Annotated in this window: 56 protein-coding genes (2 of these 56 only partly in view); 41 read left to right on the top strand and 15 right to left on the bottom strand. The window is 51.2% G+C overall.

Annotated features, from left to right (window positions below):
* The 10 genes from FCN15_RS03830 to FCN15_RS03785 form a co-directional block, all read left to right on the top strand.
* A protein-coding gene (locus FCN15_RS03830; protein WP_138493628.1) for a TetR/AcrR family transcriptional regulator crosses the window boundary here: on the top strand, positions 1–393 show its 3' portion. Its footprint begins 210 nt before the window's first position; only the last 393 of its 603 coding nucleotides appear in the window; its start codon lies off the left edge, out of view; the stop codon is at positions 391–393.
* Positions 394–461: 68 nt separating this feature from the next.
* Entirely contained in the window at positions 462–1,592 is a 1,131-nt protein-coding gene (locus FCN15_RS03825; RefSeq protein ID WP_138493627.1) for an NAD(P)/FAD-dependent oxidoreductase, read from the top strand.
* A gap of 133 nt (positions 1,593–1,725) precedes the next feature.
* Positions 1,726–2,154 carry an AMP-dependent synthetase and ligase gene (locus tag FCN15_RS19275; protein WP_203232075.1) on the top strand — a complete coding sequence of 143 codons (429 nt, stop codon included), beginning with the start codon at positions 1,726–1,728 and terminating at the stop codon, positions 2,152–2,154.
* 225 nt (positions 2,155–2,379) lie between these two features.
* Positions 2,380–2,835 (top strand): GAF domain-containing protein, encoded by a 456-nt coding sequence (locus tag FCN15_RS03815; protein WP_138493626.1) that lies wholly within the window; start codon positions 2,380–2,382, stop codon positions 2,833–2,835.
* 32 nt (positions 2,836–2,867) lie between these two features.
* The gene (locus tag FCN15_RS03810; RefSeq protein WP_138494008.1) at positions 2,868–3,890 is read left to right on the top strand and encodes a sensor histidine kinase; all 1,023 of its coding nucleotides are present in this window, start codon (positions 2,868–2,870) and stop codon (positions 3,888–3,890) included.
* A 19-nt stretch (positions 3,891–3,909) separates the two neighbouring features.
* Complete coding sequence (locus FCN15_RS03805) at positions 3,910–4,557, top strand: response regulator (protein ID WP_138493625.1); 648 nt, start codon at positions 3,910–3,912, stop codon at positions 4,555–4,557.
* Positions 4,558–4,768: 211 nt separating this feature from the next.
* Positions 4,769–7,189, top strand: coding sequence for a nitrite reductase large subunit NirB (gene nirB, locus FCN15_RS03800; RefSeq protein WP_138493624.1), 2,421 nt, complete (start codon positions 4,769–4,771; stop codon positions 7,187–7,189).
* A 5-nt stretch (positions 7,190–7,194) separates the two neighbouring features.
* Positions 7,195–7,506 (top strand): nitrite reductase small subunit NirD, encoded by a 312-nt coding sequence (gene nirD, locus FCN15_RS03795; RefSeq protein WP_138493622.1) that lies wholly within the window; start codon positions 7,195–7,197, stop codon positions 7,504–7,506.
* A 151-nt stretch (positions 7,507–7,657) separates the two neighbouring features.
* Positions 7,658–7,999, top strand: a complete 342-nt coding sequence (locus FCN15_RS03790; RefSeq protein WP_138493621.1) for an iron-sulfur cluster biosynthesis family protein — start codon at positions 7,658–7,660, stop codon at positions 7,997–7,999.
* 188 nt (positions 8,000–8,187) lie between these two features.
* Positions 8,188–9,078, top strand: coding sequence for a DUF6612 family protein (locus FCN15_RS03785; RefSeq protein WP_138493620.1), 891 nt, complete (start codon positions 8,188–8,190; stop codon positions 9,076–9,078).
* A gap of 130 nt (positions 9,079–9,208) precedes the next feature.
* Here FCN15_RS03785 and FCN15_RS03780 read toward each other — a convergent pair whose 3' ends face one another.
* A complete protein-coding gene (locus FCN15_RS03780) occupies positions 9,209–10,267 on the bottom strand; it encodes a bifunctional glycosyltransferase family 2/GtrA family protein (protein ID WP_138493619.1) in 1,059 nt (352 codons plus the stop codon).
* Positions 10,268–10,300: 33 nt separating this feature from the next.
* Positions 10,301–11,314 (bottom strand): phosphodiester glycosidase family protein, encoded by a 1,014-nt coding sequence (locus tag FCN15_RS03775; RefSeq protein WP_138493618.1) that lies wholly within the window; start codon positions 11,312–11,314, stop codon positions 10,301–10,303.
* A 206-nt stretch (positions 11,315–11,520) separates the two neighbouring features.
* On the opposite strand from FCN15_RS03775, the gene FCN15_RS03770 reads away from it, so the two are divergent.
* The 7 genes from FCN15_RS03770 (at position 11,521) to FCN15_RS03740 (ending at position 18,166) form a co-directional block, all read left to right on the top strand.
* A complete protein-coding gene (locus FCN15_RS03770) occupies positions 11,521–12,387 on the top strand; it encodes a manganese catalase (RefSeq protein ID WP_138493617.1) in 867 nt (288 codons plus the stop codon).
* 258 nt (positions 12,388–12,645) lie between these two features.
* The gene (gene lipA / locus FCN15_RS03765) at positions 12,646–13,539 is read left to right on the top strand and encodes a lipoyl synthase (protein ID WP_138493616.1); all 894 of its coding nucleotides are present in this window, start codon (positions 12,646–12,648) and stop codon (positions 13,537–13,539) included.
* A 54-nt stretch (positions 13,540–13,593) separates the two neighbouring features.
* Positions 13,594–14,448 carry a lipoate--protein ligase family protein gene (locus FCN15_RS03760; protein WP_138494007.1) on the top strand — a complete coding sequence of 285 codons (855 nt, stop codon included), beginning with the start codon at positions 13,594–13,596 and terminating at the stop codon, positions 14,446–14,448.
* A gap of 232 nt (positions 14,449–14,680) precedes the next feature.
* Complete coding sequence (locus FCN15_RS03755) at positions 14,681–16,261, top strand: sensor domain-containing diguanylate cyclase (RefSeq protein ID WP_138493615.1); 1,581 nt, start codon at positions 14,681–14,683, stop codon at positions 16,259–16,261.
* Positions 16,262–16,491: 230 nt separating this feature from the next.
* Positions 16,492–17,382 carry an aldo/keto reductase gene (locus FCN15_RS03750; RefSeq protein ID WP_138493614.1) on the top strand — a complete coding sequence of 297 codons (891 nt, stop codon included), beginning with the start codon at positions 16,492–16,494 and terminating at the stop codon, positions 17,380–17,382.
* A gap of 88 nt (positions 17,383–17,470) precedes the next feature.
* A complete protein-coding gene (locus FCN15_RS03745; protein ID WP_138493613.1) occupies positions 17,471–17,773 on the top strand; it encodes a putative quinol monooxygenase in 303 nt (100 codons plus the stop codon).
* Between the two features lie 24 nt (positions 17,774–17,797).
* Entirely contained in the window at positions 17,798–18,166 is a 369-nt protein-coding gene (locus tag FCN15_RS03740; RefSeq protein WP_138493612.1) for an MmcQ/YjbR family DNA-binding protein, read from the top strand.
* Positions 18,167–18,248: 82 nt separating this feature from the next.
* Here the strand turns inward: FCN15_RS03740 and FCN15_RS03735 are convergent, their stop codons facing one another.
* Both FCN15_RS03735 and FCN15_RS03730 read right to left on the bottom strand, forming a co-directional pair.
* A complete protein-coding gene (locus tag FCN15_RS03735) occupies positions 18,249–19,745 on the bottom strand; it encodes a glycoside hydrolase family 43 protein (protein WP_138493611.1) in 1,497 nt (498 codons plus the stop codon).
* A 161-nt stretch (positions 19,746–19,906) separates the two neighbouring features.
* Positions 19,907–20,596 (bottom strand): hypothetical protein, encoded by a 690-nt coding sequence (locus FCN15_RS03730; protein WP_138493610.1) that lies wholly within the window; start codon positions 20,594–20,596, stop codon positions 19,907–19,909.
* Between the two features lie 199 nt (positions 20,597–20,795).
* Between FCN15_RS03730 and FCN15_RS03725 the strand changes: the two genes are divergently transcribed.
* Complete coding sequence (locus FCN15_RS03725) at positions 20,796–21,467, top strand: NAD(P)H-dependent oxidoreductase (protein WP_138493609.1); 672 nt, start codon at positions 20,796–20,798, stop codon at positions 21,465–21,467.
* A 70-nt stretch (positions 21,468–21,537) separates the two neighbouring features.
* Here the strand turns inward: FCN15_RS03725 and FCN15_RS03720 are convergent, their stop codons facing one another.
* Entirely contained in the window at positions 21,538–22,290 is a 753-nt protein-coding gene (locus FCN15_RS03720; RefSeq protein WP_138493608.1) for an SDR family NAD(P)-dependent oxidoreductase, read from the bottom strand.
* 209 nt (positions 22,291–22,499) lie between these two features.
* Positions 22,500–23,582, bottom strand: a complete 1,083-nt coding sequence (locus FCN15_RS03715) for a mannose-1-phosphate guanylyltransferase (protein ID WP_138493607.1) — start codon at positions 23,580–23,582, stop codon at positions 22,500–22,502.
* A 292-nt stretch (positions 23,583–23,874) separates the two neighbouring features.
* Between FCN15_RS03715 and FCN15_RS03710 the strand changes: the two genes are divergently transcribed.
* From FCN15_RS03710 to yedF, 4 genes are all read left to right on the top strand, one after another.
* Positions 23,875–26,655 carry a bifunctional diguanylate cyclase/phosphodiesterase gene (locus FCN15_RS03710; protein ID WP_138493606.1) on the top strand — a complete coding sequence of 927 codons (2,781 nt, stop codon included), beginning with the start codon at positions 23,875–23,877 and terminating at the stop codon, positions 26,653–26,655.
* Between the two features lie 67 nt (positions 26,656–26,722).
* Positions 26,723–27,397, top strand: coding sequence for an SOS response-associated peptidase (locus tag FCN15_RS03705; protein ID WP_138493605.1), 675 nt, complete (start codon positions 26,723–26,725; stop codon positions 27,395–27,397).
* Between the two features lie 243 nt (positions 27,398–27,640).
* A complete protein-coding gene (yedE, locus tag FCN15_RS03700; RefSeq protein WP_138493604.1) occupies positions 27,641–28,852 on the top strand; it encodes a selenium metabolism membrane protein YedE/FdhT in 1,212 nt (403 codons plus the stop codon).
* A complete protein-coding gene (gene yedF / locus FCN15_RS03695) occupies positions 28,842–29,069 on the top strand; it encodes a sulfurtransferase-like selenium metabolism protein YedF (protein ID WP_138493603.1) in 228 nt (75 codons plus the stop codon). Before yedE ends, yedF begins: the two co-directional genes overlap by 11 nt.
* Before the next feature lie 78 nt (positions 29,070–29,147).
* On the opposite strand, the gene FCN15_RS03690 is transcribed toward yedF, so the two are convergent.
* Both FCN15_RS03690 and FCN15_RS03685 read right to left on the bottom strand, forming a co-directional pair.
* Positions 29,148–31,028, bottom strand: coding sequence for a PAS domain S-box protein (locus FCN15_RS03690; protein WP_138493602.1), 1,881 nt, complete (start codon positions 31,026–31,028; stop codon positions 29,148–29,150).
* 182 nt (positions 31,029–31,210) lie between these two features.
* Complete coding sequence (locus tag FCN15_RS03685) at positions 31,211–32,401, bottom strand: MFS transporter (RefSeq protein WP_138493601.1); 1,191 nt, start codon at positions 32,399–32,401, stop codon at positions 31,211–31,213.
* 116 nt (positions 32,402–32,517) lie between these two features.
* On the opposite strand from FCN15_RS03685, the gene FCN15_RS03680 reads away from it, so the two are divergent.
* The 4 genes from FCN15_RS03680 (at position 32,518) to FCN15_RS03665 (ending at position 37,357) form a co-directional block, all read left to right on the top strand.
* Positions 32,518–33,396 (top strand): LysR family transcriptional regulator, encoded by an 879-nt coding sequence (locus FCN15_RS03680; RefSeq protein ID WP_138493600.1) that lies wholly within the window; start codon positions 32,518–32,520, stop codon positions 33,394–33,396.
* A 171-nt stretch (positions 33,397–33,567) separates the two neighbouring features.
* Complete coding sequence (locus FCN15_RS03675; protein WP_138493599.1) at positions 33,568–34,863, top strand: homocysteine synthase; 1,296 nt, start codon at positions 33,568–33,570, stop codon at positions 34,861–34,863.
* 335 nt (positions 34,864–35,198) lie between these two features.
* On the top strand, positions 35,199–36,839 hold the full coding sequence (locus FCN15_RS03670; protein ID WP_138493598.1) for a glycoside hydrolase family 9 protein: 1,641 nt from the start codon (positions 35,199–35,201) through the stop codon (positions 36,837–36,839).
* 155 nt (positions 36,840–36,994) lie between these two features.
* Positions 36,995–37,357 (top strand): group I truncated hemoglobin, encoded by a 363-nt coding sequence (locus FCN15_RS03665; RefSeq protein ID WP_138493597.1) that lies wholly within the window; start codon positions 36,995–36,997, stop codon positions 37,355–37,357.
* A 91-nt stretch (positions 37,358–37,448) separates the two neighbouring features.
* Here the strand turns inward: FCN15_RS03665 and FCN15_RS03660 are convergent, their stop codons facing one another.
* Positions 37,449–38,366: a LysR family transcriptional regulator gene (locus FCN15_RS03660; protein ID WP_138493596.1), complete on the bottom strand. Its 918-nt coding sequence runs from the start codon at positions 38,364–38,366 to the stop codon at positions 37,449–37,451.
* Positions 38,367–38,492: 126 nt separating this feature from the next.
* Between FCN15_RS03660 and FCN15_RS03655 the strand changes: the two genes are divergently transcribed.
* On the top strand, positions 38,493–39,569 hold the full coding sequence (locus tag FCN15_RS03655) for a branched-chain amino acid aminotransferase (RefSeq protein ID WP_138493595.1): 1,077 nt from the start codon (positions 38,493–38,495) through the stop codon (positions 39,567–39,569).
* Positions 39,570–39,682: 113 nt separating this feature from the next.
* On the opposite strand, the gene FCN15_RS03650 is transcribed toward FCN15_RS03655, so the two are convergent.
* Positions 39,683–40,975, bottom strand: coding sequence for an ammonium transporter (locus FCN15_RS03650; RefSeq protein WP_138493594.1), 1,293 nt, complete (start codon positions 40,973–40,975; stop codon positions 39,683–39,685).
* Positions 40,972–41,388: a hypothetical protein gene (locus FCN15_RS03645; protein WP_138493593.1), complete on the bottom strand. Its 417-nt coding sequence runs from the start codon at positions 41,386–41,388 to the stop codon at positions 40,972–40,974. Before FCN15_RS03645 ends, FCN15_RS03650 begins: the two co-directional genes overlap by 4 nt.
* A 455-nt stretch (positions 41,389–41,843) precedes the next feature.
* On the opposite strand from FCN15_RS03645, the gene FCN15_RS03640 reads away from it, so the two are divergent.
* Positions 41,844–42,365, top strand: coding sequence for a GNAT family N-acetyltransferase (locus FCN15_RS03640; protein WP_138493592.1), 522 nt, complete (start codon positions 41,844–41,846; stop codon positions 42,363–42,365).
* Positions 42,366–42,538: 173 nt separating this feature from the next.
* Here FCN15_RS03640 and FCN15_RS03635 read toward each other — a convergent pair whose 3' ends face one another.
* On the bottom strand, positions 42,539–43,354 hold the full coding sequence (locus tag FCN15_RS03635) for a DUF6492 family protein (RefSeq protein ID WP_138493591.1): 816 nt from the start codon (positions 43,352–43,354) through the stop codon (positions 42,539–42,541).
* 236 nt (positions 43,355–43,590) lie between these two features.
* On the opposite strand from FCN15_RS03635, the gene FCN15_RS03630 reads away from it, so the two are divergent.
* The 5 genes from FCN15_RS03630 to ppnP all read left to right on the top strand — a co-directional run bounded on the left by FCN15_RS03630 (position 43,591) and on the right by ppnP (position 47,919).
* Entirely contained in the window at positions 43,591–45,081 is a 1,491-nt protein-coding gene (locus tag FCN15_RS03630) for a UbiD family decarboxylase (protein WP_138493590.1), read from the top strand.
* A gap of 41 nt (positions 45,082–45,122) precedes the next feature.
* Positions 45,123–45,848 (top strand): DUF554 domain-containing protein, encoded by a 726-nt coding sequence (locus FCN15_RS03625; protein ID WP_138493589.1) that lies wholly within the window; start codon positions 45,123–45,125, stop codon positions 45,846–45,848.
* Between the two features lie 65 nt (positions 45,849–45,913).
* Positions 45,914–46,486, top strand: coding sequence for a UbiX family flavin prenyltransferase (locus FCN15_RS03620; protein WP_138494006.1), 573 nt, complete (start codon positions 45,914–45,916; stop codon positions 46,484–46,486).
* Between the two features lie 81 nt (positions 46,487–46,567).
* Positions 46,568–47,467, top strand: a complete 900-nt coding sequence (locus FCN15_RS03615; RefSeq protein WP_138493588.1) for a LysR family transcriptional regulator — start codon at positions 46,568–46,570, stop codon at positions 47,465–47,467.
* A gap of 134 nt (positions 47,468–47,601) precedes the next feature.
* Complete coding sequence (gene ppnP, locus FCN15_RS03610) at positions 47,602–47,919, top strand: pyrimidine/purine nucleoside phosphorylase (protein ID WP_138493587.1); 318 nt, start codon at positions 47,602–47,604, stop codon at positions 47,917–47,919.
* A gap of 130 nt (positions 47,920–48,049) precedes the next feature.
* Here ppnP and FCN15_RS03605 read toward each other — a convergent pair whose 3' ends face one another.
* On the bottom strand, positions 48,050–48,964 hold the full coding sequence (locus FCN15_RS03605; RefSeq protein ID WP_162515281.1) for an AraC family transcriptional regulator: 915 nt from the start codon (positions 48,962–48,964) through the stop codon (positions 48,050–48,052).
* A 24-nt stretch (positions 48,965–48,988) separates the two neighbouring features.
* Positions 48,989–50,383, bottom strand: a complete 1,395-nt coding sequence (locus FCN15_RS03600) for a glycoside hydrolase family 27 protein (RefSeq protein ID WP_162515280.1) — start codon at positions 50,381–50,383, stop codon at positions 48,989–48,991.
* Between the two features lie 225 nt (positions 50,384–50,608).
* On the opposite strand from FCN15_RS03600, the gene FCN15_RS03595 reads away from it, so the two are divergent.
* Entirely contained in the window at positions 50,609–51,817 is a 1,209-nt protein-coding gene (locus FCN15_RS03595) for an MFS transporter (protein WP_138493585.1), read from the top strand.
* Positions 51,818–52,003: 186 nt separating this feature from the next.
* Here FCN15_RS03595 and FCN15_RS03590 read toward each other — a convergent pair whose 3' ends face one another.
* The gene (locus tag FCN15_RS03590) at positions 52,004–52,957 is read right to left on the bottom strand and encodes a helix-turn-helix transcriptional regulator (RefSeq protein WP_138493584.1); all 954 of its coding nucleotides are present in this window, start codon (positions 52,955–52,957) and stop codon (positions 52,004–52,006) included.
* A 111-nt stretch (positions 52,958–53,068) separates the two neighbouring features.
* Between FCN15_RS03590 and FCN15_RS03585 the strand changes: the two genes are divergently transcribed.
* The 7 genes from FCN15_RS03585 to FCN15_RS03560 all read left to right on the top strand — a co-directional run.
* Positions 53,069–53,548 carry a GyrI-like domain-containing protein gene (locus FCN15_RS03585; protein WP_138493583.1) on the top strand — a complete coding sequence of 160 codons (480 nt, stop codon included), beginning with the start codon at positions 53,069–53,071 and terminating at the stop codon, positions 53,546–53,548.
* Positions 53,549–53,572: 24 nt separating this feature from the next.
* The gene (locus FCN15_RS03580; protein ID WP_138493582.1) at positions 53,573–54,037 is read left to right on the top strand and encodes a phage tail protein; all 465 of its coding nucleotides are present in this window, start codon (positions 53,573–53,575) and stop codon (positions 54,035–54,037) included.
* 165 nt (positions 54,038–54,202) lie between these two features.
* Positions 54,203–54,790 carry an undecaprenyl-diphosphatase gene (locus FCN15_RS03575; RefSeq protein ID WP_138493581.1) on the top strand — a complete coding sequence of 196 codons (588 nt, stop codon included), beginning with the start codon at positions 54,203–54,205 and terminating at the stop codon, positions 54,788–54,790.
* A 64-nt stretch (positions 54,791–54,854) separates the two neighbouring features.
* A complete protein-coding gene (locus FCN15_RS03570) occupies positions 54,855–55,307 on the top strand; it encodes a divergent PAP2 family protein (protein ID WP_138493580.1) in 453 nt (150 codons plus the stop codon).
* 13 nt (positions 55,308–55,320) lie between these two features.
* On the top strand, positions 55,321–55,446 hold the full coding sequence (locus FCN15_RS19405; RefSeq protein ID WP_420819545.1) for a DUF6044 family protein: 126 nt from the start codon (positions 55,321–55,323) through the stop codon (positions 55,444–55,446).
* Between the two features lie 12 nt (positions 55,447–55,458).
* On the top strand, positions 55,459–56,751 hold the full coding sequence (locus tag FCN15_RS03565) for a VTT domain-containing protein (protein WP_138493579.1): 1,293 nt from the start codon (positions 55,459–55,461) through the stop codon (positions 56,749–56,751).
* Positions 56,752–56,761: 10 nt separating this feature from the next.
* On the top strand, positions 56,762–56,850 hold the 5' end (the start) of the coding sequence (locus FCN15_RS03560; RefSeq protein WP_138493578.1) for an RNA polymerase sigma factor. Its footprint extends 448 nt past the window's final position; 89 of the gene's 537 nt are visible here — the first part of the coding sequence; the start codon lies at positions 56,762–56,764; its stop codon lies beyond the right edge, outside the window.

The following is a 56,850-nucleotide window of genomic DNA, read 5'->3' as shown; positions in this document are numbered from 1 at the left end:
ATCGAGGAACTCCAGGAGGCGATTAAAATTCCCCGGGAACAGGCGAATGCAGCCATAGACCCTGAGTGGAAAATGCTCGTGAAGCTGCTTGAGCATATTGCTCAGCATGCTAAATTTTATAAAGTCATATTGGGCTCAAGGCGCACCCCTATATTCACAGAGCGGCTGCTCCGCCTGCTGACGGATATGATAACCCAAAGAATCGAATCCCAGGGCAGTGATTCCTATGGCGCCAGAGCCGGCATTCAAAAGGATATTGCCATCTGGCACGGCTCCTCCGCGCTGATCGGCACCATCGTATCCTGGCTGCGGAATGACATGCCGTATACGCCTGTTTTTCTGGCTAAGCAGTTCGCGCTGCTGCACCGCAAGGAGCTGGGGGAGCAGCTCTAATCATTTTTAGACCTTTAAAATAAATTGTACTGCTGCACGCAGATAGGAAAAGAGGCAGAAAGAGCATCATGAAGACATTCATTGTTATCGGAGCAGGGATTCTGGGAGCATCGGCGGCTTACCATCTGGCGAAGCTGGGGGCAGAGGTGCTGATCATCGACCGGAAGGACAAAGGACAAGCCACAGATGCGGCGGCAGGCATTATCTGCCCATGGCTCTCCCAGCGGCGGAACAAGTCCTGGTATCGTCTGGCTAAAGCCGGGGCGCGGTATTATCCCGATTTGATTCAAGCCTTGGAGGACGAAGGAGAGACAGACACGGGTTATGCCCAAGTCGGCGCTTTAAACATTCATGAAGATCCTGCTAAGATCATCAAGATGGAAGAACGGGCCTATGCGCGCCTTCACGATGCGCCGGAAATCGGGATGATATCCAGTCTGGATGACCAGCAGACCCGGAATTTGTTCCCGCCGCTCAGAGAAGGGTTTCAATCCGTGCATATCAGCGGTGCTGCGCGTGTTGACGGGCGGGCCCTGCGGGATGCCCTGCTGAGATCGGCACAAAGGAACGGGGCGGTACTTATACACGATGATGCCAAGCTTACCTTTAGCGAGAATCGGGTGACGGGAGTTGCCGCAGGCGGCAAAGCTTATCAGGCGGATGAAGTCATGGTGTGCGCCGGTGCGTGGGCCGGGGAGCTGCTGCGGCCGCTCGGTATCCCGATGATCGTCGGCTTTCAGAAGGCGCAGATCGTGCATCTGGAGCTTCCGGGCTCGGCCGATACCGGCAGCTGGCCTGTCCTTATGCCGCCTACCGACCAGTATTTGCTCGCTTTTGATAAGCAGAGCATCGTCATGGGAGCCACTCATGAAAACGACACCGGCTTCGACACGAGAGTAACGGCAGGCGGCATTCAGGAAGTGCTGAATAAAGGGCTGGATTTGGCGCCGGCGCTCGCGGAATGCACCTTCCGAGAGACAAGAGTCGGATTCCGTCCGTTCACGCCCGGCTTTCTGCCCGTATTTGGCCCGGTACCCGGATGGGACGGGCTGCTTGCTGCCAACGGCCTCGGAGCATCCGGCCTGACTGTCGGCCCCTATATCGGAAGCCAGCTGGCCAGGCTGGCGCTGAATCTGGAGCCGGACCCGGAATTGGAGCTTAGCGACTACGAGGTTCGGAAGGCTTTTGGCAACGAATAAACACTGAGAGTTGAACGCTGAGAGCAAGGAATGAGCAGGGAGTAAGGGAGCGGGGGAAGCGTGCATAGATCTCCACTTTAAGGTAAACCTATTTCCGTTACCAACCTACATTTTTAGGAGGAAATTATTTACCATGTACAATTCGAACGTATCCCAGCAAATCCGCCAAATCGAGCAGGCCATCCGTCAGCTGGAGCAGCAAACCCGCCAGGCGACCAATACGTACCAGCAGATGCTGGAACAGGAGCAGCAGAATGCCATGCGCCTTGAAGAGCTTTCACAGCGTGAACGCAGAGCGGCGCACACGATCCAGACGGCGCTTCAAGGCCATCAGCTGGCTATGCAGCAGTACCAGCAGATTTCAAGCCTCGTTAACCAGATCGAAAGCTCCGTTCAAAGCTCTATTCAAGGCTCCATGATGAACCAGGGCATGCAGCACGCCTTTAATCAGCCGGCCTTTGGCACGCAGAACTATGGACAAAGCGGGATGAGCCAGAGCATGGGTCATACAGGGATGGGCAGCTCCGGTAATCCTTCTCACGGAACCGGTTACCAGCAATAATCAGCTTTGAAGAAAATCAGCGGGGGCAGTTCCGGCAAGTCTTACCAGACTTGTGGCTGTCCCTTTTTGCTGTACATATTCTCAATAGAAATGCAGTCCGATCGTGTTCATTCGTTGAATGAAGTTCATTGAAATATCTAAAGGTTAAGTTTATGCTATACCAGAAGAGAAGAAACAGCCTGGGACAAAAGAGATTCTTTTGCCGGCGAAATAGGTGGTATAACGATGAACAATACACAGTATCAGGCCATACTGGATGAAATGCGCAGCCAGTTCGATTATGACTTTATGTCGCTGGCTTTGGTTGAGCCGGCTGAGTTTAATTATGTGATAAAGTGGAAGTTCGCTTCCGGCAATCTGAATGATGGCTACAAACGGATTCTGCTCAAATCGGGCAGAGGGGTGCCTGGGATTGTATTTAAGACCGGCAAACCGCTCCTTATTCCATATGTACCCGACTTTGTCGGTCCGGAAAATATTTTTCAATATCCGATTATCAAGCTGGAAGACTTAATCAGTCTCGTTGCGGTGCCGGTGTGGCACGACGGCCGCGTTGCCGGCATTCTGCTGGGCGGGTACAGAGATGACAGACGGGTAACGGTCCAGTCGATGCAGGATTTGCAGAAGCTCGTCTCAGGTGGACTTCATGATCTAAACGGAAAGGAAATGATGCCAAGTTGACGAGTGCGGGGAACAATCCAATCGGCTCCTTGATGATCAAGCTGTTTGAGCAAAGCTCGGAAGTGATTATTTTCTTTGACCGGCACGGAAAAATCATTGCGATGAATCCGGCAGCAGAGGCCATCATGACGCCGGAGAAGATCAGACGGATTCTGCAGGGGGACGGACACGGCATCTGCGAGGTCTGCAGGGGGTTCACAAGCGAGGCGGAGCAAATGACCTGCACGAACTGTTATATGCATAACCCTGAGCTGAGGGAATTCACTTCCTTTCAAATCTTTCTGGAGACGAAGGGGAAGGAGGTCGTTCCTTACACGGCTTCCTTTCAGACGATTGATCCGGAAGAGGGGACCCGGGTGCTGATGCTCAGAAGTATGATCAAGCAATATCAGACCCAGGAGAAGCTCTATCAGAACAAGGTCATGAAGCATGTTATTGAGGCGCAGGAGAGCGAACGCAGACGAATTTCGCGTGAACTGCATGACAGCGTGGCGCAGGAGCTGATGAGCGCGGTGGTTGACCTGCGCGTCCTTAAATATTTGACGGATGACGAGAAGCTGGTGGGCAAAATGAACCAGACCGAGGCGCTGATGACCCGCCTTCTGGATGATGTGCGCAATCTGTCCGTCGAGCTCCGGCCGGCGACACTGGATGATTTCGGCCTTGAGGCAGCCTTCAAGACCCATTTCAAGCGCCTGGAGCAGAGCTACGGCCTGCTCGTGGATTTCACCTCTTCTCTGGACAAGAAGCGTTATTCCAGCGAAATCGAAACGGTTGTGTACCGGGTCTGCCAGGAAGCGGTCATGAATGCGCTGAAGTACGCGCAGGTAGACCGGGTGGAAGTGGTGCTTGAAGAGAAAGAAGGCATGCTGCAGCTGGTGGTTGAAGATCAAGGGGCAGGCTTCCAGCCGGGAAGCAAGCCGATCGGGACCGGCTTAGGATTATTCGGCATGCAAGAGCGGGCTGAGCTGGTGGGCGGTGTGCTCCGCGTCCTGTCCAAGCCCGGCGAGGGGACCCGCGTATTCCTCCAAGTGCCGGTGCCGAGCGGGGAGTGAGAGAAGGGTGGACCAGAAGATGAAGATCGTAATTGCAGACGATCATGCGATCGTGCGGAGCGGCTTCTCCATGATCCTGAACTTTCAGAAGGATATGGAGGTTGTCGGAACGGCGGCTGACGGCATCGAGGCGTACTCCTTAGTGGAGCAGCTCCGGCCGGATATTTTGATTATGGACCTCAGCATGCCTCCGGGCGAGGGGGGACTGGTGGCCACAGGGAGGATCAAGGAGGATTTTCCGGGTACAAAGATCCTGATCCTGACGATGTACGATGATGAGGAATATTTATTTCATGTCCTGAAAAATGGCGCGAGCGGCTATGTCCTGAAGAATGCGCCGGAAGAAGAGCTGCTGTTCGCAATCCGGACTGTCTACAGCGGTGATACGTATATCCATCCCAAAATGGCCAATTCCCTCGTCCGGGATTGGAAGAAAGCGGAGCAGGCCGACCCTGCTGATGATCCTCTTGAGGTTCTGTCCAAGCGGGAGATCGAAATATTGCCCTTGATCGCCAAGGGATACGGGAACAAAGAAATAGCGGAGAAGCTGTTTATCTCCGTCAAGACGGTCGAGGCTCACAAATCCAAAATTATGGAGAAGCTGAAATTAAAGAGCCGTCCTGAGCTGGTCGAATATGCCTTGAAGAAGAAGCTGCTGGATTTTTAACCGGAATGAAGAAAAAGCCGGGGTTTCAGCGCTTTTTCTTCAAGGTTTTTTTCTATGTAGGGAATTCCCTTATAGAAGGAGCGTTTTGCCCGAAGGAAAGCCTGCCGCCTGATCCATTATTCAGGTATTTCCCTAATAGGTTTAGAGATGCCACCTGTGATACATTTAACACATAGATAAGTGAACAAATTCACAATCTGGAGGGAATATCATGACTAGAGAGAAGCTATTGTTGATCGGGAACGGAATGGCCGGCGTAAGAACCATTGAAGAAATTTTGGAACGTGACGCGAATCGTTTTGACATAACTATCATCGGTGAAGAGAACTACACCAATTATAATAGAATCATGCTGTCCAATGTATTGCAGAACAAGAATACAATTGAAGAGATTATTACGAATCCGCAGAGCTGGTATGAAGAGCAGCATATTGAGCTGGTTCATCACGATCCGGCTGCAGAGCTGGACGCGGCTGCCAAGATCGTACGGACAGAGAGCGGCAAGGAAATCAGCTTTGATAAATGTATCATTGCTACAGGGTCGAGATCCTTCATTCTGCCAATCGAAGGCTCGAACCTTGAAGGTGTTATGGGCTTCCGCACCATTGATGACACGCTGAAAATGCTGGAGATCGCCAAATCCTACCGCAAAGCCGCGGTAATCGGCGGAGGACTTCTCGGGCTGGAAGCCGCTAAAGGGCTGGTCGATCAAGGGATGGACGTCACTGTCATTCATTTGGAGAAATGGCTGATGGAGACCCAGCTGAACGAGATGGCTGGCGGGCTGCTGAAAGCGGACCTGGAGAAGCAGGGCCTTAAATTCCTGATGGAGAAGAAAACAGCACGGATCCTTGGCGATACAAGAGTTACGGGTCTGGAATTCAGCGACGGCACTCAGCTGGAAGCTGATATGGTCGTTATGACGGTGGGGATTCGCCCGGAGACTACTCTTGCCCGTCAAGCAGAATTAACGGTTAACCGGGGGATCGTAGTCAATGACTGGATGGAAACGTCGGTTAAAGATATTTTTGCAGTAGGGGAATGCGCCGAGCATAACAAGACCGTTTATGGTCTGGTTGCACCTTTGTTCGAACAGGGGAAAGTGCTTGCGGATATGCTGACAGGCCAGGCAGCCGCTCCATACAGCGGCAGCACAACCTACACCTCCCTTAAAGTATCTGGCTGTGACTTGTTCTCTGCCGGTGAGATTAAGGAGCAGGAAGGCGTCAAGAGCATTGAAGCCTATGACGGATTGGCCAACAGCTACAAGAAGCTGTTCATTAAGGATAACCAGGTGGTAGGCATCGTGCTTTATGGCGATACTTCCGAGGAGAACCGCTATTTCAAAATGCTGAAGCAGAAACAGGACATCTCCGAATTCACTTCGATCTCCCTGTTATCGGCAGCAGGAGGCTGCTGCGGAGGCGCAGCTGCTGCAGGTGATGTAACCCAATGGACGGATGACGAAACCGTCTGCGGCTGCAACGGCGTAACCAAAGGAACGATCCTGAAGGCGATCCGTGAGAAGGACCTCACATCGGTTGCTGAAGTGACCAAGGTCACCAAAGCGGGCGGCTCCTGCGGCAAATGTAAAGGCATGATCGGCGATCTGCTGACTTATGTTCTGGGTGACAAAGTGGCAAGCGCGCCAACCGGTATCTGCGGCTGCACGGATCTGTCGAGAGATGAAATTGTGCTGCAAATCCATGAAAAAGGGCTCACATCCTCGCAGGAAGTATACGAGCAGCTTGCTTTCCGCAACAAGGAAGGCTGTCCGAAATGCCGCCCTGCCATCAACTTCTACTTGAATGTGGCATTCCCTAAAGACCATGAGGATGAGCCGGAATCCCGGTTTGTCAACGAACGTCTGCATGCCAATATTCAAAACAACGGCACGTTCTCTGTCATTCCAAGAATGCGCGGAGGACAAACCACTCCTCAGCAGCTGATGAAGATCGCTCAGGTTGCCGAGAAATATGAAGTGCCTTTGGTGAAAGTGACAGGCAGCCAGCGGATTGGCTTGTACGGCGTTAAGAAAGAGGATCTGCCGGATGTATGGGAAGAGCTGGATATGACTTCCGCTTCCGCTTACGCCAAAGGGGTCCGTTCCGTGAAGACCTGTGTCGGCGCTGCCTTCTGCCGGTTCGGTACCCAGGATTCGATGGGACTTGGCATTAAGCTTGAGGAACGTTTCGAGTTTATTGATACACCGCACAAATTCAAAATGGGCGTTTCGGCCTGCCCGCGCAGCTGCGTAGAGACCGGAGTCAAGGACTTTGGCGTCATCGGCGTCGAGAACGGCTTCCAGATCTATATCGGCGGCAACGGCGGTACGGAAGTACAGGAAGGCAAGCTGCTGACCACGGTTGAAACCGAGCAGGAAGTTATTGATATCTGCGGCGCATTCATTCAATACTACCGTGAGACTGGCACCTATGCCGAGCGTACGGCTCCATGGCTTAACCGGATGGGCTTTGACCATGTGAAAGAAATTCTGCTGGACCTGCAGCAGCGTGCCGAGCTGAACAAACGCCTGGACGAGGCTGTTGCCGGCAAACGCCGCAACCCTTGGGAGAAAGTTGTTGAAGATAAACAGATTCAGAAAGAATTGTACGAGGTTGTAAGGGGGTAATCGAGATGGTAAAGACAAAGGTATTTGTTGCGAAAGTTGAAGAGCTTCTGCCGAGAATCGGACACAGCGTTGTTGCCGGAGATACCAAGATTGCCGTATTCCGCTTGAGTGACGGCCGGATCAAGGCTTTGGAGAATGTCAGTCCCTTCAGACAAGGGCCGCTTGCCGAGGGAATTGTGTCCGGAGAGTACATTTATGACCCATTATATGATTGGAAAATCTCCCTGCTGGACGGCCAGGTCCAGGAGCCGGACCATGGGTCTGTAGCCACATTTGAGACTGTGGTTGAAAATGAAGAGGTGTATGTGCTGGTTTAACGGCCAGAAGCCGAATCGTCTGTAACAGCTGCAGCTGAACAGTCTTGCTGAAGATGGCGCTCTAAGAATAGAGCGTCATCTTTCCGTTTTTTTTGGTATGATGGAAGGGCAGACATGGCATAACAGGACAGGATAAGGAGGAAGAACACCCATGAGAATTGAACTGAATGAATGGACAGAACAGAAGCTGAAGAATGATATAGGTACAGATTCCGGATACATCAAGCTGTTCTATGATACGCAGGACTGCGGATGCAACGGCGTACTGGTGATTCAGCTGATCGATTCCCCGCTGCCAACGGACATTTTGGTTCAGGAGCAGCCTTTTAAATTTGTTGTAGACCGCCAGCAGCACCAGCAGTTTGACGAAACAATGCGCATCGAAGCCGACCGCGAGTTCCCCTCTTTCAAAGTGAGCAGCGATGCTTCTCTGTATAGTACGAATGTCAGAGTGAAAGATCTTCGCAGCAAAGCAAATGGCCTGCAGGTTTAACTCCAGCACGACCTTTACAGTGTAGAATGTGCAGCAGAGTCTCTTCCGAGAGGCTCTGTTTTTTTTATAACTCACATGCTTGTACTACCTAATTTCTAGGAATATAGCCTTAATTTTGGAGTAAAATGATTTCAAACCTCTAGAATTGGGGTATGATTTTTGGGATTACATCATTAGGGGGCATCGTTTTGAAGAAATTGGCAGTTATTTTAGCAGGGTTGATGTTAACAGCAGGTCTTACGGCATGCGGCAGCAAAGAGGAGACGGAGAGCGCGGCGGCAGCAGCCGAATCGAGCTCGAACGCGGCCGTCGAAACGGCAAGCACGAACTCTGCAGCAGCAGCGGAAACGGACACCGGAGTCCCAACAGTCAAAGAACTGATCCAGAAGGTGACCGAAGCAGGCACTGGCTTGAAGAGCTTTGCCATGGACAGCACCATTGATGAGAATGTGACGATGACCATTGACGGTGAGCAGCAGACCCAGAACATCTCCATGAAGACCAAGCAGGAAATGGTCAAGGAGCCGTTCGCCATCTATCAGGAGGTTACATCGAACCTGCCTGATGATCAAGGCGGCGGAACCATCAAGCAGTACATTACGCAGGACGGAATTTATTCGCAGGTCAATGGAAGCTGGATGAAGCTTCCGGATGAAAGCGCGGCTCCGATTCTGGAGCAAATGAAGAATGCCGGCAGTCCCGAGCAGCAGTTCAAGCAGTTTGAATCCATTGCCGACAAGGCTGAGGTTACGGATCAAGGCGACGTATATCTTCTGAAAGCGAATCTGTCGGGCAATGGTGTGAAAGAGCTGGCCAAGAGCTTCCTTTTGCAGAACGAAGGAGCGAATGAGCAGACGGAACAATTGCTGGAGCAAATGGATATCAAGAGCCTGGACATGTCCTACACCGTGGATAAGAAGACCTACTATCCGGTTGATATAAATGTCAATATGGAGATGGGAATGACCGTAGAGGAACAAGAGGTTTCTATGATCATGAAAATGGCAGGCAAAGTCTCTAAAGCGAACGAAATCGGCAGCATTGAAATTCCTGCCGAAGTGACAGGCGCTGCTGAGTAAGGCGGCAGCCAAGCATAAAATGACGGCCCTCCGGAGCGGAGGGCCGTTTGATTTTTCGGGATAATGGACCTAGATTGAGAGCTGCTCCATGGATATCAAGGCTATTCAAGTCGGCCTTTGGGCCGTTCTCCTAGCTCACCTTGCTCGTCGTGCTGACTTTGCTCCCTTTGTTCGATTTGAAGATCACATTACGCTGAACCCAGTAGCTGATTACGAAGAGAGTGATCTCTGTCAGCAGCTTGGCGATGAAGAGCGGAATGTTCAGGACGTTGTTAAATACGTCAATAAGCACATAGTTCATGATCAGAATCCCTACAGCCAGCGAGAAATACTGGACAGCGGAGGTTGAAGCGCCATTAGTCTGCTTCCGTTTGCCGAATACGAACCGCCGGTTCATCAAATAGTTGCAAATGGAGCTGCCCAGTCTCGCGCCGACGACAGAGAAGAGGAGGCTTCCGCTCAGCGCCTGCAGGACGAACAGCAGCAGGAAGTCAAGCAGTGCCGACAGCAGCGACGAGGAACAGAATTTTAGAATCGGTGCATAGACTTTGACCGAATCAGCTATAGGACGAAAGTGGGAGGATTTGTTCTCCTCCAGATAAACCGTTTCAATCGGCACCTCATGCAGGGCGTAACCGTCTCCTTCTGCCTGGAGCAGCATGTTCATCTCATACTCGAACCGCTCTCCGGGAAGCTGGCACAGCCAATCCAGCATGGGAGCCGAGAAGCCGCGCAGGCCGGTCTGGGTATCAAAGATCCGGATGCCTGTTGTTAATTTGTACACTAACCGGGTAGCGCTGTTGCCTAGACGGCTTCGCAGGGGGACATCTCCGGTAAAATGCCTGCATCCCAGTACAATTTCATTCGGATGGGAATCAACGGCCTCCGCAATCCGCTTAATGTCGGAAGGCAGATGCTGTCCGTCGCTGTCTGCGCAGACGATTCCTTCTCTCTCACCAGTGTCTTTAAGGTAATTAAATCCTGTCTTCAGAGCTCTGCCTTTGCCGAGGTTGGTGGCATGCCTGAGCACGGTACAGCCCGCCTGGCGGGCGGCATCAAAGATTTTTCGGTAAGCTTCTCCGCTGCCATCATCAATGACAACAATTTTATTGAAACGAGCCTCCTTCAGCTTCTCGATAAGCGAAAGGAGCCGGTTGTCGGGCTCATAGGCCGGGATTAAGATCGTCATAAAGCTCATCATCCTTTCCGTTTGTTGTCTTCATTATTCGGCGATAAAGAGAATGTCGCTGACTCCGCGCTCTTCGCCCTTGCTGCCAGGACTGTTGACCACTCTGCCGTTAAAATACATGGTGGAAGAGCCGCCGCCATCGAGGTTGTAAGCATCAGTAGCGCCCAAATCCTCAAACAGCTGGGCAAATTCGTTCAGGGTCATGCCTCTGCTGTAGTTCTCCTGCCGTCCGTCTACGACGACAAATACGTAATGATTCGGAGAGATGATCCCGACTCCCGTACGCGGGTTGGCTTCATCAATCGAGCGGTTGCCAAAGTTGGTATCAATGCTGACATTATCAAAATTGTCTACGGCAACGCCGTCTTTCACTAGAATCGGGCCGAAGGAGAAGGTATTTGTAACGCCTTCCGCCAGCAGCTCGTCTGCGGAGGTTTCTTCTTCGTCATAAGTCTTCATTGTGCCGTCATTGAACAATGCAAGCCCGTCCCGGGCAGGCTCATCCCGGTACAAGACGCCGTTGCGGATGACTACGCCGTCATCACGGAAGCCGTAGTAGTCACCGTTGATGGCAAAGATCGCATTATTGGAAGAGGCAATCGTCGACGTGTCCTGGGTGATGTTTGTGCCAAATTCATTCTTGGCAAAAGCAGTCAGCAGATTGGAGGAGCTTGCCAGCTGGATATCCGCAACATAATAGGTGATTTTGTCCGAACCGCTGCCGGTTTCATTCTTTGTAATCGAGATGTTGATATCGCTGCTGTTATAGTTCCAATCGTCCGAGGTCACGGTTCCTGCCGCTGAACTTGAATCTGCAGACGAACTGGAAGTGGTACTGGTAGTTGAAGCCGTGCTTGTGCCGGAACCTGTCGCCGAGGCCGTAACCGTGCTGGATTTCGACGCCGTAACGGGCGCAGCAACTACTGTATCCACATGTTCGATTAAATAACGATCCGCCAGACCATATAAGATACCGCCAACAGCAGTAAGAGACAGTGCAACACTGATTATGATTTTTTGTTTGGTTTTCTTCTTCTTTTGAGTCATCTAAAGTTCACTCCTTGAAAGATCTTGTGCCTTAAGAATAGTGAACTAATCTTTAATGAACCTTAAATGAGAAAGGCTGCTTCCTGAAAGTTCGCTGATAACAGGGCTTATTGCGCAATCGGTTTTCAATTTGCTGTTTGGTATAAAAAATTCCAGGTTATAGATATTACCGAAGCCGCAATCTACTACGAATGAGGAGTGATCACATGTTTTTTCACATTAAAGAACTCCAATACCGCGCGAAGCCGGAGAAACCGGACCCTGTCTACGCCAGGAAGCTGCAGGAAGTATTAGGCGGGCAGTACGGTGAAATGTCGGTCATGATGCAGTATTTGTTCCAAGGCTTTAACTGCCGGGCTGAGCAAAAATACAGAGACATGCTTCTGGACATCGGAACAGAGGAAATCGGCCATGTCGAAATGCTTTGTACCATGATTTCACAGCTGCTTGACGGCGCTCCGGCTGCCGAGGTTGATGAAGCGGCGAAGGATCCGTTAATCGCAGCGGCGCTCGGCGGGATGAATCCTCAGCACGCTATTGTAACTGGGCTGGGCGCTGCACCGGCTGACAGCAATGGCTATCCGTGGAACAGCAAATATATTGTTTCGAGCGGTAACCTTCTGGCCGATTTCAGAGCTAACCTGAACGCAGAATCCCAAGGCTTGCTGCAGGTGGTCCGTTTGTATGAACAAACGACTGACCCGGGCATCCGCGACATGCTGTCCTTTATGATTGCCCGTGATATTATGCACCAGAATCAGTGGATGGCCGCGATCGAAGAAATTGAGGAGCTTGACGGCAAAATCGTTCCAGCCTCGTTCCCGAGAGAGCTGACGGTTGAACCAGCAACCCGGCAGTTCCTGAATTTCTCCGAAGGCGAGGAGAGCAGCGAAGGGCGCTGGGCAAGCGGCCCGCTGCCGGATGGGACAGGGAATTTCGAATATGTAGCCAAGCCACAGGCTGAAGGCCAGACTCCTGTGTTATCTCCTCCGGCGGATCATCAGCACAGCACTCCCGGCTCAAAACCTTATGTAGTGAATCCGGGACAGAAGCAAAAGCCGGTAAACCGCTGATTGAACTAAAGACTAGCTGATTGAACTAAAGACTAATAGAAACTAAGCGGGTGCCCCGAATGTCATTAAGATGAGGGGGGCACCCGCTTTATTTTTTTCATATCAATCAAAACCTTCATTAATAGGAGAATAATAGGAGGGGAAGGGGAAGGGGCAGTGCAGTGACCGGACCTTGGACTTGAAGGTTTGATGTCATACGTCTACAATATGGAAATGAATGACTATTAAAGCGATCACAAATTGTCAAGGAGGACAATCATGCGCCGCACAATGGAAAGAAAACCAGACTGGCTTCGAATTTCGCTGAATACTGGTGAAGAGTACAAGGAACTGAAGAAAATGATGCGCGGCCGTAAGCTTCACTCCGTATGCGAAGAGGCGAAATGCCCGAACATTTACGAATGCTGGAGCCAGCGGACGGCAACCTTTATGATTCTGGGGAGCATTTGTACCCGGGCCTGCCGGTTCTGCGCTGTAACAAGCGGTTTGCCGACAGAGCTGGATCTGGAAGAGCCGCAGAATGTGGCAGAATCTGTACGGGATATGGGACTTAAACATGTAGTCATTACATCGGTAGCGCGTGACGATTTGAATGATCACGGGGCATCCATGTTCGCGGCAACGATTCAGGCGGTTCGTGAACTAAATCCGCTGACGAACATCGAGGTGCTGATTCCTGACCTGGGCGGTGAACCTGAACGGCTGCAAATTGTTCTGGAGTCCAAGCCTCATGTGCTGAACCATAACCTGGAGACCGTAGCAAGACTGTCCGACAAAGTTAGAGCCAAAGCCAAGTATGACCGTTCGCTCAGTGTGCTCCGTCAGGCAAAGGAGCTGCGGCCGGAACAAACGACCAAATCGGGGATTATGGTCGGTCTGGGTGAGACCAAGGAAGAACTGATTCAGGCGATGAACGACCTTCACGAAGCCGGGGTTGATATTATTACGATCGGGCAGTATTTGCAGCCTACCCTCAAGCACATCCAGCTTCAGCGCTACTATACGCCTGATGAATTTGCCGAGCTGAAGCAGGAAGGGCTGCGCATCGGTTTCGCCCATGTTGAAGCCGGGCCGCTCGTCCGCAGCTCTTATCATGCACATGAACAGGCCGAGCATGCCAAGAAACGCCAGGAACCAGCTGCGGCGGAATAACAGGGGGTGCCAGGAATGAATCAGGATAAAGCCCAAAACCAGCAGCCTGTTGACATGTCTAACCCTTGGCGGTTTGTTCATACGGGCCGGCGCTCGGGCGTCATGAATATGGCTGTTGATGAAGCGATCATGATCGCGCAGCACGAAGGACGGGTTCCGCCAACCGTAAGATTTTATAACTGGCTGCCCGGCACGCTCTCGGTCGGCTATTTCCAGAAGGCCGCGAAAGAAATCGACTTTGACGCTGTCGGCCGGCATAACGTCGGCTTTGTGCGGCGGCCGACCGGCGGCAGGGCCGTCCTTCACGACCGCGAGGTCACTTATTCGCTGGTCGTACCGGAAACCTACCCGGGTCTCCCGAAGCACGTAGACGAGGGTTATAGAGTTCTCAGCGAAGGCCTGTTATACGGCTTTCAACGCCTTGGCCTGGAAGCGGAGATGACCGGCGGCTATCAGCTGGCCGCTGGGGAAACACCGCAGGCGGCCCGCCTGTCCCGTTCCGCTGCCTGCTTCGATTCGCCTTCCCGCTACGAGCTGACGGTAGAAGGGCGTAAGATCGCCGGCAGCGCACAGATGCGCTCCCGCGGCATCGTGCTTCAGCACGGCTCGATTCCAGTAGACAACCAGACGGAGCTGCTGTTTGAGCTGCTCCAGTTCGCCGACAGCCGGTCCAGACAACGCTGGCAGAAGGTTGTAGAGGAGAAAGCCGTAGCCATTAACGATGCACTTCGGCTTAAGAACGGCCGGGAGGTTTCACTTGAAGAAGCGGAAGAGGCCTTTCGGGTTGGTTTTGCTGAAGCGTTTGGCGTACCGCTTGCCGCTGAGCCGCTTACGGCCTACGAAGAGGAGCTGGCTGAAGAGCTGGTGCGGACCAAATACGGGACCGAGGAATGGAACCGATCGCGCTAAAGGCAGGCTGCAGCCGGAGCTGGTCAGCTCCGGCAGTCTAATTTCTGATAGATCTTGCCGTCCCTGATAGAGGGACGGTTTTCTTTTTCAAGCGGAGTGGATTAACCCCAGAGGCAGTCATCTTGCGGTCCGAATAGCGATCCCTGCATAATTTCTAACATTCCCCATGCTTGTAAGTCCTGGGCAAGAGGACTATACTGTTGCTGTTGACATCATAGAAAGGGACCTGCAGATGAATGAACTATTCCTGGACTTTATTACGATTTTGCTGCCTACGTACTTCTTCTTCTACATGGCTATAACCTTAATTCATAGGAACAGAAAGAGTATGATTAACCGGATTGCTGCCTTACTGATGACAGCTTTCCTGTTCTATTTTCTCTTTGAATACCTGAAGACTTCGCTGCTGCCCCAATATCAAATGCAGCTAGTACTTTATGGAAGCGCACCCACGCTCCTGCTGGTCATCTGCACGTTAGTTCACCTTAGTATCCTGATGGGCGGAACGATAACTTTACCATTAACAAGAGGGCTGCCTGCTGTTTATGCGGCCCCTTACCTGCTATGGGCTGTCTTTCTGGTGATGAAGGATCACCGGGAGCTCTACAATGTCAATGTGACGGACGGACGCAGCCCGCTCGACCCGCTGTTTCTGCTGCTTACCCTGATCTTTGTGGCCGGTTATATCCTGTTCTCGGCGGTACTGCTTGCTGTTTGCTGGTATCGTTCCGAGGAGACTAAACGAAAGAGAATCTACCGGTCGCTGCTGCTTAACTTATTTATGCTGTTTGTCTGGTTCATTATCATTACTGCGCTGCAGCAGACCGGGCTGTTTACAACCCGTGTGGCGATGATCTTCTATTTTATTAATTACTTTCTCTGGGCGGCCATCCTTCGGCATTTGATCGGCAAGCACAACATTATGCCCGAATACCGCAAATTGTTCCATATTCTGTTTGAATCTGCGCCAAATGCGATTCTCCTGCTGGATACCAAGGGCACGATTAAAGAAATGAATCCGCGGGCGCTGCAATGGTTCGAAGGAATTCCTGCTGAGGATATTCCGGGTCTGTTTGAATTTAAGGAAGGCATCACCGTGGAAGAGCTGCTTCATTTGTTCTTACAAGGCCAGACCCAGGTCTCTCAAATGGAGGTTCAGATGCACAATCCGCCTAGGGAACACCTGGATTTGATTATGGGCATTGACCGCATCGAAGGAGCGAACGAGGAATTGTTTGTCATGCACCTTACGGATGTCACCTCGTTAAAAGATACGGAAAGGAAGCTGCTCGAATCCGAGCAGAGCTACAAGCATATCGCCCATCACGACCCGCTTACCGATTTGTATAATCGTGCGGCTATTCAGGAGCTGCTGCTGCAGAAAGCAGCGGACCAGGAGCCTTTTGCGTTAGTCATGGTTGATTTGAACCATTTCAAGCCGATCAATGATACTTACGGGCATCTTGTCGGCGACCTGTATTTAAAGCATATCGCTAATCTGCTTACCTATAAGATTCAGCTTCCGGGGGATTTCATCGGCCGGATCGGAGGAGACGAGTTTCTGCTGATTCTTCCTTACACTTCCGGCAATACTATGGACCAGGAGGTAACAGGCCGGCTTTCTGCTCTGGAGAAGAATCCGTTTGTCTATAAGGGCAGGGAAATACCGATTTCTTTCTCCGCGGGGCTAAGTGTTTATCCAAGAGATGCAACGGACATTCACACTTTAATGATCCTGGCCGATGAAGCGATGTATAAAGTGAAACGCAGGGGGAGGCGTGGGGAGACTTCCAGCCAGGGCGGCAAGCTGTAAATGGAATTCATTCATCCGGATAGAAGAAGCATAGAATAATCACAGAAAAATCCTACGCAAAACCGGCCGGCAGCGGCCGGTTTTGTGCTGTGCTTCAGGGGGAATTTGAATTTAAGATCATTTTCGCCTATCATGAAAGCGATATCTGTTGTGTTGTTGTGTTGTTGTCTTACTGTTGAATAGATTGGCCCAAACTCGTATTCCCAAACTAGGATTAAGAGGTGGAAAGAATGAAGTACAGAAGACTTGGCAAGACCGAGCTTAACGTATCTGTTGTTGGTGTAGGCACATGGCAGTTCGGCGGTGACTGGGGCAAGGATTACACGCAGAATGAAGTAGACGCGATTCTGTACCGGGCGAAAGAGCTGGGCATCAACCTGATTGATACGGCCGAATGCTACGGACCGCATCATATGTCTGAAAGCTTTATTGGTGATTTTATAGCCCGTGACCGCCGTGAGGACTGGGTTATTGCCTCGAAATTCGGCCATCAGTGGCATGACCACTGGGAGCATGCCTGGAGCGTGGAGCAGATTCGTATACAGCTGGACGAGTCATTGAAGGCGCTGAGAACGGACTATATTGATCTCTACCAGTTCCACTCCGGTCCGGACGAGGTCTTTAACAACGATGACCTGTGGACGATGCTGGACAAGCAGGTGCAGGCCGGCAAGATCCGGAATCTCGGGATTTCGATCGGAAGCAACGACAATCTCTATCAGACCAGCAAAGCGACTGAATTGAATGCTAAAGCGATACAGGTGGTATATAATCGTCTGGACCGTACGCCGGAGGAGCGGGTATTCCCTTCCTGCGCGGAGCAGGATCTCGGCGTTCTGGCGAGAGTACCGCTTGCCAGCGGTTACCTGAGCGGTAAATACAAGCCTGGCGCTGTGTTTGAGGACAACGTCAGAAAGGGACGTCAAAGGGAAGAAATCGACGAGAAGCTGAAGCTTGTCCTCCAAATTCAGCAGAACGAGGTGCCTGAAGGCGTAGGTATGGCGGAATGGGCCTTGGCCTGGTGTTTGAAGAATCCGGCAGTGAGCTGCGTCATTCCAGGCTGCAAGAGCCCGGAGCAGGTGGAAGCGAACGCCCGTGCAGCGGATTTGGAGCTAAACTGAGCTGCAGGCTAAACCATAAAGCAATCACTTTAATACAGCTAAGGGCAGTGCTGCCGGTCATGCGGATTCTGCCAGGAAGAGGTTAAAGATGGAGAAATTCGGACTTTATACGAAATTCACTGCCCGTGAAGGCCAGCGTGACACACTTGCTGAGATCCTTTTGGCTGCAGCTGACAGCATGGAATTTGTTAAAGAATGCGTCCATTATATCATTAACGTCCCGGACGGAGATCAGAATGCGGTTTGGGTTACGGAGATTTGGAATGACCGGGCTGCCCACCAGTCCTCCTTATCCCTGGAATCGGCAAAAGAACTGATTCAAAAGGCAAAGCCGCTGATCACCGGAGTCGAACAAATCACCCTGAATCCTGTTGGCGGTAAAGGGCTTTAGAAAGACAAGAGGAGAGTCCGTTCTTTGAATCACAGTCAGTTAATCGAATATGGATTGAGCCTGAAGGGGGCAAGGCTTCAATATCCTTTTCATCCGGATACCCCCGTGCTGTATGTAGGAAGCAAAATGTTTGCCTTATTCGGATCGAACTTCGGTTATCCAAGCATGACGCTGAAGACAAACCCGGAAGAAGCCTGGATCGTTCGTGAGCAATACGCCGGCACCGTGCTGCCCGGTTATCATATGAACAAAAGGCATTGGAATACCGTGCTTCTAAACGGAAAAATAACTGACCGCGTCCTGCTTGAAATGATCGACGAGTCATACGGTCTTGTGCTGCGAAAATTAACCGTTCGCGAACGCGAGGCTGTTCTCAACTTAAAACGCTGCTGACTTAAACGTCAGCAGCGTTGTTTAATTTTAAACTTTTTTATCGGTGAAGAGAAGGGTACCGCCAGTACCGGGTTAGCAGTGATTAAAGATATTCACACCTGAAATTCGTAAATGCAGCATCGTGGCCCGTGCAGCCGCCAGCAGCATATAACCCGATCACAACGCCTGTAAAGCCCCCGGCGACTTCAGAGGACAGGTATCTCGTCTGTGCTGTCCCGAGCGGAATTTCCTTGTCCTCCAACTGAACAAAGAAGCTGAATTGGGTTGCGCTGGCTTTAATCAGCAGGACAGCATGATTGCGGCTGGTCAAATCCAAAGTATGTTCGACCGATTTGATGTCTCCAATATTCAGGCGTTCGATGACCTGGTACCCGGTTTCTCTTGTTCTAACCGCCAAATCATAATGATGATTCTCGTCCATATAAATCGTAATGCCCGCTTCTCCGTCAAGCACACTAACCTCACAGGAAATAACCGCATTAAAATCCTTCTGGCGAATGCCTATGAAGGTAGGCGAACCCGGCTCATCCAGCGTAACTTCGCTTCCTCTCAGCTTTAAGCGGCCAGATTCAAGCAGATAGTTCTCGTAATGCGGATGACGCAGATAGCACCAATCCAGATTCCAATCCGTGTTGTCAAAAGTAAAAATCTTCTTCTCGTTCTGGACAACCGTATCCGGAATCCGGTCCGTATCAAAGCTTAGCAGCGTAGTCCCGTTATGTCCGGCCGTAAACCAGCCGTCTTCTCCAAAGGTTACAGGAGTAAGGAAGACCTCTCTGCCAAGATGATGGTAGGTCATATACTGGCCTGTCTGGCGGAATCCCAAATGGAAGAGCCACCAATTTCCTTTATTATCCTGAACAAGGTCGCCGTGGCCGACACCCTGCAGCTCGTAGCCGCCCAAATTACGGTTCGTAAGAACCGGGTTGTGAGGATAAGCTTCAAAGGGTCCGGATACGGAGGAGCTGCGGGCATACGTCTCCATGTGGCCATATTCAGTGCCGCCTTCAGCCGCTAAGAGATAATAGAGGCCATTTATTTTATACATATGAGGACTCTCCAGATAACGCCCGCCTGAGCCCTGCCAAATGGTGCGGCTTGGTGACAGCTTCTGCCCGGAATCGATTTCAATTTCACATTGAACAATCCCGCTGACCCCGTAATCGTCCTGTCCATTGCTCATAAAGTACGTTTTGCCGTTCTCGAAAAATAAATCCGGATCGATACCGCCTTGATCCACATAAATAGGCTCCGACCATTCCCCATAAATATCGTCGGTCCAAACATAGAAATTCTGGCGGGTAGTGTCATTGGTGGTAGTCATGTAGAACCGGCCGTTATGGTGGCGCAGGGTAGGGGCGAATACGCCGCCGGAACTGTTCACCTTCTCAAGCTGAACCTGAGTCGTTCTAGTCAGACAGTGGCCGATCTGCTCCCAGTTAATCAAATCCTTGCTTTCAAAAATCGGTACGCCGGGAAAAAACTGAAATGAACTGCAGATCAAATAGTAGGTGTCTTCCACCTTGCAGACGCTTGGATCTGGATAAAAGCCTTTGATAACAGGGTTGTTAAACTTCATTTCATTCACCTATGTATAAGGCAGCGGGAAGATGAGCCATTATACGGTTCCTTTCTTGCGTAATGTTGGTTAACTATTTTGCTGCCCTCATTTTACCAGTTCACTGCTGACCGCACAATAAAACCCGCCGCACAATAAAGTCCACCTTCTGCCTTTCTTATTTAATAGGGGTGGTCCAGATTGTCCAGCAGAGCGGCGAGCACCGCCTGTTCTTGTTCGTCCAGGTCATTGGCTTTCAGCGCGGCCTGGACCGATTTCTTCTCTTGATTAATGTCTTTATAGCTCAGGGCATAGGCAAGCAGCGAAATGATTTGCTTCTGCTTCGCCTGATCCGTTATTTCGGAAATCGCCTTCACGGCCGCTTTCTGATGCTGGGTGTACAGATCACCGGCCATAGCGGAATACGATTCTGCCAAAGCGCCGTCAAGGCCTTGGACAGCCTGAAAGAGCAGAGAGTACTGCTCAATAGGAATGTCTTTATCGTTCTTGGCAAGGTACTCGATGATCTCTAACGACTTGCCTGGCTCTGAAGTCACTTTGTCCAGCCTGCCCCAATCCAGACCATCAAGCTGCTTGATAATTGCGGGAACCTTCTCCTTGCTGTCCAAGCTGCTGTTATAAGCTTCAAGAACCGCCTTCTCCGGTCCGTCTTTCTGGTCAGCAGAGGAGGTAGGGGCAGCAGCGGATGAAGCAAAAGATGATGCTGATTCAGATGGAGCAGAGGAATCGCCGGATACAGGCGCTGATGACTGAGCAGCATTCATGGTATTGGCAGGCCGGCTGCAGCCTTGGAGCAGCAAACCACAGAGAGAGGAGAGCAGGACGGCGGCCGTAATCCATTTTTTAGTCATAGGAAGGAGCCTCCATATTGTAGGATTGGTAATAAATACCACCTCTAATCATAATCCAAATCAGATTGATAAAGGTTGCAAAATTGACAATTCCATTAGCGGGTAATAATATGATCAAGCGAAAAGAAAACCTGTGATTTCCAGTTATCCGCTTACAATTTTATGCAGAATAATCGATAGAGAGCAGGAGGAATAAGCAATGAGCAGCAATAATACCGTGATCAGACAAATCTTGGAGGCTTTGAAGTTTAGACATGCAACCAAGACCTTTGATGCCGGCCGCAAAATATCAGAGGAAGATATTCATACCATTCTCGAAGCGGGAAGATTGTCTCCAAGTTCGGTCGGACTGGAGCCTTGGAAATTCCTTGTGATCCAAAATGCCGGACTCCGTGAACGGATGAGGGAACGGGCATGGGGAGCGCGGGGCCAGCTGCCGACGGCAAGCCACTTTGTTGTTCTGCTGGCCTTGAGGAACGGCCGGTATGATACGGAATATTTTTGGAACCAGATGACCAGAATCAAAGAGATTCCGGAAGATACGGTTCGGCAAATGATGGGACGTTATGCTGAATTCCAGGGTGAGGACTTCAATCTGTTCGAGAGCGAGCGCTCTTTGTTCGACTGGGCCTGCAAGCAGACCTATATTGCCCTTGGCAACATGATGACAGCGGCGGCGCTGCTCGGCATTGATTCCTGCCCGATTGAAGGCTTTGATCAGGCCGGCATGAATGAGCTGCTGGAGCAGGAGGGCCTGCTTGCAAACGGAGCCTACGGAGTCAGCGTAATGGGCGCATTTGGCTACCGGGTGCAGGAGCCGCGTCCAAAGACAAGACGACCTGCGGAAGATGTGATTCATTGGGTGAATTGAAGGTTAATGCCTGTATATTCCCCTATTAAACAGCCCCCAGTCCGAGAAATCGGGCGGGGGCTTCTTCTGTTTATATCAAATAACGCTGCGCTTCCTGGGCTTCTGCCTTGGCTGCAGCTTCTTCGAGGCTTAATCCTGTGAAATTCTGGGCATGGAAGAAACGGCCGCTCTTGCCGTCGTTCACAAAGGCGCCTACAGCGATGCCTGGAATGACACTTTCCACCGGATTTGGTGCCTGCGGCCCGCCGAGGTCTGTGCGGCACCAGCCCGGATCTGTCAGGCTGAGGATGACATTGCTGCCCTCCAGCCGGGAAGCCAGGTCTTTCGTGAATTTATCAAGCGCTGCCTTGCTGGCTGCATAAGCGGACTGCTCCGGTTCATTCATAATGCCGCTGGTAGTATTGATAACCCGTCCGAAGCCGCGTTCGATCATCTTGGGAATCAGCCGGAAGCAGATCGCTGCCACTGAGTTAAAGTTAATACGGAAGCTTGCTTCAAAATCCTGAACAGGAGTGTTCCAATAATCCGTCCGATAGGCAATCTGCACGGCTGCATTATTAAAGACAATATCGACAGGAGTGCCCTTGGCTTCAATCGCATCCAGCATGGAAACAACTTCTTCATGGCTGCCGAGATCGGCGCTGATGCTGTATGTCTCCACGCCCATGGAACGAATCTCCTCTTCAAGCGCAGCGGTATGCTTCAAATCTCTGCTGTGCAGGATCAGGTTGCAGCCCTGCTTGGCCATAAACAGAGCCGTCTCGCGGCCTACACCACGGCTTGCTCCGGTAATCAATGCCCACTTTCCTTGTACGTTCAACATCGTTAGCTCTCCTTTGGACTGGTAGATTGATTATGAAAGCGTTCTATAAACCGGTCAAAGTATATCATATTTAGATTTGGTTTAGAAGAGCGATATCGGAGAACGGGAGAAACGGAGGATCGGAGGATCGGAGGATCGGATAAATGAAGAAAACAGAACAAGAGGGGCACACTCCCCCCTTGTCACCTTAGCCATCTCCATTACAGGAATCAGGTATGCCCCCTGAATGCCGTATTCCTGAGCTGCTGGACGACAGCTTTAATGTCCTGCGCCTTATCCTTAGGGCATACTAGGACCACATCGCCGGTGTTGATAATGATCATATCGGTAAGACCGATCGCGGCGATCAGCGTATCGTCCGTGCTGAAGATGATCGAGCTGCTTGTATCCATCCCGTAAAAAGAAGCCCGGACAGCGTTATCCGCCTGATCCGTCAATAACACTTGCTCGAGGGCATCCAGACTTCCAATATCATTCCAGTCAAACCGGCCTGCAATGCTTCTGAGCGGCTTGCCGCTGCGCTCCAGCACTCCGTTATCAAAGGACAAATCAGGCAGCCTGCTGTAGGCCAGCTCTAAGGATTCGGCATATTCAGGAGTGCCTAACGCTGTTAATGCAGCAGAGAGGTGGGAGAAGTGTTCAGGCAGATTCAGCCTGATCTCGCTGGCGAAGCTGTCAAGGGAACCGGCGGCCATTCCGCTGTTCCACAGGTACTCTCCGGATTTCAGGTAGGTCTCGGCAGCAGCAAGGTCGGGTTTTTCCTTAAATTCGGAGACTGCGAAGCTGGAGTTGCCCGCACATTGGGCCGCCGGGCTGATCTTAATATATCCGTATCCGGTGGATGGGAAGGTAGGCTTCACGCCGATCACGACTAAACCTGCTGCTCTCTCTGCTTCGGAGTAGGCTTGACGGATAGAGCGAAGATATTCTTCGTTATCAGGAACAAAGCTGTCCGCCGGTATGAAGCATACGGTCCCGTGCTTGAAACGGTGTTTCAGCCATAGAGCGGCATAAGAGATACAGGCTGCGGTATTGCGGCGCAGAGGCTCGATGAGTATATTTTCAGGCGGAAGCAGGTCCTTTAACACCTCTCTGGTCTGCTCGGCGTATTTGGCATTTGTAATGACAAACAACCGTTCCGGAGGAACCAGCTCGCCGATCCGTTCAAAGGTTTGTTCAAGCATGGTACGATTTCCATCCAGGCACAGAAACTGCTTGGGTTTGTCTTCTCTGGAAAGCGGCCAAAGCCGTAGTCCAGCGCCGCCTGCCATAATGACCGTATAGTTGTCCATTTCATCACCCTTTTTAACAATAGTCCATCAAGTAAATCTCTACTCTGGTAGGTTATAAGGTATGAAGAAGAGACCGGTTTGGCATGGACGAATTACTAGAGAATATGAAGTTTCTCAAAATGGCCACACTATTCAGGTTGCCGAAATGCTAGTAGTTTTTCTATACGCTCCAGAATCCATATGGTATATTTATGGGCAAAAGGATTTATTCTAGAAATCAAGACTGGTACATAATGAGGACTTAAGACTTATTTGTTCAGGTTCTCAGTTATTTAATTGAGGTGGAAGCGAAATGAGCACAGAGAAACCCTACTTAATGAACAGCGCCACTAATTACCGCAAGCTGCACAGTATGAAGAACGCCGCAGTCTTTCAAATTGATATGCAGGGGAACTTCACTTATTTGAACGAAGAGTGGGAGAAGCTGACCGGTTACCCGCCAGCGGAGTCTCTCGGCCAGCCTTTTTCGAGTTATGTAGATTGGAAATACAAAGATATGTGTTCCGGGCTTTTTAACCAGCTGCTCTCCGGCAGCACCGGCATTCATAAAGAGATCTGTATCCTTACAAGCCAGAATGAAGTCAAGAAAGCGCATCTGTTCCTGACAATTGATTATAACGGGAGCCATGAGGCCAGTCTGTTCTCCGGTACGCTGACGGACCTGGCTTCGAGAAAGCCGGCCATTGACGCCTTCTGCGCCAACGAAGCCAACTTCCGCTTTATAACCGATCATTTAACCGACATGTTCGCGGTTCTTGCAGAAGACGGGCTGGTTCTCTTTGCTTCTCCTTCCCATACGACATATTTAGGCAGAAGCCTTGAGGAGTATATCGGAAGCTTCCCTATGACGAATATGCATCCTGATGATTGGGAGCGGGTCTTTGATGCTTTTTTAGAATCGGTAAAAAATGGAACCGTTTTCGTAGCGGAATATCGTTATATGCACAGCAACGGACAATGGATTGATATCGAGATGAGGGGCAAGCCGATTTCAGGCGCTGACGGTAAAATACAGGTCATCGTGGTAAGCCGTGACATCTCCCTGAGGAAGAAAATGGAGGGGGAGCTGAGACTGACCTCAAATAAATTAAAAACGCTCATTAACTCCATTCCTTACGGCATCAAGCTGGAGAACGAAAATAAAGAAATCATTTTGATCAATGAAATCTACAAAGAAATGATAGAGACCGGCGGCGGGGAAGAAAGCTTTATCCGGCAGGATGAGGCCCTTAATGAAAAATGGAATCATACGATTCCTAACCGTCAGAGCCTTCACATTGAAGAGGTTCAGCTGCAAAATGGCAGGATCATGACGCTCGATGCTGTTCCCATCGTAGACTGCGGCCAGTTTGAAGGCTATCTGCATATCTACAGAGACATTACGAAGGAGAGCGAAATCGAACAGCGGCTGAAAGAGAGTGAACAGCGATATAAATCGTTGTTTGACTACAATATAGACAGCGTGGCGACCTTTGATATGTTTGGTCATTTTATTCATGTGAACTCGGCCACAGAGACGATCACCGGTTATTCGGCAGAGGAGCTTATCGGCAGCTCCTGCATTCCGCTGGTTATTCCGGAAGAGAGAGAGAAAGTGAGAAATCAGTTCTATAAAGTTTCTGAAGGGGTGCCGCAGCAATACGAAACGCGGATCTTTAACAAGAGCGGCGAGATTATTGACCTGCACGCCGCGGTGATTCCTTATTATTACGGAGAGAAAATTACGGGAATCCATTGTATCATTAAAGACATAACCGAGAAGAAGCGCGTTGAGGATAAACTGAACTACTTGGCCTTTCATGACCCCTTAACGGGACTTGCCAACAGACTTCTGTTTGAGCAATCCGTCAAACAGGCACTCCGTTCTGCGGATGAGAGCGGTAAAGAGGCTGCCATTGCTTTTCTGGATCTGGACCGTTTCAAAACCGTCAATGACACCTTCGGACACCGGAACGGAGATCTGCTGCTCCGCAAGATTGCGGCCAGACTGCAGAACTGCCTGAGGCAGCATGATACGATCTGCAGGCAGGGCGGGGATGAATTTCTGCTGCTGCTTAATCAGGTGACGCAGGAAGAGGCCAAAGAGATTGTCGACCGCGTGCTGTCTGTTATTTCGGAGCCTTACGATCTCGAAGGCAGCAAATTTATTGTTACCCCGAGCATCGGCGTCAGCTTCTTCCCTTCCCATGCGGATAACGTCGATGACTTGATACGTCACGCGGATGCCGCCATGTACCGGGCCAAAGGCCAGGGGAAGAACCAATACATCTTCTATGAGAGCGGACGTGACGGCTTATCGCCGCAGCGGCTGGAGATGGAAATGGAGCTGCGCAATGCCGTCAAGAAGTCCCAGTTCTCCTTGTGTTATCAGCCGCAGATGGATTTGGCCCGCAGCAGGATTACAGGATTTGAGGCGCTCATCCGCTGGAATCATCCCGTGCGAGGCATGATTTCGCCTTCAGACTTTATTCCGCTCGCTGAAGAAACCGGGTTGATTGTTCCAATGGGCGAATGGGTACTTAGAAAGGCGTGCGAACAGCTCAAATGCTGGCATAAAATGGGCTTTACGGATTTAATCATGTCGGTGAATTTGTCGATGCGCCAATTTAACCAAAGAGACCTGCTTCCCAATATCGCCAATCTATTGGCTGAGACAGGCCTCAAACCTGAATACTTAGAGCTGGAAATTACGGAGTCAATGACCAGCGATATCGAGAAAGCTACAACCCTGCTCAGTGAATTGAAGAAGCTCGGTGTAAGAGTGGCGATTGATGATTTCGGAACCGGGTACAGCTCCTTGAATTATTTGAAGAACCTGCCAATCGACCGTTTGAAGATTGACCGTTCCTTTGTAAGGGACATTACAATCAGTCATTCGAAAGACAAGGATATTGTTGCTACCATCATCGCGATGGGGCATAATCTGAAGCTCGAAGTCATTGCAGAAGGCGTGGAGACGCAGGAACAGCTGGATTTCCTTAAAAATTTCGAATGCGACCAGGCGCAGGGCTACTTCTTCTTCAAACCGATGTCAGCGCCCGAGGTTGATGACCTTCTGCTAAATGGAGTGTAATTCCATAATTGCATGAATAACTTTCCTTTTTTTACAAACAATAGTTGTAAAAAAGGGGCTGGTGCTCATGTGTCAACGTTTCTCCATTGCAGCCGAACTGCCGGAGGTACAGGATTATTTTCAAATTGACCGGGTGATGACCTACTATAAAGTGCGATATAACATTAACCCGACGCAGAGTACGCCGATCGTTCTTCAGCAGAACGGGGAGCGGATTCTGGATGAGTTCCGCTGGGGCTTCATTCCGTACTGGGGCAAGGATGCTGTCAACGCAGACCTTAGAAATGTGCACGGGAATCCAAGCTACCGCAAAATTGTAGACAAGCAGCGGTGCGTTATTCCTTGCAGCGGATTCTACTACTGGAGGAAAGAAGGCAAGAAATCCTATCCGGTACGGGTGGTTCTGAAGAACCAGGGGATGTTCGGACTCGCCGGGCTGTATGAAATTTGGCGGGATGCGCATGGGGAACCGCTTCGCACCTACACGCTGGTGATGACAGAGGCCAATCCTCTGATTGAAGAATTTGAGAGCCGGATGCCGGCGATGCTGTCCCCGGAAGATATTCCTCAGTGGCTTGACGAGGGGACCAGCAGCCTGGATGCCCTTCATCCGATTCTGCGGCCTCATTCGGCAGACGAGATGCACGCCTATGCGGTTACACCGATGATCGACGTGTACGGACATGACACGGATGAATGCATTCAGGAGATGGATTTGAAGCGGGCGTGGGTCAAGCGGTAATTTGGCGCCGCCTCCCGAGCATCGTTCGGTTCTATTGTCCAAGCAAATCACACCAAGCGAATAAAGCATGAGATGAAGACCGCGCCTGCCGCGGTTTTTTTCTATTTTCAGAAGAATCTCAATATTGTGAAACTATTTCAATCTATTGAAACAATTCATCCCATAGAGGAGATTTTATAGTAAAATGAGGAATGCTGGGATTTGCAGCAAATTCCAGATTCTAATAGAAGGAGATCTGCACAAGTGAAAAGGTTGTATTCAAGAATGTTCGGGAACTTCTGGAATCCCTATCTGGTCATGGCACTGCTGGGGGTCCTCAGCGCGGTCTATTTCGGAATCACCAACACCGTATGGGCCGTAACCGGTGAATTTACCCGGCTGGGCGGGCATATTCTGAAGTTCTTCGGAGTCGATATTTCCGGCTGGGCCTATTTCGGCCTTGTCCATATGAAAGGAACAACATGGACGCGAACGGACGGCTGGATCGTATGGGGCATGTTCATCGGAGCTCTCATTACGGTGCTGCTGAGCAGCAATTTCAAGATCCGCAAGCCGCGGCAGAAGCGGCGGTATGTGCAGGGTTTTGCGGGAGGAATTATCGCTGGCTTTGGAGCCCGTTTGGCGCTTGGCTGCAATCTGGCGGCATTCTTTACCGGTGTGCCCCAGTTCTCCCTTCATGCCTGGCTGTTCATCATCGCAACAGCAGCAGGCACCTTTCTCGGAGCCAAGCTTGTCAATACAAAATGGTGGAAAGGCAAACCTGTTCTTAAAGCGGGCGGCACCGCACCGGCTTCCGAGCCGAAGAAGAGCAGACAGCCCCTTGTCGGAGCTGCTATAGGCCTTGCTTACATCGCATTGATTGAATCCTTATACCTGATGGACCGGCCGATGCTGGGAACTGCCGCACTGTTCGGTGCCGCATTCGGCATCCTGATTGAACGGGGGCAAATCTGCTTCACCTCCGCTTTCCGCGATCTGTGGATCAGCGGCCGCGCAACGATGACCAAAGCGATTGCCCTCGGCATGGCGGTCAGCTCTGTTGCGACGCTCATCATCATAGCCGCATACGGAATGGAGCCGATTACCAAAATTGCTGCTCCGAGCACATTAATCGGCGGACTGCTGTTCGGGCTGGGCATCGTCATGGCCGGCGGCTGCGAAACCGGTATGATGTACCGTCTCATGGAGGGCCAGGTGGTCTTCCTGCCGGTATTTATCGGCAACATCATCGGAGCTTCCGTACTCGCGTACGCTTGGGACCATATGGGCGTATACAATCTGCTTGTCAAGAGCGGTTCCCCGGTTAACCTCATCACTGTAATGGGCGAGGCGCCAGCCTTAATTGTTACGCTGCTTGTGCTGGGCCTGGGATTTGCCGGTGCTGCTTATTGGCAGAAGAACTACCGCTTTGGTGCGGGATTCAAGAAGGGAGGCACAACCAACCATGTCCGTTGATTTCACTTTGGATATCCGCGGGGAATCTTGTCCTTATCCAGTCATTTATACGCTTGAAACCCTCCGCGGTATGCAGAAAGGCCAAACGCTCCAGGTCATTTCCGACTGTCCGTCCGCATTCCGGAACGTGCCGGAGGAGGTTGTCAAGCACGGCTACGTCATGGCACAGGAACCTGTAAAGAACGGCCAGGAATTCAGCCTGTTTATTCAGGCTTAAAATGCATGATAAAGAAAGGTGCCGGACTCCCATCCGGCACCTTTCTTGTATAACAATCTGCTCCAGCAGAGGATGTGCTTAAGCAAACTGGCGCAGCAGCTTAAGGACGGCCTCCCGCTTCACAGGCTTGCTGATATATTCATCCATGCCTGCGTCGAGGCATTTTTCCCGGTCGCCCTTTAGGGCATTGGCTGTCACGGCCACAATTCGGGGGGATTTCTCTTTAAGATTCCTCTTAATGATCTGGCTGGCGTCGAGACCATTCAGCACAGGCATATGAAGATCCATGAAGACGATGTCGAAAGGTTCCCTCTGAACCGCCTCTATGGCTTCTTTGCCATTGGTAACAACAGTGACCTTCTGACCCATTCTTTCGAGCATTTTACTCATCACCAGGCGGTTGACCGGATTGTCTTCAGCGAGCAGGATATTGGATTGGATCATATCAGCCAGCTCCAGTGAGTCATTCTCGCTTACAGGTTCTGATGCTTCCTGGTATTGTATGGTGAAAATAAACGCAGATCCGTCCGTACCGTCACTCTCGGCATGAATTTCCCCGCCCAGCATATGAACGACTCTGCGGCTGATCGCAAGGCCCAGACCTGTTCCCTCATGCCGGCGGTTCATAAAGCTGTCAATTTGGGAGAAAGGTTCGAATATATCCTCGAGCCGGTCAGGATTAATTCCAATCCCTGTGTCCTTAACTGTAAAGATTAACTGATTCGGGTTGTTCTTCGTGCGCTCGACTTTCACCGCTATGCTGCCTTTTGACGTGAACTTTACAGCGTTGCCGAGCAGGTTTAACAGCACCTGCTTGAGCCGCTCGTGATCGCCGTAAATATAGTCGGGAACATCGTGATTGAGCGTGTAGGACAGCGCTAATTTCTTCTCTTCAGCTTTGCTGGATACGACGGAGAAGCATTCCTTAATGCACAGGCGAAGATCGAAATTCTCCTCCTGCAGCTCCGTCCGGCCGGCTTCGATCTTGGAGAGATCCAAAATGTCATTAATGATATTGAGCAGGGTTTCACCGCTTTGGCGGATGACCTCAATACAGCTTCTCTGCTCCTCATTCAGGTCATTCATATCGAGCAGAATATCCGTCATGCCGATCACTCCGTTCATCGGTGTGCGGATCTCGTGGCTCATCATGGCCAGAAACTCACTCTTTGCTTTGTTGGTAGTCTCAGCAGCTTCCTTGGCAAGCAGCAATTCTTTCTGTTCCGAGATGTCCTTGCAGATCAAGTAGAAGCCGATGTTCTGTCCGCTTACAAAGATCGGCGCAATGCTGGCCAGCACTTCGACGAATTTGCCTTCTTTAGTCGCCAATTGGCCAATGTCATGCTCGATTGAATTGTCGTACAGGGACTTTTCGAGAATCTTGTTCACATTCTCAGTGCCGATCAGCCGGGACAGCTTCATCCCGATCAGTTCGGTTTCGGTTACGTAGCCGGTCAGCTTCTCGGCCACTTTATTGGTATTGATAATCCGGCCATCAAGCCCGAAGGAAATGACGGCATCATGGTTATATTTTTTGAGCGACGTATAACGTTCGACGGATTCCTGCAGCCGCCGTTCCGATTCCTTCTGTCTCGTAATATTGATCATTTGGGCGATATAATATAAAGGTTTGTTCGACTCGTTAACAAAGAGCTTGAAGGATACCAGTCCCCAAATCACCTCACCGTTTTTGGTGAGATAGCGTCTTTCAACTTGCGCCTCATTGTCTTCGTTCATCAGCTTCTGCAATTCCTCAAGCCCTATGCGGGGTTCATCAGGATGAGAGAAAGCGCCGACGGGTTTGCTGTCAAACTCCTCTTTCGTATATCCAAACATCTTCTCCATGGCAGGATTTACTGTCAAAATAAGCCCCTCGGGTGATACGAGAGCGATCCCAAAAGAAGCATGGTCAAATACTTGTTGGTTGAAGGTAACTTGGTTGAGATTTACACGGTGCATAGCGGCCCTCCATTGGTTAAACGAAATCTGGCTGGTTAACACTTCGATAACATACAGAAATAACGTTTATTATTACCCAATCTTTATTTTCTTGAAACAGCAAGATAGAAAAAGATGAGCAGCAAGCAAACCAAGGCCACGCTCGCTTTCTTGCATTCTAGGATCAAAGTACGCCATAAGCCTTACTGCGGCTGTTTTGCTCCCCGGCGCTGCAGGCTTAACCCCAGCAGGGATAAAGCTGTCAGGATCAGGAATATACCGAGAATGCGAAATCCGCCAGAACTGAACTGCCCTCCCATAATCATACTGATTAGCAGGGACGACAGTAAGGTTCCAATATATCTGGATGTATTAAAAAGTCCTGAGGCGGCTCCAATAATCTCCTTCGGCGAGCTGTTGAACAGGGCGGCCTGCATGGCTACGCTGTTCAGCCCGTTGCTGACGCCGAATGCAGCTAAAGCCAAGCCTGCAAGAATTAACGGCGAATGCGAATTTAAGAGGACTAGCCAGACCGAGCCGAAGGTCATCAATGCCGCCGATAGCATGAATGCCGGCCGGGGACCTGACTGATCCACCCACCGGCCTGCTAGAGGTGAAGAGACAAGGGAGCATATTCCAAGAGTGAGCATCAGTATTCCTGTATGATAATCGCTGACATGCCGCACGAGCTGCAGGTAAGAAGGAAATCCAAAGAAGATCGAGTAATAAAGAAGGTTAACGAGCATGAATTCAAAATTCACCAAGGTCATCTCCGGGTATTTCGTGAAGGTCCGCAAGGAAATGAGCGGAGGCAAGCCCCGGCGGGCGGATGCTGGCCGCTCGTCTTTGGGGATTATTTTCCAAGCCAATATAAAGCTGACCGCTACAAAAGGAATGTTCACGAAGAAGATCGCATGCCAATCCCACCAATGAATCAAGACGCCGCCTGCAAAAGGACCAATGGCAGCCGCTCCGGAGAGGAAGATGGACAAGACCGACAGTGCTGACGCCTGCTTCTCTGTAATATGAATCCGCACAAGTGCCATGCCTACCGCAGACATCATGCTTGTTCCTATGGATTGAAGGACACGAAACACGATCAGCCAGCCAAAGCTTGCGGATAAGGGGGCCAGCAGGGACGCGGTGAAGGCAACGCCCAGACCGGCAAGAAAGATCCTCCTCCGGCCGAAAAGATCACTGGCCCTGCCCATAACGGGCTGAGCAACGACGCTTGCCATATAGAAGGAGAAGATGATCCAGGAAACCGAGGTATAGTCGAGCTGAAAATCCTTCTGCAGCCCGGGAATGGCCACAGAAATCATGGAAGAATTTAGCGGGTTCAGGAGTATGCCGAATCCAACGGAGATCATTAGCAACCAGCTGCGTGCGTTCATTATTTATTCCTCCTTAAGTGTTGTTTAAATAATATCGTACCTAAGAAGATTCATTTACTCCAACGCATTTTATGTTATTATTTCATTGACTAGAAGGAATGGATAGGAGGCGGAAAATGGAGCTTCTTCAATTGCAGTATTTTCTCACGGTTGCGCGGCTTGAGCATGTCACTGAGGCGGCGCAAAGCCTGCATGTGACGCAGTCTTCGCTCAGCAAGACCATTCAGCGCCTGGAGGAGGATCTCGGAGTGCCGCTGTTTGACCGGACAGGCAGGAGTTTGAAGCTTAACGAGGCTGGTATATGCTTCTTCAAACGCGCCGAGAGGGCATTGTTTGAACTGGAGCAGGGGAGGCAGGAGATCAGGGATTTGTCCAGCTTGAAGCTTAATCAGCTTGAACTGGCAGTGACGGCCGCAAGCCGGCTGCCCGACATTCTTCGTGAGTATCGGAGAAGGCTGCCGGATGTCCAGCTGCATGTTCAAATGCTCACCACGCAGGAAATGGTTACGCTGCTTCGCCGAGGAGAGGTGGATATGTGCTTATCCTCCCCGCCAATTCATGAAGAGGATATAGAATGTCAAATTGTATGCGCCGACCCGATTCTTGCTGCTGTTCCCTTGGGACACCGGCTGGCCAGCCGCACAAGCCTGTCCTTAATTGAGCTAAGGGAGGAATGGTTTGTCGGCGTGAAGAGGGGGTTCGGTACACGCGATCTTGTTGATACTGTCTGCAGGACCGCCGGATTCGAGCCCAGATATGTGTATGAGGGGGATGAACCCGCAAGGCTCAGCGCTTTGGTAGAGGCGGAGATCGGAATCGCCTTCTTACCGAGTACGGCGAGAAACCCGCGGGAACCTATACAGTACATCCCGATAGAGGATCACCAATTAGTGCGCGAAATCGCCTTGTTGTGGCATAAGAGCCGGTACATTTCGCGGGCCGCAGCGGAGTTTCGCGAGGTTGCTGCCGGATATTTTTCCGAGCATAGTCAATAAACAATTCCAATAAAAAAATGCTATTAAAACAATGTCAATAATAAATTCAAATAAAACAGACCTGTTAACTAAGAATAATTCTTTTCAAATGACAAGGTTTGTGAGAAAATGGGTTCAATTCCAGTTATCTCTTTCTATCATTCATTTATGAATTTAAAGGAGGATTTGCCCATGCCAGAAGACCGCAAGCTGTCATTCGAAACGTTAGCCGTTCATGCCGGACAGGAAATTGACCCGACGACTTATTCACGTGCCGTACCGCTGTATCAGACGACATCCTATGGATTCCGGGATGCAGAGCATGCCGCAAACTTGTTTGCCTTGAAAGAATTCGGGAATATTTACACGCGTATCATGAATCCGACGACCGACGTTTTTGAGCAGCGGATTGCGGCTCTGGAGGGAGGCGCAGGCGCCTTGGCTACAGCCTCGGGCTCTGCGGCCATTTCCTTCTCAATCTTGAATATAGCCGGAGCAGGCGATGAAATTGTGTCCTCTTCCAGCCTTTACGGCGGAACGTACAACCTGTTTGCGCAAACGCTGCCTAAACTCGGGATCAAGGTGCATTTTGTGGATTCCGACAATCCTGAGAATATCCGGGCGGCCATTAATGGTAAGACAAAAGCCGTCTTTGCCGAGGCGATCGGCAATCCGCAGGGGAACGTTCTTGACATCGAGGCTGCTGCTTCCATTGCTCATGAGCATGGTCTTCCGCTGATCATTGATAATACTTTTCCAAGTCCTTATTTGCTTCGTCCTATTGAGCACGGCGCTGACATTGTGGTTCATTCGGCTACCAAGTTTATCGGCGGCCACGGAACCTCCATCGGCGGCGTAATCGTAGACAGCGGCAAATTCGATTGGAAGGCGAGCGGCCGGTTCCCGGGCCTGACCGAACCAGATCCAAGCTATCACGGTGTAGTCTATACAGAGGCGGTCGGCCCTGTTGCTTACATTATCAAAGCCAGAGTTCAGCTGCTGCGCGACTTGGGCGCGTCAATCTCGCCGTTCAACTCCTGGCTGCTGCTGCAGGGACTGGAAACCCTTCATCTGCGCATGGAACGCCACAGCCAGAATGCTTTGAAGGCAGCCCAGTACCTTGAAGCTCATGAAGCGGTAGAATGGGTCAGCTATGCCGGTCTGCCAAGTCATCCTTCTTACTCCCTCGCGCAAAAATATTTGCCAAAAGGGCAGGGTGCCATTTTGACGTTTGGAATCAAGGGCGGTGCCGAGGCAGGGGTCAAGCTGATCGGCAATGTCAAGCTGTTCTCGCACCTCGCGAATGTCGGCGATTCGAAATCACTGATCATCCATCCGGCGAGCACGACGCACCAGCAGCTCACAGAGGCTGAGCAAATTGCAGCCGGCGTATCTCCGGAGCTGCTGCGGTTGTCCATCGGCACCGAGTCCATTGACGATATTCTCTACGATCTGGAACAGGCAATAGCTGCGAGTCAGCAGCAGTAGCAGCAGTACTTGACTGGAAAAGGGCGGATGCGCGGTTAACGGGCGTTCGTCTTTTTTTCGTTGTGATGGATTATTTGTACCTGCATTACCTGCATGGCCGGGCTATCACTTCCGGGAAGCAAATGAGCCCATCGTTCAAGGGTTGTCCTTCTGTGCCGGGAAGATGAAGAAGGAATCTCTGTTCGGCTGAAGAAATTAATTTCTGATAGGAAATTCTACCGAAGGGAAATTCTACCGAAGGGAAATTCATCTGGAGAGACCCCTTACTCAAGGGATTATTCACAAGGCCCGGCTCGGCGGGCCGGACTAAGCAGAGAGAGGATGAAGCTGTTGCTATGGTTAACGAAATCAAGAATGAGCAGCAAAGCGGAATAGCCGTGAATCAGCTCGGATACCGAAGAGAGGATCGGAAGACAGCTATTTTTTCCGGGTGGACAGGCCGGTTTCGGCTGGTTCAGGATTCAAGCGGCGAAGCCGTTTGGGAAGGGGAGTCCGGAGCATCCGCTGCGGATGAAGCAAGCGGTCAAAGCCTGAGCCGCGGCGATTTCTCCGCATGGACACAGCCGGGCGTCTACCGGATTGAAAGAGAGGATGGGCATGCTTCGGAGCCGTTTGAGATCTCGGATTCGGTGTACGGGGAAGCCCAGCGCGCAATGTTGAAAGCGTTCTATTATTTCCGCTGCGGAATGGAGCTGGAAGAGGAATACGCCGGGCCGTGGAAGCATGCGGCCTGTCACCTTGCTCCGGCATCTGTACACGGGGAACCGCATCGCAAGATAGATGCCTGCGGCGGATGGCATGATGCAGGGGATTACGGCAAATATGTCGTGCCGGGCGCGAAAGCGGCCGCCGACCTTCTCCTTGCTTTTGAGTGCTATCCGGCCTCATTCAGCCAGCCGCTGCCGCTGCCGGAGAGCGGCGCCGGCATGCCGGATGTGCTTCACGAATGCCGGTACGAGCTGGACTGGATGCTCCGGATGCAGAATGAGGATGGAGGCGCGTTTCACAAGCTCACGACTAAGCAGTTTCCAGGGCCGGATGTGATGCCGGAGGCAGACACCTCCGATCTGTTCCTCTCGCCGGTGTCAGCGGCGGCGACAGGATGCTTTGCCGCGGTGATGGCACTGGCGGCGCGTATATATAAGACCTATGACGCGAATTATGCGTCAAAGTGTCTCCAGGCGGCAGAGCGCGCCTGGCAGTGGCTTGAAGCTCATCCGGAGGTGCCCGGCTTCCGCAATCCATCCGATATCGCCACAGGCGAATATGGGGATGCGCAGGACAAGGATGAGCGTTACTGGGCGGCCGCGGAGCTGTACCGCACGACGGGCGAAGCCCGCTACCACGAAGCGCTGCGGCATTTTGCCAATCTTGGCATCTTCGACCTGTACGAGCTCGGCTGGGCGGATATGGGCGGTTATGGAACCCTCGCCTATCTCTTCTCCGGGCGCGATAAAGACCCGGCGCTGGCTGACCGCCTTAAAGCCGGCTTGCGTCAGCGCGCAGACGAGCTTGCCGCTGTCAGCAGCCGGGACGGCTACGGCATTTCCCTCCGCCCGGACCAGTACATCTGGGGCAGCAATATGCTGGTGATGAATCACGCCATGCTGATGCTGGCGGCGGGCCGGCTGCTCGAAACGGACGTGTACCAATCCCATGTGGAGCAGCATGTTCACTATTTATTCGGAGCGAACGTCATGGCCATAAGCTATGTATCAGGACTTGGAACGCATAGCATACTTCATCCTCACCACCGGCCATCTTATGGAGACGGCGTCGATGAACCTGTACCTGGGCTCGTGTCAGGCGGACCTAACAAAGGTATTCAGGACGAGTACGCCCGCAGCCATCTGGCCGGCAGGGCACCGGCGGCAAGCTTTGCCGATGTCATGGAGAGCTACGCGACCAATGAAGTAGCGATTTATTGGAATTCGCCTGCAGTATTTGTACTTTCAAGCATGCTGCCTAATACGTAGGATCAGGCAGTTCATATACGGATGGAGAGGCGCTTCAACTCGGGCGTCTCTATCTTTTTCCAGGACGGATAGAAGATAAGAAGAACAAATAATTTTGAATTGCAAAGGGGGAATCTGGGTAAAATGTCAGCATACCAAATAATGGGGTGATGCCAATGAGTAATATGAATTTGTATGAGAAGCTGGGCGGCGAAGAGAAGATCGCAAATGTAGTTAACGATTTCTACGATCTGGTCTTGGCGGATAACGGGGTGAACTCGTACTTCAAGAATACGGACATGGACAAGCAGAGGCAGCACCAGACCAAATTCATCAGCTATGCGCTGGGAGGTCCTAACCAGTACACGGGAGGGGCGATGACAAAGGCTCACTCCGGCATGAATCTGCAGTCAGAGCATTTTAATTCCATAGTCGGACACCTGCGCACAGCCCTGGAACAGAACGGCGCGAGCGCCAATGATATTGACGCGGCTATTGATAAGGTGGATACGCTGAGAAGTGATATTTTGCATAAGTGAAAAAAGATGCTGGAGCAGCAGCCGGTGAGCCGGAAACTGCTCCAATTTGCATGGATCTGAAGCGTAAACTGGAGCACTCATTCCGGCAGGCTCATTCGGATTGAATCGTACCGACTGGTTCATTCCGGAAGGTTTCGATGAAATTTCGCGCGATTCTGGACAGGTAGCGGTCCTTGATCCAGATCAGGCCGACCTCGGAGTACAGCGGAGTGTGGGTCAGCTCGTACACTTCAATGCTCGTCAGCGGAAAGGATGCGATCACTGACTTTGGCAAAATCGCTGCGCCTATGCCGGCGGCAACTAAGGCGAGGATGATGGCAACGCTGGAACATTCGCATAAAATGTTTGGCTCATAGCCGGCTTCGCGAAACGTCTTCAGCACGAGCTCGTGCATGCCGATAGTCAGATCGCTCTTTAGGCTGAGGAAAGGATATTCGGCCAGCGCTTCGATCTCGATTCGTCTGTCCTCTGCCATCTGCGGCCAGCTTCCGGGGAGAAGCGCTACATAAGGATCCGAGGGCAGACTCAGGACAGCGTAGCGGTCCGGCTCGGAAGCGGCCTCGAACGGAAGCCGCGCGACGACCAGCTCAATATTCCGCTTCTCAAGCTGCTCCCCGAGAAGGAAATGATCGCCTTCATGGATTCTGAAGGTCACACGGGGATACAGCTCGTGGAACCGTTCGATCCGCTGCGGAAGCAGCGAGAAGCAGGAGACAACGGAGCCGATTGAAAGCGTGCCGTGGATGCCGTCATCCATTTCCTGCACCTCTTCGATCGTCTCCTGAAACTGCCGGAGCAGCAGCTCGGCCCGGCGCCGCAGAAGCTCGCCCGCGTGCGTAAGGTTCAGCCGCTTGCCGCTGCGGTCAAAGAGGGATACGCCAAGCTCCTCCTCGAGAAGCTTCATTTGCCGGCTGAGCGGAGGCTGCTCCATATTCAGGCGCCTGGCCGCCCCTGTAACCTTGCCTTCCTCGGCGACAGCAAGAAAATAACGCAGCTGGCGAAGATCCATGCGACAGGTCAACTCCTTCTCCATACCCTTGGAGTATATTCTTTCTTCAAAATAGATATTTCCAATATACCCTTCGATAGGGTAAGATTCAATTATCAATCTTATTCCAAAAAAGGGTGACATAAAATGACACAATCACATCAGATCCGCATTGAACGCACCACTGCTCCCAAACTGAAGCCGAAGGCAAGCGACTTGGGGTTTGGAAAATATTTTACAGACCATATGTTTATTCTGGATTATGATTCCGACAAAGGCTGGCACGATGCGCGTGTTGTCCCTTACCAGCCGATTACACTGGATCCGGCAGCCAAAGTATTCCATTATGGCCAAACGATCTTTGAAGGGCTGAAGGCATACAGAACTCAGGAAGGAAAAATCGTCATGTTCCGTCCCGACATGAACATGAAGCGCCTGAACCGCTCCAATGACCGGATGAGCATTCCAGCCATTGATGAAGAGCTGGGGATTGAAGCGCTGCGCCAGCTGATCACGGTTGACCAGGACTGGATTCCTGATGCGCCTGAGACATCGCTGTATGTGCGGCCGTTTGTTATCGCGACGGAAGCGGCTCTAGGCGTCTCGCCTTCGCAGCAGTACAAGTTCATGATTATTTTGTCGCCGGTCGGCAGCTACTACGCCGAAGGGATCAAGCCGGTTTCCATCTATGTGGAATCTGATTATGTACGCGCGGTGGCAGGCGGCGTCGGCCATGTGAAGACTGCCGGCAATTATGCGGCGGGGCTCAAGGCACAGGAAGGCGCGACTGCCCAAGGCTGCGCGCAGGTTCTCTGGCTCGATGGGGTTCACCGGAAATACGTCGAGGAAGTCGGCAGTATGAACGTGTTCTTCTATATCGGCGACAAGGTTGTAACGCCGGCATTGACAGGCGGACTGCTGCCGGGTATTACACGCGATTCGGTGATTCATCTCCTGCGTCATTGGGGGCTGGAAGTGGAAGAACGTCTCGTCTCGATTGATGAGCTCGTGGAGGCTCAGAAGGACGGCAGCTTGAAGGAAATGTTCGGCACAGGCACAGCGGCGGTGATTTCCCCGGTCGGCTCCCTGTTCTGGAACGGCGAGAAGCTGACGATTGGTGAAGGAACGACTGGCGAGCTGTCTGCGCGCGTATACGAGACCATGACAGGCATCCAGACCGGACGGTTGGAAGATCCGTTCGGATGGAGAGTAGCGATAGAGTAAAGTAAGCGGCAAGCAGATCAATAACTGGAACAGCACATTAGTGCCCAATAAAAATAATAGCGGCAGGCTGAAGGATTCCCCTTTAGCCTGCCGCTTTGACGTTCCTATTCTTATTAATGATTCCTATGCTCGTCGTCTGCCTCCGAGAGGAGATGATCAAGCTGGTCGATGAACTCATGAGACCGGTCAGCGGCCATGATGCCATGATAGCTGATGTCCAGTCCGATCTCCTCTTCTTCTTCAGTGGAACGGACCGGCACAAGCTTGCCGATCAGCTTCAGCCCGACCCAGGTAACGGCAAATCCCCATGCGGCCAAAGTTACAAGGCCAAGGGCCTGTACGCCAAGCAAATGAGCGCCGCCGCCGTAGAACAGCCCTTTCTCCGTGTCAAACAATCCGACTGCAAGCGTGCCCCAGGCGCCGGACACGGCATGAACCGGGAAAGCGCCCACGGGATCATCAATTCTCCGCGCTTCCAGCCAGCTGGTGGCCGCCATCATCAGCATACCGGATACAGCTCCGACAAGGATGGCTGTACCATCGCTGACAAAAGCGCATCCGGCCGTAATGCCGACAAGCCCGGCAAGAGAACCGTTAATGACGGATGGCGCGTCCGACCGCTGGTAGCGGAACAGGGTATAGACCAAAGTGACTGCTCCGCCGGCTGCTGCGGACAGCATCGTCGTTAGGGCGATATGCCCGATCCGGGCATCTGTGGCGCTCAGTGTGCTCCCGGCATTGAATCCGAACCAGCCGAACCACAAGAGGAAGGCTCCGACGGAAGCGAGCGGCAGATTGCTCGGAAGGGCGATGGTGCTGATGCCCGAGGCGTTGAATTTGCCCTTGCGCGGGCCCACGATCAGCGCGGCTGCGAGAGCAGAGAAGCCGCCGAGCGCATGGATGACGGCAGAGCCGGCAAAGTCCTGCAGGCCGAGCTGCGTCAGCCAGCCGCCTCCCCAGGCCCAGTGGCCGGCAATCGGATAAATAAGTCCGGTCATCAGCAGGATATAAAGAAGATAAGCCCTAAAATTAATCCGCTCGGCCACGGCACCGGATACAATTGAAATCACCGCAATCGTAAAGGCGGCTTGAAACAGCCAATACGTATCCAGAGATACCGGAAGCTTCAAATGTCCGAGATCCCCTCTCAGCATAAATCCGGATGAACCGATAAGGCCGGCGGCATCCTTGCCGTACATCAGTCCAAAGCCAAGAATGTAGAACATAAGAGTACCGATAGTAATGTCGGCAAACACCTTCATAATAATATTCACGCTGTTCTTATAACGGACAAATCCCGCTTCGAGCAGGGCAAACCCGCCCTCCATCAGCAGAATCATCGCTGCACTAAGCACGATCCAGACCGTGTCCATCCCGGTGACCAGCGTGTCGATTGATGGATTCATTGCGGCATCACTTCACTTTCCCGCAGCAATCTCAGCTCACGGATCAATTCCGGCGATAGAGAAATCTGTTCCACTTCACGGTCAGGCCTGCTCATTTGCTCGAGAACCCGTTCCAGCACACGAATGCTGCTCTTAATGGTATCAATTTTCTTGAAACGCTCCTTCACATGCACCATATACTCCACAGCCTGGTGGTGGGAGGCGGGGCGGCCGGTGAACAGCCGGCGTAATGGAGACATGGACTGGTAGAGCGCTTTTTCTTTACGTCTCTTCTGCTCGTACTGGTTAATTTTCTCCTTCAGGCCTTCTATGTCTTCTTCTTTGACTATAATGAGGCGTTCAACCAAACGAACCAGCTCGGAATCCGGAAGATCAAAAATGACATTTTGATAAACTTCATCGACAATAACCATGTCAGGTCTCCTCACACAATAAGTAACTTTAGTTGATTATAAAAACAATAGAAAAAGAAGTCAATAGAATGATTTTTGAAGGGGAAAGGAAGAAGAAGGGAGGGGAGAAGAAGGAATGGCAAGGACGAGGAAGGCTAAGGACCAATATTCCTAAGGACCAGTGATGGGAAAGAAGATAACAAAAAACGCTCCGCTCAGGATTAATTACTCATATACTTTAATGTATTAAAGCGAATTAAGCAATATCAAATATCATAACAGCTTCTGCTGCTTCAGCCCGCCAGGAGAAGTGAAATCAGCTTCATTCTGCTGGTCTTGCTTGTCCTCCCTTTGAGTCCCATAATATTAAGAGGAAGATTCAGCTGCAGGTACAGGTATATAGGTATAAGTACAGAATCAGAATCAGAACCAGAACCAGAACCAGAACCAAGAACAGGAGAGGGGTTTAGCTTAAGATGGAACTTCAAATCGAGCGCGTACATACAGCGGAGGAGATTGAAGAGACTGCCCGGTTAGCTGCAGAAATTTGGCGTGAATATTATGTATCGCTTATTGGTACTGAACAGGTAGAATACATGGTCGGCAAATTCCAGTCGGTATCCGCCATTACCGATCAGATCCAGAGCCAAGGTTACGAATACTATAGGCTTCGGCACGGCGGCGCTTCAGCCGGTTATATGGCCGTCAAGCCTGAAGAGGGCAAACTCTTCCTGAGCAAGTTCTATATCGGCAAGGAGCACCGGGGACAAGGCTATGCCAGCCAGGCGATGAATGTGCTGGAGAAGCTGTGCAGAGACCGGAACCTGAGCCATATCTGGCTGACGGTCAACCGTTATAACGATTCAAGTGTATCGGTGTATAAGAAGAAAGGCTTCCGCGTCGTACGCGAGCAGGCTGCGGATATCGGGAACGGATTCGTCATGGATGATTTTATTATGGAAAAAGAAATTTCAGCACAGCAGCATCTGTGCCGTTAATGGATCAAAACAGAGGTCAAGCCACGTCCGCTGCAGGCGGCGAAGGCTTGACCTCTTTGCTGTGCGGCCGGCCGCAGCATTGCCGCGAGCTCCTTCTGCGAGAGAGCTGCAGGATAGCCGCGCGCTTCGTCAGGCAGAGCGCGGCAAGACCGCCTTCAAGCCTGGCTGGACAATCACGCCCGGCGGATTTTACTGTAGATTTTTCGTTTATGGAATGAGAGCGATCTGTACTTCAATGCAAATTCATTCAGCTTCTGCTTGCTGAGAGAATTGGCGTTCATGTTCAGGCTCTTGTTCTTGGCGCTCTTGAGGATCACGGCCTCCGGATTCAGCGTATACAGGTAATTGGCGTAGGTCTCGTATTCGGAGAAACCGAACTGTTTCTTCTTATCGATGGTTTGAATAATAGCTTTGTACCAGGTGAGATGATGGATTGCTTCTATTTTCTTCTTCAAGGAAGAGAGCCGCGCTTTGTCAAACAGCATGTAATGGGTGACGAAGGAGCGGGGGCGGGGGGCTTTCATCCCCATCAGCTTGCGGTAAGTTTGAAAGTATTCGGGCTGGCTCCAATCCCGGCAGTAAAAGACGGTTTTGCCATTCTTAACGAAGGTATGAGGCCTGATCAATACGGTATCCGCATCCATCACCAGAAAATAAGGCGCTTTCACGATCCGGTCGCCGTTCATTTTCAGCAGCTGCTGGTACAGCCAGCCCGAGCGGTTCCAGCGGGACGAGCTGTAGTGAATGTCTTTCTTCGTGATCGGAAGGACCGAGCGCTCGTTGACGAATACGCATTTCTTCCGGGCACACAGTTTCCGGATTCTGCTGCTCTCAGGCGAAACGATATAAATTTGACCGATCGGGTGCTGGACGTAACGGCGGATATGATCAATGACGTAGGGCAGGGTGCCCAAATCTTTTTCAATACAAGGGATAAGAACATCAATCAACGGTGCATGATGCAAACGCGCTTCCTGCAAATCCTGCATTCCCTCAACTCCCCGTACGAATTATGAGTCATGTACATGGTATGTGTCCACGGGAGGTTTGGTCTGGGCAGTAATCACAGGTTTCGCTTGAGGTTACGCTTAGGCTGGCTCCGATCGTTGATGAAGTTCCATGAATGATTCCATTTCGTAATCGAACGTTTCGAAATCAGAATTGTTTCGGAATTTCAGGCATTGCTATAATGATTGTGAAAAAACGAACTTGGAGGCAGACTTTTATGAACACTAATAAAGAAATTCCAGTTACAGACTTACGTTCTGCAATAGAACTGCTTAAGACGATTCCGGGACAGCTGATTGAAACCTCAGAGCCGGTTGATCCGCATGCTGAGTTATCCGGGGTTTACCGCTATGTAGGAGCGGGTGGAACGGTGGAACGGCCGACGAAGATCGGGCCGGCTATGATTTTTAACAAGGTCAAAGGTCATGAAGACGCAAGAGTCGCCATTGGACTTATGTCCAGCCGTGAAAGAGTCGCCATGCTGCTCGGGACCAAACCAGATCAGCTTGGCCAGCTGCTGAGAAGCGCTGTTAAGCACGCGATTGACCCCGTAACCGTTCCGGCCGAACAAGCCCTGTGCCAGGAGGTTGTGCACTACGCGACCGAAGAAGGCTTTGACATCAGAAAGCTGGTACCGGCGCCGACAAACACCGAGGAAGATGCGGGTCCTTACATTACTCTGGGCATGTGTTACGCTTCCGATCCGGAAACAGGCAAATCCAATATTACCATCCACCGGCTGTGCCTGCAGGGGAAGGATGAGCTGTCCATCTGGATTACTCCGGGAGCCCGTCATATCGGGGATTTCTATGAGAAAGCAGAAGCTGCCGGCAAGCCGCTGCCGATCTCAATCAGTATCGGTGTTGACCCGGCGGTATCCATCGCTTCCTGCTTTGAGCCGCCTACCACACCGCTTGGATTTGACGAATTAAGCATTGCCGGTGCCATTCGCAGCAAACCAGTGGAATTGGCCCAATGCCTGACCATCGGCGAGCGAGCCATCGCGAATGCGGAGTATGTGATCGAAGGAGAGATTCTGCCGTTCGTGCGTGTGCGGGAGGACCAAAATACTCATACAGGCAAGGCGATGCCGGAATTCCCGGGATACACCGGACCTGCTGCCTCATCCATGCCGGTTATTAAAGTTAAAGCTGTAACTCACCGTAAAAATCCGATCATGCAGACTTGCATTGGCCCAAGCGAAGAGCATGTCAACATGGCCGGCATTCCAACGGAAGCCAGCATTCTCGATATGGTGGACAGAGCTATGCCAGGCCGGCTGTTAAATGTATATGCGCATACTTCAGGCGGCGGCAAATATATGGCCGTCATGCAGTTCAAGAAGAGTGTGCCGAGCGATGAAGGCCGCCAGCGGCAGGCTGCTTTGCTAGCTTTCTCCGCTTTTTCAGAACTCAAGCATGTCATTCTTGTGGATGAGGACGTCGATCTGTTCGACACGAATGATGTTCTATGGGCGCTGAATACCCGTTATCAGGGGGACATCGACACGATCTTCATTCCAGGCGTACGCTGCCATCCTTTGGATCCGTCGGAATCACCGGATTTCAATCCGATGCTGCGGGACCGAGGTCTTTCCTGCAAGACGATTTATGACTGCACAGTTCCGTTTGCGCTGAAGGACCGCTTCAAGAGGGCTGCATTCAAAGAAGTGGACGTCCGGAGATTTGTTCCCTCCTTATTTGAATAACTGCCGGGCCGACTTGTGAATTTGAAAGAGAGGGAATTGAAATGCATTTACCGATAGGTGTTATCGTTAACAGTTTGTCTGTCTTATTTGGAGGATTGGTTGGAGCGCTTCTGGGCAAGAAAGTCCCGGAGCGTCTCCGGATTGCGCTGCCGCTGACTTTCGGCCTTGCCTCCATGGCAATGGGGATTAATTATACGGTTAAATTAGCCACGCTTCCGGCAGTTGTATTGTCGTTAATCTTAGGAAGCATTATTGGCGAATCCTGCAAATTGGAGAAAGGGATTGAATACTGCGCAACGATTGTCCGCAAACCGATCAGCAGACTGTTCAATGACAGCGGAAGCATTCAGGATCCGAAGGAGTTCATGGAGAAATTTGTGGGGATTGTCGTGCTGTTCTGCGCCAGCGGTACGGGCATATTCGGCGCCTTTACCGAAGGGATGACCGGGGATCATTCCGTTCTCTTCACCAAGTCTTTACTGGACTTCTTCACAGCAGCAATCTTTGCTACTGCGCTTGGCTATATTGTCATGACCATCTTTGTTCCGCAGGTGCTTATCCTCATTCTATTGTTCTTTAGCGCAAGCTTTATCGTCCCATTGACCGATGCGCACATGATTGCAGATTTTACAGCTGTCGGAGGTATTATCATGCTGGCAACCGGTTTCCGGATCTGCGGAATTAAAGCTTTTCCCGTGGCGAATATGCTGCCCGCACTCGTGCTGGTCATGCCAATCTCGCATCTGTGGTCGGTTTTAATGGGTTAAATATAAAATATTAAATATGAATATGGCAGGAGGGAGCCGTTATGCTCACCAATCAGAATCCTAACATGAATTTTGCAAAAAAACGGCTGGTCGTCGGCATGAGCGGCTCCAGCGGCGCTGAAATCGGTATTGAGCTGCTGAAGGTCATGCAGCATTTCACAGATTGGGAGACCCATCTGGTCATTTCAGAGGGCGCCCGCCGGACTATTGAGCACGAAACCAAATATTCGGCTGCCGAAGTGGAAGCACTGGCTTCCAAGGTCCATGCACTTGAAAATGTCGGAGCCAGCATTGCCAGCGGCAGCTTTAAAGCGGAGGGAATGGTGGTTGTTCCCTGCAGTATGAAGACGGTTGCCGGCATAGCGAACGGCTTCTCCCATAATTTGCTGCTGCGCGCAGCCGATGTTACAATCAAGGAACGCCGGCGGCTGGTGCTGGTGGCAAGAGAGACTCCTCTCAGCTCCATTCATCTCCGAAACATGCTGACCCTGTCGGATATGGGCGTTACGATTATGCCGCCGATGCTGACCTTCTATAACCATCCTGAAACGATTCAGGATATGGTCCGGCACATTGTGGGGAAAATAACCGATGTGTTCGGCATCGAGATGAGCGGCTATAAACGGTGGGAGGGCTGAGAGTGGAAGAGATCAGACCGCGCAGCGAAGGGCCGGCTGGAGCTCAGCCTTAGAAATCTGACAAGGTGACTGGTGATAGCAATGGAAATTGAACAGCTCAATTATTTTCTGATGGTTGCACAGTACAGACATTTTACGCTGGCTGCTGAGCAGCTTTGTATTTCCCAGTCTGCCTTATCCAAGCACATCCGCGCTTTGGAAAGCGAGCTGGGCGTATCTCTGTTTGACAGATGCGGAAGATCCGTACATGTCACCTCTGCTGGGCAGGATTTCCTTGTGTTCGCCAAAGAAGTGGTAGCTAGCTACAACAAGCTTCGGACGAGCTTGAATCAATATAAAGATGTCAATGAGGGAAGCATCACCATTGGCATGATCCCTGAAATGAGCCAATATGGGCTCCATACCGTATTGCTTTCTTTTATAAAGAAGCATTCGGATATCCACCTGGAGGTCCTGGAAGAGAAGGCCGATAAGCTGCTGGAGCTTATGAGTGAATCGCAGATCGACTTTGCCTTTGTGCGGACAAGCGTTCTGCCGGATAATAATTATAAAATTGTGCCTTTATTGGAGGATGTGATGGTCTTAGCCGTTCATAAGGACCATCCTTTGGCGGGGAAGAAGGAGATAGATCCTTCGGATCTCGAGCATGAGTATATCATTACACCGGATTCGGACAGCGGGCTGCCCACTCTGGCTGTGCAGTCTTTCAGCCAGACGGGGACCCAGCCGAAGCTCCTCCTTAATAACGTTAATGCACAGACTGCGCTCAGTTTTGTTGCCGAAAAGCTGGGAGTTTCCTTAATGATGAGAAGGGGAGCTGAATGCTTTAAAAGCGGGGAGATTGCAATTATTCCGCTGAAAGAGCAGATGAGAAGCTCGATCGCGATTGTTTTTCCGCATGGGAGAAAACTGTCACCCTCTGCAGCCGTCTTAAGAGAATATACGGTGAAATGGTTCTCGAAGAAGAATCGCGGGTTATAATCCCGGGTTCGTTCCGGCAGTTAAGTCATCAAATTTACGATAATCAAATCTTTTCTATTCCGGCTTGTCTTATCTATTAAATCATAATAGAATGATAGACAAATATTTTTTGGTGTAGAGGAGCTAAAGAGACGATGTCGCAATTTGAAAATGTAACGGTAATTAAAGAAGCAAATATTTACTTTGACGGTAAAGTAACAAGCCGCGCCGTCCTGTTCGCAGACGGAACGAAGAAGACGCTTGGCATCATGCTTCCCGGCGACTACGAGTTTGGCACCGACAGCATCGAGATTATGGAGATTCTGGCCGGAGACCTGAAAGTGCTGCTCCCTGGTGAGACCGAATGGCTGCACATTGAAGGCAAAGGAGAATTTACCGTTCCGGCGAACACGAAGTTCAAACTTCAAGTTGCGGCTGTAACCGACTACTGCTGCTCTTACATCCAGGAATAATCGGATATTTTTAAACCGGCAAACCGTTGATCTTCTTGAAGATTCAACGGTTTTGTTCTGCGGTCTAAATGCCCCGGCTGCCCCAAGGCACGATTATGATTAATTGATTAAATGATTATTTGTTAATTAGTTAATCGAAAAATAACCGGTGAAACGCCAAATAGCTCTTCTCCTTCCTGAACTCCCCGGGCGAACAGCCCACGATGCCGCTGAAGACCTTAATGAAATAACTGCTACCCGAAAAGCCTACGTTCAGGGCTATCTCCTCAATGCTGAGATCGGTTTCGCGGAGCAGGCGGATCGCATGGCCCAGCCGGATTTTGGTCAGATACTGAAGAGGGGTTATCCCTGCCGCTGCGGTGAAGCGCCGGATGAAATGGTATTTGGACAAGCCTGCCGCTTCGGCACAGGCATCTATGCCGGAAACGGCTGCGTAGTGCTTCTCCATCCAGGCCATGGCCTTCTGAATTGCTTCCGGACGGGCTCCGCTAACCCCGGCTTCCTCTGCGTACCGCCTAAGCTCCATCATGAACCGGTACACCGATGATGACGCCTGAAAGGCGTCGGTCAGCTGCCCGTCCCTCGCGTCCAAATAGATCATCTCCAGCGTTCGGATCGCCGGATGTTCCCTGGGGAGGTGCATAACCGAACCGCACTGGTGCTTGACGGCATTCCAGTGGTCCTGCAGGCCAGCGGGACGGAACAGCAGAAAGAGAAATTCCCAGGGCTCATCATTCTCTGCATAGTAATAGCAGTGATCGCCTGGAATTTCAGCCAGGAAGGCGGTTCCCTCAGCAATCACGTTCTCCTCACCGCCTAATCGGAACCGGCCTTTACCAGACAGGGTGTACTGGAACAGAAACAGCGGCCCGTCGGCACGCTGCATCCCCTCCCAGCAGTAAGAGGAGGAGGCAACCCGGTCACCGCCGACAGCAAACAATTCATATAACCCCATAGAGGCAGCTTCTGAAAAACGGAACCCGATCGTCGAATACTCCGATTGCGATTGATAGGCTTTAGATTTCATCAAGGCTTTAGATTTCATCAAGGCTTTAGGCTTCATCCTGTTCTACAGCTCCATCCGGTACAATGCAGCCCCATGGGGAGGCAGCTTCACGGAGAGCTGTCCGCCAGTTATATTTACCGTTTCGCCCGTCCAAAGTTCTTTTCCAACAATGCCTTCAGCAATGCCTTCAGCAACGCCAGCACCGACACTTGCAGCAACGCCTGTAGTGTCGCCTTCATTGGCACCACCAATGGAATCCGCGATGGAATCCGCGATGGAATCGTTCCGAAACAAGCCTAGCTGCTCAAGCCGGACGGTAACGTCTGCCGGCTCCTCACCTGTATTGAACAAAGCCGCATACACCGCGCCGTCTTTGTCTTGCGCCTTCCAGACGACCTTCTCCATGTTCCGGAATACCTGACCCGCGCCAAATCCGTATCGGTGCAGGTAGAGCACATCCCGGTTCGTAAGAAGGGAAAGTGTCCATTCGTCGTTATCCCGCATTTCACCGCCAAACATAAGAGGAGACCGGAAGATGGACCACAGCGTCATCATCGTCAGCTGCTCGTCTCTGGTGAACCGGGTCCACCGGTCGCTGCCGCCGCCGTCTACGGAACGGATGCCCAGATGTCCGAGCGGCAGCATATCGCAGTCGGGCCAGCTGCCCGGCTCTGTGTGCTCCGCCCATTTCTCGCAGCGCTCGAACATGCCGAGCAGGAGAGGCCACAGATCCCAGAAGTCGTCCGTCATCCGCCACATATTGGCATTAGCCTTCAGCTCTGCTGCATGCTCAAGCGGAGCAGGGCCAGGCGACAGGCTGAGCACCATCTTTCTTCCGCAGCGGTCAATGGCTTTGCGGATCATTTCAATTTCCGGCACATGAATCTGATACAGGCGAGAAGCGGCAATATCATCCACTTTGACAAAATCCACGCCCCATGAGGCATACAGCTCAAACAGCGAATCGTAATACGCCTGGGCGCCTTCCTTGGAAGCGTCTACGCCGTACATGTCCGTATTCCAGGGACAAATCGAATTGGGATGGGCGATATCGCGCGCAGTAGCCGATGTTCCGCGAACCGGCGCAGCTGCATGAACCGCCTGGCGCGGAATGCCGCGCATAATATGAATGCCGAATTTTAAACCAAGGCTGTGCACGTAATCCGCCAAAGGCTTGAACCCTTTCCCGTCCGCCGCCGAAGGGAACCGGTTAACAGCCGGCATCAGTCTTGACCAGGCGTCCATTTCCAAAGGAACAAAAGGCCGGTATTGAGAAGATATTGCTCCAGGCTCGTACCACTGGATATCAACAACGATGTACTCCCAGCCGTAATCCTTGAGGTGCTCCGCCATATATTCGGCATTTCCTCTGATTTCTTCTTCACAGACAGCAGCACCGTAGCAATCCCAGCTGTTCCAGCCCATTGGGGGCGTGGTGGCAAAATGTTGGTGATTCATTTCCTCAGTCTCCTCTTTCGTCATCCAGGACGTTTTGGCTTAATCTTATAAGAACAAGAAGGCGCGGGCAATCCTAAAGAATTGCGGAAGTTGTAAAATATTGCTCTTCCTTCGGCCGACTAAGACGGCCATCCGCACTTTTAATAAATTCATCTTTATTCCCTAAGCGGGGCATTCTAGTCTGAGGCTGTGCATTTTGGACGATCGGTTTAAGGGGGAAGAAGGATGAAGAAGGCTCTTGACAGGCAATCCATCCTGCTGCTTGCAGTGAACGGATTGTTTGTTCTATCCGGAGCATTGTCCGGTACATTCCTGAATGTATTTTTATGGAAAAGCAAGCAGGACTACGCCATGATCGGCTGGTTCACCGTCAGCCAGCAGCTTGCACTCGGCCTGACCTTCTGGATTGCCGGAAAATGGGTGAAGGAGCACAACAAGATGAATGCGCTCCGCGCCGGTACGGCCTTATCCGGTATCTTCTATATGGTGGTTCTGCTGGCGGGCAAGAACGCCGTATTTTATATCTGGCCGCTGGGGCTGGTGCTCGGGGCGGCGCTTGGCTTGTTCTGGCTCGCCTTCAATGTCGTAACCTTTGAAGTGACAGATGCAGGCAGCAGGGATCTGTTCAACGGCTGGATCGGGCTGCTGGGCTCGGTAACCGGCATCGTCGGGCCGTGGTTCTCGGGCTGGATTATTTCGCGGATGCAGGATAACGCAGGGTACCGGCTTATTTTTGCCATTTCGCTGGGGATATACGGCGTGGCCGTCGTATTCAGCTTCTTTCTGAAGAAGAGAAAGCTTGAAGGCCATTACCAGTGGGGCACTCCTTGGCGGGAGCTGATGCGTCCGGAGAGCCCCTGGCGGCGGGTATCACTCGGCCTGGTCTCACAAGGGCTTCGTGAGGGAGTATATTCCTTCCTGATCGGGCTGCTGGTCTATGAGGCAACCCGCCAGGAGTGGAAGCTCGGCCAGTTCTCGCTCATTACTTCGGCCGTTTCCCTAGTGACTTTCTGGCTTGCCGGCAGGTGGCTTAAACCCAAGTACCGGTATGCAGGAATGCTGGTGGGCGCGCTGCTGCTCGCAGGCTTTATGATTCCCTTGCTGTGGAGTTTAAAATACGGCATGCTGCTCGTAATGGGAATTGGCACTGCCGTCTTTATGCCGCTCTATTTGATTCCCATGGTCTCTGTCAGCTTCGACCTGATGGGAACAAGCGAGGAGAGTGCCAATAACAGGGTCGAGCTGATGGTGCTCCGCGAGCTGTGCCTGATGTGCGGACGCCTGGCTGGCATTCTCCTGTTTGTCGTCGTGCTGTCCATCAGCGATGCTCCTGTAACGGTAACCTGGCTGATTGTCGGGCTGGGCTTTGCACCTGTGCTTAGCTGGCTGTTTATGAGGACACAGTTGAAGGAGAAGAGCGGGAAATCGCAATAAGGCCTGAAGAAAGGAGATAGACGAAAGACGAAAGAAGAAAGACAAAAGAAGAAGGAAGCAAGAAGGCCGAGAGAAAGTCAGACGCAACCCAGAAGCAACCCAGAAGCAACCCAGACTCAACCCAGAAGAAGCCGGAAGTAGCCAGAAGCAACCCAGACGCAACCCAGACGCAACCCGCAAGCCCGGCTATCTGCCTAACCTGCCGTGCAAGCCGTCCAAAATTTCTTCCGGCGCTTCCTTGATCTTGATGTCCTCACCGAGAAATAACAGCCAATTGGTAAGCTCTGTTACTTGTTCAGCCTGGCTAACATCGACAAAAGTCCGAAGTAGGGCTGTAGTTTGGTATGGATTAGTGTAGGAAATGGTAACCATCCAAGGGTGATATTTTCTGTACTGGGCGATCGCTTTGGGACCAAGCTCAAGGACAACGTTGCTTACTTGCTGCTGCCTGCTTATTTTCTCCAGAATCTTCTTTCTGGTTAGTCTGCCTTTCTCGGGTAAAGGCGCAGCATCCAGGAGCGTGTCGACAGCAACGAGCCGCTTCTTGTCCTCATTCAGATCAAAGCCTTCGATCATCCAGAGGCTCTTCTCCCGGTACAGGTGCAGCAGATAAATCGGACATGCGGTTATTCCCGCGTCGTCCTGAAAGGTAATCAGCAGACAGCGGTCTGAAAGCAGGAGCTGGATCAGTTTTTCCAACATCGGGTGGGGAAGGTCGGAGAGATCAAGCAGGTCGGGGTTGCTCGGGTTGGTTCCTTCAAAGATCAAGAGCTGATTCAGAAGGAAAAGCTCCTCCTGCTGATTCTCCGAAATGAGGCCCAGCAGCTTCTCAGCCAGTGACTGACGGCTCTTCAAATAAGGGAGCTGCTGATTCCGGGTAGCCATAAAGGCAATAAACAGAGCCTTGACCTCATTATCCGTAAAGCGGACGACGGGAAGGACGGAATTGCGCATGACCGAATATCCCCCATCCCTTCCCACTTCAGCCACAAGCGGCATCCCCAGAGCCTCAATTTCCCGGATATCCCTCACCGCTGTCGAACGCGAGATATTGAATTCCCGCATAATTTCAGAAATAGTAAAGCGGGCCCGGTTGTTGATATACCGCATGATGACATTGATCCGTTCAACTTTTTTCATCGGCGCTCCTAAACAGGTTCATTTTTTGACATGATTTAAAGCTATCATATACTTAATCAAGTTTAGAAGATAGATCACTTGAGAAATCTGAATGAAGGAAGGTTATGAACCATGGCGGAATATACCCTGGAAGAGAAAGACAGCTTCACGGTACTTGGATTTGGAACGGAGCTAAAGAGCGATTATACCGACTATGCCGGTATTAATCAGGAGAAGGCGGACTTTTGGCTGGCCGTCAGACAAGACGGAAGACTTGACACCTTGAAGAGCATTGCTGAAAATGACTATATTTTCGCCGTAAATGAAGCGGTAAATAACAAAATGATGCATTACGCCGGTGTCCTGACCGGGACTGCTGTACCCGGGGCTACCCGCATGATTCAATTTCCTGAAGGGGAGTACCTGGTTGTTAAGGGGGAAGGGGCTTCGCTTGAGGAGCTGGGCAACACCCTTGCCGGTCTGGCCTTTGGCCAAGCCCTGCCGGATGCCGCAAGTTACGCCTATGTCGGCGGCCCGAATGCAGCGGTGCAGACGGGGCAGCGAGACGGACTCGTTGTCGGCGAGATGTGGATTCCGGTTGTAAGAAGATAGCTTGTGAAGAGGAGGGATGAGAGCATGAGTTATATTGTTGATTATAAAGAGGTATCTGCAGCCGGCCTGGAATCTTCACCTGCAGCAGAGGCGCTTGCCGGCTTGCGCGCAAATGAAGCCCGTTATAATATGAACAAATACAAGCATGAATTTACGGTTGTACCTGCCGGCGAAAGCCAGGAAACCGTTGACTACGTGAACCGGATTCTCAAAAATGAACGGAATATCGAGCTGTCAGCCAAGCCGCTGGAAACGTCGCGTTTTCAGGTGGAAAATATCCAAATGGCCTACATCTTCTATGAAGACGGCCTTGCGGTCAACGTGATGTATACGATTGATGATCCGAAGAAGCGGGCCGTAGGCTTTAAGCTGTCGGAGGGGATGGAGGTCCCGGCAGAGCTGGAAGGAAAGTTCAAATTTGCAAGGCAGAAGTCCAAACTGGCCGGCACGATCCGCGGTTCTTTCTTCGTAATTAAAGGAGAATATTAAAGCAGACGGAAACGGAATAAACTTCCTGCTTATGATCAGCCCGTGAACCCGGGCTTTTTTTTATGCGCAAAATTTTAAATGAATAATAGATGAACAATTTAGATAGAATAGCAGTCTTTTAAGTTACAAAATAATTTACAAAATAATAAGGAGAGTAACAACATCATGATGAACTTCGATTATCGTATGTTTGAATGGATTAACAATTTGGCCGGGCATTATCCTTTCTGGGATAACCTGATGACGTTTTTGGCTAAAGACGGGGAATATGTCTTTTTTATCGGTGTCATTTTCTATTGGTTTGTACGTTCTGCGAGAAGCCGGCAAATGGTAGTTGAACTGCTGATAGCCGCCTGCGCAGCATTAGGTATAGCTTCTGTAATTGGCCGCCTGGATTACCGGGACCGCCCATTTGTCCAGCATCATGTCCATCAGCTTATTGCGCATGCGGCAAATGCCTCCTTCCCAAGCGACCATGCGACCGCAGCCTTTGCCGTGGCAGCTGCCATCTGGTGCAGCAAGCGCAGAGAAGGCTGGCTTTGGCTGCTGCTCGCTTCGGGAATAGCCGTATCGCGGATTTGGACAGGTGTCCATTATCCTCTTGACGTGATCAGCGGTGCCTTGCTGGGCATTTTGTGTGCAATTGCCTCGCACTTCCTGTTCTCAAAGCTTCCTTTTATTCAAAGTGCGGTATCCCGGGGAATTAATCAATACGAAAGACTTGAGCATAAAGTGGGGCATATTTGGCGTTAAATGGCAGCATATTAAATAGGTATTTTAACTTCTAATTAACGTGATTCAGAAAGGAAATTCGGATATGGAACTTCTGCATAATTTTCCGCTTATTGCTGCATTGTGTGCCATTGTCACGGCTCAGATCATCAAGGTTCCGATTTATCTCATCACTCATCGTACATGGAATGTCGGCTTGGGGTTTAGCACCGGAGGGATGCCCAGCTCTCATTCTGCAGCAGTAACTTCACTTGCTACGGCTGTCGGGCTCCGAAATGGATTCGATTCCAGCAGTTTTGCCATAGCAGCCATAGTCAGCGCCATCACGATGTTCGACGCGGCTGGCATCCGGCGGCATGCCGGAATGCATGCATCCCTTCTTAATCAATTGGCAAGCACATTTCCTAATCATCCGTTTCAGGGACAACATAAGCTTAAAGAGCTGCTCGGTCACCGGCCGAGCGAGGTGTTTGCCGGCGCCTGTTTCGGAATCTTAATCAGCCTTCTTCTTCATTACGGGCTTGCAGCTGACTATTGATGCGTTTAAGGCGATGGGAGGGCAATATATCCTTTCAGCCGTACCTGTCAATCATGCAGAGGAGGACCGACTCCATCTTCTGAAGAGCTTTAATGATTCACAATCCGCTTGGAAAATCTATCTGTACCAGGCAAAGTAGGAGGCGGGGAACTTGGATTTATTAACAAACTTGCTTGAGCACTACGGGCACGGGCTGATTTTCTTGTTCCTTTGCCTGGAAATGCTGGCTCTGCCCCTGCCGGGCGAAATGATGATGAGCTATATCGGGCTGTTCGTTTATGAGGAGAAATTGGGCTGGTTGAGCAGTATCCTGTCAGCGGGAGCAGGAGTTTTGACCGGAGTTACCCTTTCCTATTGGATCGGACGCCGTCTGGGGAGGCCGTTCATTGAACGGCATGGCCCAAAAGTTCACCTGACCGAAGAACGGATGGGGCATATGACCCGGTGGTTTGAAAAATATGGGGACAAGCTCTTGTTTATCGCTTATTTTATTCCTGGAGTGCGGCATATAACGGGGTACTTTTGCGGTGTTACACGCATGCCGTTCCGCCGTTATGTCCTGTTTGCATACACAGGCGCCGTCTTTTGGGTGGGCTTGTTCATTTCCCTGGGCAAAGTGCTTGGCCCGAAATGGGAGCAATACCATTCAACCGTTAACCGGTATATGGTTATTTTTGGAATTGCATCTGCCTTGCTGACTATAGTGATCTACTGCTACCGGAAATATAAAGTAAGAGTCATTGGATTCATTATGAATCTTCTTAAACAGGGGGTTCGAAGGTACAATTCTTTCGGCAAAGTACGGCTGCTGATGCTGGCGGCCTTCTCCGTGTTTGTGCTGAGCTTCTCGCTGATGCTCGGTGTTATTCAAGACTTTCTGGCCCAGGAATTCGGTCAGTTTGATGAAATTGCCTCTTATTTGGTGGTTAACATCTTTAGCCGAGAGGGGCACATGTTGATACAGCTGCTGGGAAAGCTCGGAAGTCCGCTTCTTTATACCTCTATTCTTGGTTTCGCAGCCATCTGGATTATCCGGCACAGCAGGGAGAGGAGGCTGGATTTAAGCTTTCTGGTGTGGGTTGCTTTGGGGGGAGTATGGATGGATCAGCTCCTGCGTTTCCTCTTTCACCGTCCCGGGCCTATAACAGCCGGCGTGCAGCTGCTCAACACTTTTCCAAGCGAGGATACGCTCAATTCCCTCACGATCTATGGCTTCTCTTCCTTCCTGCTGGTGAGATATTATAAGAACCCCTTTATCCGAATCGCTGCCAGTTTGGGTGTGCCTCTTATCTGCCTGGGACTCGGGATCAGCCGGGTATATGAGGGAGTCCAGTATCCAAGCGATGTTGCTGCAGGATATGTATTTGGAGCCGTATGGCTCAGCCTTCATATTATGCTGCTGGAGATTCTGCGGAAATTTCGAATGGTACGAGTATCTGTTTAGTTGGAGTTGAATGAAGGTGGTAGATGAGCAGCTAAGACAAGTCATTATGCGGGCAAGGCAAGGGGATCAGACAGCCTTTGGACAGCTTGTGAACCGCTT

It is taken from the genome of Paenibacillus pinistramenti, assembly GCF_005869875.1.
GTDB lineage: Bacteria > Bacillota > Bacilli > Paenibacillales > Paenibacillaceae > Fontibacillus > Fontibacillus pinistramenti.
The sequence above is the reverse complement of the archived record's forward strand: the minus strand, read 5'-3'. Positions and strand labels throughout refer to the sequence as shown.

Excerpts from the sequence above, each read along its gene's own strand:
- FCN15_RS03825 (WP_138493627.1), top strand. The coding sequence starts at position 462 with ATGAAGACATTCATTGTTATCGGAGCAGGGATTCTGGGAGCATCGGCG.
- FCN15_RS19275 (WP_203232075.1), top strand. The coding sequence starts at position 1,726 with ATGTACAATTCGAACGTATCCCAGCAAATCCGCCAAATCGAGCAGGCC.
- FCN15_RS03815 (WP_138493626.1), top strand. The coding sequence starts at position 2,380 with ATGAACAATACACAGTATCAGGCCATACTGGATGAAATGCGCAGCCAG.
- FCN15_RS03810 (WP_138494008.1), top strand. The coding sequence starts at position 2,868 with ATGATCAAGCTGTTTGAGCAAAGCTCGGAAGTGATTATTTTCTTTGAC.
- FCN15_RS03805 (WP_138493625.1), top strand. The coding sequence starts at position 3,910 with ATGAAGATCGTAATTGCAGACGATCATGCGATCGTGCGGAGCGGCTTC.
- nirB (WP_138493624.1), top strand. The coding sequence starts at position 4,769 with ATGACTAGAGAGAAGCTATTGTTGATCGGGAACGGAATGGCCGGCGTA.
- nirD (WP_138493622.1), top strand. The coding sequence starts at position 7,195 with ATGGTAAAGACAAAGGTATTTGTTGCGAAAGTTGAAGAGCTTCTGCCG.
- FCN15_RS03790 (WP_138493621.1), top strand. The coding sequence starts at position 7,658 with ATGAGAATTGAACTGAATGAATGGACAGAACAGAAGCTGAAGAATGAT.
- FCN15_RS03780 (WP_138493619.1), bottom strand. The coding sequence starts at position 10,267 with ATGACGATCTTAATCCCGGCCTATGAGCCCGACAACCGGCTCCTTTCG.
- FCN15_RS03775 (WP_138493618.1), bottom strand. The coding sequence starts at position 11,314 with ATGACTCAAAAGAAGAAGAAAACCAAACAAAAAATCATAATCAGTGTT.
- FCN15_RS03770 (WP_138493617.1), top strand. The coding sequence starts at position 11,521 with ATGTTTTTTCACATTAAAGAACTCCAATACCGCGCGAAGCCGGAGAAA.
- lipA (WP_138493616.1), top strand. The coding sequence starts at position 12,646 with ATGCGCCGCACAATGGAAAGAAAACCAGACTGGCTTCGAATTTCGCTG.
- FCN15_RS03760 (WP_138494007.1), top strand. The coding sequence starts at position 13,594 with ATGTCTAACCCTTGGCGGTTTGTTCATACGGGCCGGCGCTCGGGCGTC.
- FCN15_RS03755 (WP_138493615.1), top strand. The coding sequence starts at position 14,681 with ATGAATGAACTATTCCTGGACTTTATTACGATTTTGCTGCCTACGTAC.
- FCN15_RS03750 (WP_138493614.1), top strand. The coding sequence starts at position 16,492 with ATGAAGTACAGAAGACTTGGCAAGACCGAGCTTAACGTATCTGTTGTT.
- FCN15_RS03745 (WP_138493613.1), top strand. The coding sequence starts at position 17,471 with ATGGAGAAATTCGGACTTTATACGAAATTCACTGCCCGTGAAGGCCAG.
- FCN15_RS03735 (WP_138493611.1), bottom strand. The coding sequence starts at position 19,745 with ATGAAGTTTAACAACCCTGTTATCAAAGGCTTTTATCCAGATCCAAGC.
- FCN15_RS03730 (WP_138493610.1), bottom strand. The coding sequence starts at position 20,596 with ATGACTAAAAAATGGATTACGGCCGCCGTCCTGCTCTCCTCTCTCTGT.
- FCN15_RS03725 (WP_138493609.1), top strand. The coding sequence starts at position 20,796 with ATGAGCAGCAATAATACCGTGATCAGACAAATCTTGGAGGCTTTGAAG.
- FCN15_RS03720 (WP_138493608.1), bottom strand. The coding sequence starts at position 22,290 with ATGTTGAACGTACAAGGAAAGTGGGCATTGATTACCGGAGCAAGCCGT.
- FCN15_RS03715 (WP_138493607.1), bottom strand. The coding sequence starts at position 23,582 with ATGGACAACTATACGGTCATTATGGCAGGCGGCGCTGGACTACGGCTT.
- FCN15_RS03710 (WP_138493606.1), top strand. The coding sequence starts at position 23,875 with ATGAGCACAGAGAAACCCTACTTAATGAACAGCGCCACTAATTACCGC.
- FCN15_RS03705 (WP_138493605.1), top strand. The coding sequence starts at position 26,723 with ATGTGTCAACGTTTCTCCATTGCAGCCGAACTGCCGGAGGTACAGGAT.
- yedF (WP_138493603.1), top strand. The coding sequence starts at position 28,842 with ATGTCCGTTGATTTCACTTTGGATATCCGCGGGGAATCTTGTCCTTAT.
- FCN15_RS03690 (WP_138493602.1), bottom strand. The coding sequence starts at position 31,028 with ATGCACCGTGTAAATCTCAACCAAGTTACCTTCAACCAACAAGTATTT.
- FCN15_RS03685 (WP_138493601.1), bottom strand. The coding sequence starts at position 32,401 with ATGAACGCACGCAGCTGGTTGCTAATGATCTCCGTTGGATTCGGCATA.
- FCN15_RS03680 (WP_138493600.1), top strand. The coding sequence starts at position 32,518 with ATGGAGCTTCTTCAATTGCAGTATTTTCTCACGGTTGCGCGGCTTGAG.
- FCN15_RS03675 (WP_138493599.1), top strand. The coding sequence starts at position 33,568 with ATGCCAGAAGACCGCAAGCTGTCATTCGAAACGTTAGCCGTTCATGCC.
- FCN15_RS03670 (WP_138493598.1), top strand. The coding sequence starts at position 35,199 with ATGGTTAACGAAATCAAGAATGAGCAGCAAAGCGGAATAGCCGTGAAT.
- FCN15_RS03665 (WP_138493597.1), top strand. The coding sequence starts at position 36,995 with ATGAGTAATATGAATTTGTATGAGAAGCTGGGCGGCGAAGAGAAGATC.
- FCN15_RS03660 (WP_138493596.1), bottom strand. The coding sequence starts at position 38,366 with ATGGATCTTCGCCAGCTGCGTTATTTTCTTGCTGTCGCCGAGGAAGGC.
- FCN15_RS03655 (WP_138493595.1), top strand. The coding sequence starts at position 38,493 with ATGACACAATCACATCAGATCCGCATTGAACGCACCACTGCTCCCAAA.
- FCN15_RS03650 (WP_138493594.1), bottom strand. The coding sequence starts at position 40,975 with ATGAATCCATCAATCGACACGCTGGTCACCGGGATGGACACGGTCTGG.
- FCN15_RS03645 (WP_138493593.1), bottom strand. The coding sequence starts at position 41,388 with ATGGTTATTGTCGATGAAGTTTATCAAAATGTCATTTTTGATCTTCCG.
- FCN15_RS03640 (WP_138493592.1), top strand. The coding sequence starts at position 41,844 with ATGGAACTTCAAATCGAGCGCGTACATACAGCGGAGGAGATTGAAGAG.
- FCN15_RS03635 (WP_138493591.1), bottom strand. The coding sequence starts at position 43,354 with ATGCAGGATTTGCAGGAAGCGCGTTTGCATCATGCACCGTTGATTGAT.
- FCN15_RS03630 (WP_138493590.1), top strand. The coding sequence starts at position 43,591 with ATGAACACTAATAAAGAAATTCCAGTTACAGACTTACGTTCTGCAATA.
- FCN15_RS03625 (WP_138493589.1), top strand. The coding sequence starts at position 45,123 with ATGCATTTACCGATAGGTGTTATCGTTAACAGTTTGTCTGTCTTATTT.
- FCN15_RS03620 (WP_138494006.1), top strand. The coding sequence starts at position 45,914 with ATGAATTTTGCAAAAAAACGGCTGGTCGTCGGCATGAGCGGCTCCAGC.
- FCN15_RS03615 (WP_138493588.1), top strand. The coding sequence starts at position 46,568 with ATGGAAATTGAACAGCTCAATTATTTTCTGATGGTTGCACAGTACAGA.
- ppnP (WP_138493587.1), top strand. The coding sequence starts at position 47,602 with ATGTCGCAATTTGAAAATGTAACGGTAATTAAAGAAGCAAATATTTAC.
- FCN15_RS03605 (WP_162515281.1), bottom strand. The coding sequence starts at position 48,964 with ATGAAATCTAAAGCCTTGATGAAATCTAAAGCCTATCAATCGCAATCG.
- FCN15_RS03600 (WP_162515280.1), bottom strand. The coding sequence starts at position 50,383 with ATGAATCACCAACATTTTGCCACCACGCCCCCAATGGGCTGGAACAGC.
- FCN15_RS03595 (WP_138493585.1), top strand. The coding sequence starts at position 50,609 with ATGAAGAAGGCTCTTGACAGGCAATCCATCCTGCTGCTTGCAGTGAAC.
- FCN15_RS03590 (WP_138493584.1), bottom strand. The coding sequence starts at position 52,957 with ATGAAAAAAGTTGAACGGATCAATGTCATCATGCGGTATATCAACAAC.
- FCN15_RS03585 (WP_138493583.1), top strand. The coding sequence starts at position 53,069 with ATGGCGGAATATACCCTGGAAGAGAAAGACAGCTTCACGGTACTTGGA.
- FCN15_RS03580 (WP_138493582.1), top strand. The coding sequence starts at position 53,573 with ATGAGTTATATTGTTGATTATAAAGAGGTATCTGCAGCCGGCCTGGAA.
- FCN15_RS03575 (WP_138493581.1), top strand. The coding sequence starts at position 54,203 with ATGATGAACTTCGATTATCGTATGTTTGAATGGATTAACAATTTGGCC.
- FCN15_RS03570 (WP_138493580.1), top strand. The coding sequence starts at position 54,855 with ATGGAACTTCTGCATAATTTTCCGCTTATTGCTGCATTGTGTGCCATT.
- FCN15_RS19405 (WP_420819545.1), top strand. The coding sequence starts at position 55,321 with ATGGGAGGGCAATATATCCTTTCAGCCGTACCTGTCAATCATGCAGAG.